Source organism: Streptomyces sp. NPDC003393, from assembly GCF_053589015.1.
Genome location: NZ_JBSFRB010000009.1, coordinates 55,903 through 111,169, shown reverse-complemented (window position 1 = coordinate 111,169; position 55,267 = coordinate 55,903). Strand labels below are relative to the sequence as shown.

The window sequence follows — 55,267 nt, the reverse complement described above, 5'->3', positions numbered from 1 at the left end:
CCCGCGTACCTCGCTTTGCAGGCGAGTCCCTGGGCCACTCGGGCACACGGCCGTGTCGGGGAACCGCCGGGCGGTCCGTTCCGGACTCGGTGCGTCGACCGTAGGGCGTGGGGGAGAGGCGGCTCAAGGAAACGGCGGGTGCCGCAACACGACTGCCATAGGCCGTTCACAAAGCACGTTGCGAAGCAAGGGGGGACGAGTGGAGGTCGTACGACCAAGGTCCCGGGCCGGGAGCGACTCCCGACAGGGGCAAGAAGCGGCTGCGGACCTTACCCTGACGACCATGACCGCCCTGGAACCACGCGACACCGGCGTCGCGGACACCCCCGACCACCCCGGCAGATCCCGTCCGCAGGAGGTGCCGGCGCCCGCTCCCGTGGCGGCCGATGAGGCCACCGACACCGTGCTCGGCCGTGCCTACCGCTCGCTCAGCGTCGGGATCGTCTCCGTCGTGCTGCTGATCGCCTTCGAGGCGACCGCCGTGGGCACGGCGATGCCGGTCGCGGCCCGGGAGCTGCACGGGCTGCCGCTGTACGCGTTCGCGTTCTCGGGGTTCTTCACGACGAGTCTGTTCGGGATGGTGCTCGCCGGGCAGTGGTCGGACCGGCGCGGCCCGCTGGGGGCGCTGACCGCCGGGATCGGCGCGTTCGCGGCGGGGCTGCTGCTGGCCGGGACGGCCGCGACGATGTGGGTGTTCATCGCCGGACGTGCCGTGCAGGGATTCGGCGGCGGGCTGGTGATCGTCGCCCTGTACGTCGTCGTGGGCCGGGCCTACCCGGAGCGGCTGCGTCCGGCGATCATGGCGGCGTTCGCGGCGGCCTGGGTGGTCCCGTCGATCGTCGGCCCGCTCGCCTCGGGCGCGGTGACCGAGCACCTGGGCTGGCGCTGGGTGTTCATCGGCATCCCGGTGCTCGTGGTGTTCCCGCTGGCGATGGCGCTGCCGCAGATACGGCGGCGGGCGTCGGGCCCGGTGGAGGAGGGCACGGACGAGGAGCCCGGGCAGTCCTTCGACCTGCGGCGCACCCGGCTCGCCCTCGGTATCTCCTTCGGGGCCGGGCTGCTCCAGTACGCGGCGCAGGACCTGCGGTGGACATCGCTGATACCGGGAGCGGCGGGGGCCGCGCTGCTGCTGCCGGCCGTGCGCGGGCTGCTGCCCCGCGGCACCTGCCGGGCGGCGCGCGGGCTGCCGTCCGTGGTGCTGCTGCGCGGGGTCGCGGCGGGCTCCTTCATCGCCGCCGAGTCCTTCGTCCCGCTGATGCTCGTCACCCAGCGCGGGCTCTCCCCGACGCTGGCCGGCTTCTCGCTGGCGGCGGGCGGCGGGACCTGGGCGCTCGGCTCCTGGGTGCAGTCGCGGCCCCGCGTGGCACCGTACCGGGAGCGGCTGATGACCTTCGGGATGGTGCTGGTGGCGGCCGCCATCGCCACCGCGCCCAGCGTGCTGATCCACACCGTGCCGGTCTGGACGGTCGCCGTCGCCTGGGGGTTCGGCTGCTTCGGCATGGGCCTGGTCATCTCCTCCACCAGCGTGCTGCTGCTGCGGCTGTCCGCCCCGGAGGAGGCCGGTACCAACTCCGCGGCTCTGCAGATATCCGACGCCCTGTCCAACGTCCTGCTGCTCGCGGTGGGGGGTGCCGCGTTCGCCGCGCTGGGCGGCGGCACGGTGGCCCACACGACCGCGACGGCAACCGGCTCCGCCGCCCATCCGGCCGCCTTCGCGGCGGTGTTCCTGCCGATGGCGGGGGTGGCGTTGGTAGGGGTTTGGGTGGCTACGCGGGTGCGGGTTCACTCCTGAGTGGTACCACTCTGACCCCATGGGGTGGTACTGTTCTGGTATGGCTATGAACCTGCGTCTCCGCGACGACCAGACGGAAGCACTCAAGCTGCGCGCCGAGGAGGAGGGTGTCAGCATGCACGCCATAGTGCTGAGGGCCGTGGACGACTACCTGGCCAGGACGGCACACGAGGCCCTGGTTCGGAAGGCCGCCAAGGAGCAGACCGCCAAGTGGGCCGAACTGCTGGAGCGGCTCAAGTGACGCATATCTATCTCTCGGCCGAGGACGTCCTGGCCATTGCCGCGCACGCGGTGGATGACCAGGACGTCGTCGTACGTGACGCCGGCCTCCTGGAATCGGCCGTCCACCGCCCCTCCGCCTCGATGTCCGGGCAGGAGGCGTACACCGATCTGTTCGACAAGGCGGCAGCGCTCCTGCAGTCGCTGGCCATCAACCACCCGTTGGTCGACGGGAACAAACGCACCGCCTGGACATCCTGTGTCGTCTTCCTGGCCCTGAACAACGTGCAGTTGCGCCCAGACATCGACGCGGCCGAGCGCCTGGTCATCGCCGTGGCCACGGGCGCCCTGGAGGAGGTCAAGTTGATCGGCGAGGTGCTGAGGGAGCTCGCGGAGCCCGGCGTGTGACGTGAATCCCATCCCCGAGTGACGTCGTGCCGTCGGCGCGTTGGCACCGCCGGGCCGCCGGTAGGGTGGCCCGGTTGTCATCCGTAGCCGAGCCCCCAGCACAACGAACCGGAGACCGTGACTACCGCCCGCCCGTCGCCCGCCACCACCCTCAACGGAGGGCCCTCCGGGCCCACGCCTATGTCTGCCAGCTCGTCGCACTCGCATCACCTCTCGCCCGCCTTCCCCGGACGCGCCCCCTGGGGCACCGCCGGCAAGCTGCGTGCCTGGCAGCAGGGGGCGATGGAGAAGTACATCCAGGAGCAGCCGCGCGACTTCCTCGCGGTCGCCACCCCGGGCGCGGGCAAGACGACCTTCGCGCTGACGCTCGCGTCCTGGCTGCTGCACCACCACGTCGTGCAGCAGGTGACCGTGGTCGCGCCCACCGAGCACCTCAAGAAGCAGTGGGCCGAGGCTGCGGCGCGGATAGGTATCAAGCTGGATCCCGAGTACAGCGCGGGCCCGCTCGGCAAGGAGTACCACGGGGTCGCCGTGACGTACGCGGGCGTCGGCGTGCGCCCCATGCTGCACCGCAACCGCGTCGAGCAGCGCAAGACCCTCGTCATCCTCGACGAGATCCACCACGCCGGTGACTCCAAGTCCTGGGGCGAGGCCTGCCTGGAGGCGTTCGAGCCGGCGACCCGTCGCCTCGCCCTCACCGGCACCCCGTTCCGCTCGGACACCAACCCCATCCCGTTCGTGACGTACGAGGAGGGCCAGGACGGCATCCGGCGCTCGGCCGCCGACTACACCTACGGCTACGGCTCCGCGCTCTCCGACGGCGTCGTGCGGCCCGTCATCTTCCTCTCCTACAGCGGCAACATGCGCTGGCGCACCAAGGCCGGCGACGAGATCGAGGCCAGGCTCGGCGAGCCGATGACCAAGGACGCGGTCAGCCAGGCCTGGCGCACCGCGCTCGACCCGCGCGGCGAGTGGATGCCGGCCGTGCTGCGCGCCGCCGACCAGCGGCTGACCGAGGTCCGCAAGGCCGTCCCGGACGCCGGCGCCCTCGTCATCGCCTCCGACCAGGACTCCGCGCGCGCCTACGCCAAGCTGATCCGCGAGATCACGGGCAGCGGCGCGACGGTCGTCCTGTCCGACGACGCCGGCGCGTCGAAGAGGATCGACGAGTTCAGCGACGGCGACGACCGCTGGATGGTCGCGGTCCGCATGGTGTCCGAGGGCGTCGACGTGCCCCGCCTCGCGGTCGGCGTCTACGCCACCACGATCTCCACCCCGCTGTTCTTCGCCCAGGCCGTCGGTCGTTTCGTACGGTCCCGGCGGCGCGGCGAGACCGCCTCGGTCTTCCTGCCGACCATCCCCGACCTGCTCACCTTCGCCAACGAGATGGAGGTCGAGCGGGACCACGCCCTGGACAAACCGAAGAAGGAGGGCGAGGAGGACCCGTACGCCGAGTCCGAGAAGGAGATGGAGGAGGCGAACCGGGAGCAGGACGAGGACACCGGCGAGCAGGACATGCTGCCCTTCGAGGCACTGGAGTCCGACGCCGTCTTCGACCGGGTCCTCTACGACGGCGCCGAGTTCGGCATGCAGGCCCACCCGGGCAGCGAGGAGGAGCAGGACTACCTCGGCATCCCCGGCCTGCTGGAGCCCGAGCAGGTGCAGTTGCTGCTGCAGAAGCGGCAGGCCCGCCAGATCGCGCACAGCCGCAGAAAGCCGGACAGCGAGGCCGACCTGCTCGAACTGCCCGCCGACCGGCGCCCGGTGGTGACCCACAAGGAGCTGATGGAGCTGCGCCGGGAGCTCAACAACCTGGTCGGCGCCTACGTCCACCAGAGCGGCAAACCACACGGCGTCATCCACACCGAGCTGCGCCGGGTGTGCGGCGGCCCGCCGAGCGCCGAGGCGACGGCGGGACAGCTGCGCCAGCGCATCGCCAAGGTGCGGGAGTGGGCCACGCGCATGCGCTGAGGTCCCGCCGCGGCCCCGGAGCGCGCGCGTATCCGGACGAATGCAGGCAGGCCGGATCTGCTCTTGCCCGGATTCTGGACGGAGGCTTCCGCTCAGCGAACCGGCTTCGCTAATGTCCCGCTACGCACACGCCCCGTGGCAGCGCCGCCGCGGAGCGCAGCCGTGAAGCGACTACGTCCGGGACGGCCCGGACCGCCGGCCGATCGGCGGCCTCTGTTGCGCGTCACTGACGGGACTCGGTGACGTACCCGCCGCGATGAGCGCCGCCGACCTCACCACTTAAGGAGTGGGCGTCGTGACCGCGGAGACCTCTCAGACGCTCGACCGGGGACTGAAGGTCCTCAAGCTGCTGGCCGACACGGACCACGGGCTGACCGTCACCGAGCTGTCCCACAAGCTGGGGGTGAACCGCACGGTCGTCTACCGGCTCCTCGCCACCCTGGAACAGCACACGCTCGTCCGCCGTGACCTGGGCGGCCGGGCCAGGGTCGGGCTCGGGGTGCTGCGCCTGGGCCGCCAGGTGCACCCGCTGGTGCGGGAGGCGGCGCTGCCGGCGCTGCGGGCACTCGCCGAGGACATAGGGGCGACGGCGCATCTGACGCTGGTGGACGGGTCGGAGGCACTGGCGGTCGCCGTCGTCGAGCCCTCGTGGACGGACTACCACGTGGCCTACCGGGCCGGGTTCCGTCACTCCCTGGACCGGGGCGCCGCGGGCAAGGCGATACTCGAGGCCCGCCGCCAGCCGACGACCGACCCCGGCTACACCCTCACCCACGGCGAACTGGAGGCGGGCGCCTGCGGCGCGGCGGCCCCCCTGCTCGGCGTGACCGGCCTCGAGGGCAGCGTCGGCGTCGTCATGCTGGCCGAGTCCGTACCGGAGCGGGTGGGTCCGAGGGTGGTGGACGCGGCCCGCGAGGTCGCGGAGGCGTTGCGCTGAGGCCGCGGAGGTCGCGGGGCGTCGGGGGTTGAGGTCGCGGGGCGTTGAGGTGTCGGAGGCCGCGAGATGCCGCGTTGAGGCCGTCGGAGGCCGCGGGGGCGTTGCGCTGAGGCCGTCGCAGGCCGCCGGGGGATTGCGCCGAGTCACGGAAGCCGGGGCCGCGGGCGGCCGCCGGCCGACCGGACGTGGTCGTCGCGTTAGATTGATCCCGTGCTCTCTCGCCTCTCGCGCCCCAAGGCCCTCGCCGTCTGCGCGCTGCCCGTCGTGGCCCTGATCGCCACGGCGGTGGCGGCGCCGCTGCCGTTCTCGGTGGCGCAGCCCGGGTCGACGGCCAATGTGCTCGGCACGTTCAAGGGCAGCCAGGTGATCACGATCTCGGGTACACCGGTGCGGAACACGAGCGGGCAGCTGCGGATGACGACCATCGAGGCGACCGGCCCGGACACCCGCGTCACGCTGGGCGACGTGATCGACGGCTGGTTCGACACCAGCCGGGCGGTCATGCCGCGCGACGCGGTCTACCCGAGCGGCGACACCGTCCAGCAGATCGAGCGGCACAACGCCGAACAGATGAAGCAGTCGCAGGACGCGGCGACCCAGGCCGCCCTGAAGTACCTGGGCCTCAGCGGCGACAAGAACATCAAGGTCTCGCTGAAGCTGGCCGACGTCGGCGGCCCGAGCGCGGGCCTGCTGTTCTCGCTCGGCATCATCGACAAGATCCACGGCGACGGCACCGGCGGCGACCTCTCGGGCGGCCGTACGATCGCCGGCACGGGCACGATCACACCGGACGGCACCGTGGGCCCGGTCGGCGGCGTGTCCCTCAAGACGCAGGCCGCGCACCGGGACGGCGCCACGGTCTTCCTGGTCCCGAAGGCCGAGTGCACCGACGCCCGCGCGGAGTTGCCGAAGGGCCTGCGCCTGGTCCCGGTGACCACCCTCAAGGGCGCGGTCGGCGCCCTGACCGCCCTGCGGACGGGCAAGGGCTCCGTCCCCAGCTGCTAGAAGGCACGGGCTGCTAGAAGGCCGAGTGCCAGAAGGCACGAGCAACCAGAAGACGCGAGCGGCCAGAAGACGCGAGCGGCTAAAGACACAGCGGCCAGAAGCCACGAGCCGCCGGAAGGCACCCTGGAAACCCCTACCCGTTCCTCTCCCGGTCCTCCGCCGCCTGCTCCACCAGCGGGATGATCCGCAGGGGCACCGGGTTCTCCATCACGATCGCCGTGGCGGCGCGGACGATGCCCTCGATGGCGACCACGCGGTCGATCACGCGCTGCAGATCCGCGTTGGAGCGGGCCACCAGCCGGCACAGCATGTCGCCGGTGCCGGTGGTGGTGTGCAGCTCCAGGACCTCGGGCACCGTCGCCAGATGGGCCCGTACGTCCGCTCCCTGCCCCTGGCGGATCTGCAACGTGGCGAACGCCGTGACCGGATAGCCGAGGGCCGCCGGATCCACCTCGGGGCCGAAGCCGCGTATGACGCCGTTGGACTGGAGGCGGTCCAGACGGGCCTGCACCGTCCCCCGGGCGACCCCCAGGCGCCGGGACATCTCCAGGACGCCGATACGCGGCTCGCGCGCCAGCAGCGCGATGATGCGGCCGTCCAGACGATCGATCGCCACAGCCCCGCCTCCAAGGTCGCCATCACGGTGGTCATCCTGTACAGAAAGCCCGCTGACTCCGGTCGTTCACTGAACACAGTGCCCAGTGAATACGCGAACTATTGCGCACCTTGCGAGACCGGGTGACGCTTCCGCTATGACGCAGACCACACAGCACACTCCCGACGCGACCGCGCGGCAGGCCGACCCCTTCCCGGTCAAGGGAATGGACGCGGTCGTCTTCGCCGTGGGCAACGCCAAGCAGGCGGCGCACTACTACTCCACCGCCTTCGGCATGCGGCTGGTCGCCTACTCCGGACCGGAGAACGGCAGCCGCGAGACCGCTGCCTACGTCCTGGAGAGCGGCTCCGCCCGCTTCGTGTTCACCTCGGTGATCAAGCCCGTCACCGACTGGGGCCGCTTCCTCGCCCGGCACGTGGCCGAGCACGGCGACGGCGTCATCGACCTCGCCATCGAGGTCCCGGACGCGCGCGCCGCCTACGAGTACGCGATCGAGCACGGCGCCCGCTCCGTCGCCGAGCCCTACGAGATGAAGGACGAGCACGGCACCGTCGTCCTCGCCGCGATCGCCACCTACGGCGAGACCCGCCACACCCTCGTCGAGCGGTCCGGCTACGACGGCCCCTACCTCCCCGGTTACGCGGCCGCGAAGCCCATCGTCGAGCCGCCCGCCCGGGGGCACCTCCCGGCCGAAGGCCGGGGGAGGACCTTCCAGGCCATCGACCACTGCGTCGGCAACGTCGAACTCGGCCGGATGAACGAGTGGGTCGAGTTCTACAACAAGGTCATGGGCTTCACGAACATGAAGGAGTTCGTGGGCGACGACATCGCGACCGAGTACAGCGCGCTGATGTCGAAGGTGGTCGCGGACGGCACCCTCAAGGTCAAGTTCCCGATCAACGAGCCCGCCGTCGCCAAGAAGAAGTCCCAGATCGACGAGTACCTGGAGTTCTACGGCGGCGCCGGCGTCCAGCACATCGCGCTGAACACCAACGACATCGTGCAGACGGTACGGACGATGCGCGCGGCCGGTGTCGAGTTCCTCGACACCCCCGACTCCTACTACGACACCCTCGGCGAGTGGGTCGGCGACACCCGTGTGCCCATCGACACCCTGCGCGAGCTGAAGATCCTCGCCGACCGCGACGAGGACGGCTACCTGCTCCAGATCTTCACCAAGCCGGTCCAGGACCGCCCGACCGTGTTCTTCGAACTCATCGAGCGGCACGGCTCGATGGGCTTCGGCAAGGGCAACTTCAAGGCCCTGTTCGAGGCGATCGAGCGCGAGCAGGAGCGGCGCGGCAACCTCTGACGCCCCCGGCGCCCCGCCCCGCGCGAGCCCGCCGCCCGGCGCGCCCGCGCGGGTGCTCGCCAGGGCCGCCCGCGCGGGACGGCAAGCGCTCCCATGGGGTTCACACCGCCGCCCACGAGTGCAACGCTGTGATCATGAGCCGTATACAAGCCGCACCCGACGAGGTCCAGGGCAATCTCACCGACCGGCTCCTTTCGGGCCTGCCGGCCGAGGCGGTCCTCACGGACGCCGACATCACCGCCTCCTACGCCAACGACATGGCCAGCTTCTGCCCGTCGGGCGTCCCGGCGGTCGTCGTCCTGCCACGCACGGTGGAGCAGGTCCAGCACGTCATGCGGATCGCCACCGAACTGCGCGTCCCGGTCGTTCCGCAGGGCGCCCGCTCCGGCCTGTCCGGCGCGGCCAACGCCTCCGACGGCTGCATCATCGTGTCCCTGACCAAGATGGACCGCATTCTGGAGATCGACCCGGTCAACCGCATCGCGGTCGTCGAGCCGGGCGTCGTCAACGCCGCGCTCTCCCGCGCGGTGAACGAGCACGGCCTGTACTACCCGCCGGACCCCTCCAGCTGGGAGATGTGCACCATCGGCGGCAACATCGGCACCGGTTCCGGCGGCCTGTGCTGCGTGAAGTACGGCGTCACCGCCGAGTACGTGCTCGGCCTGGACGTGGTGCTGGCCGACGGCCGCCTGATGTCCACCGGCCGCCGTACCGCCAAGGGTGTCGCCGGATACGACCTCACCCGGCTCTTCGTCGGCTCCGAGGGCTCGCTCGGCATCGTCGTACGGGCCGTGCTGGCGCTCAAGCCGCAGCCGCCGCAGCAGCTGGTGCTCGCCGCCGAGTTCTCCTCCGCGGCCGCGGCCTGCGACGCGGTCTGCCGGATCATGGCGGGAGGCCATGTGCCGTCGCTGCTGGAGCTCATGGACCGTACGACGGTGAAGGCCGTCAACGACTTCGCGCACATGGGCCTGCCGGAGACCACCGAGGCACTGCTGCTCGCCGCCTTCGACACGCCCGACCCGGCCGCCGACCTCGCCGCCGTCGGCGCGCTGTGCGAGGCGGCCGGCGCCACCCAGGTCGTCCCGGCCGAGGACGCCGCCGAGTCCGAGATGTTGCTCCAGGCCCGGCGGCTGTCCCTGACCGCGCTGGAGGCGGTCAAGGGGACCACGATGATCGACGACGTGTGCGTGCCGCGCTCCCGGCTCGGCGAGCTGCTGGACGGGATCGAGCGGATCGCGGAGAAGTACCAGCTCACCATCGGGGTCTGCGCACACGCCGGTGACGGCAATACCCATCCGACCGTCTGCTTCGACGCACAGGACCCCGACGAGTCGCGACGCGCCCGGGAGTCCTTCGACGAGATCATGGCCCTCGGCCTCGGGCTCGGCGGCACGATCACCGGCGAGCACGGAGTGGGCGTACTGAAGAAGGAGTGGCTGGCGCGCGAGCTCGGCCCGGTGGGCGTCGAGCTGCAGCGGGGCATCAAGCAGGTCTTCGACCCGTTGGGCATCCTCAACCCCGGCAAGCTGTTCTGACCCGCGATCACCGTGCGGCCCCAGCCCAGGTGCCGCCGCGCCCGTCGTGATCGTCGCGCCGCCCGGACCTCGGCGCTCACCAGGAGAGCAGCTCGGCCAGACCGTCGTCCAGGCCGAGCCGCTCTCCCTCGCTGCCCGGCGGCACCACGCGCAGCGTGCGCTCCAGCCACGCCGAGACCGGGGCGGCCGGCGCCTTCAGCAGGGCCTCGCCGTCGGGTGAACCGAGCGCCGGCAGGACCACGGCGCGGCCGTCCGTGCTCGACGGCCACACCCGTACGTCACCGTGCCCGCACGGGGGGAACACCCCCTCCATGAGCAGCTCGCGGGCGAACGTCCGGTGCACGGGGTGCGCGGAGTCGACATGGAAGTCGAGGTGCACGGCGTACGGGTCGTCGGTGCGGTATCCGAGCCGGGCCGGAACGGGGATCCCCCGCTCGGGCGACAGCACCAGCGTCAGCTCCAGCTCGCGTTCCACCACGGTGCGCGTCACCCTCCGTCGGTCCTCTCCACTCGTCACGGGTGCGGACGCGGACCCGGGGCGGACCCGCACCAGGGGAGAGGCGGACGGAGGCCGGGCATTAAGCGGATCGGCCGAACTTTTTTCCGTTCCGTGCCCCGGGCCTGTGAAGTACCTGCACGAGGTTGCCCGGAAAGGAGTGGGTCCGGCGGGACTGGCGGTGGCGGGTGCGCCGGTCTGATAGATGTGGAGCCCCCCGATACCACCCCCGAGCAGATACGGGACGACGGACATGAGCGCCCCAACCCCGGCACCAGGTGACGACAGGCCCCGCGAGGGGTACTACCCGGACCCGTCCATCCCCGGGTACGTCCGGTACTGGAACGGCGCCGCCTGGGTACCGGGCACCAGCCGTCCGGCACCGGCCGACGGCGAGCCGCTCAGCCCGCCGCCCGGAGTCGGCGCCGCGCCCGCACCGGCGGGCGCCGCCGCCACCCCGGCGGTCGAGGAGACGGGCCCGCACTTCTTCGACGAGGACCCCGCGGACGAGGCGGGCCCGGCGGCGGCGCGCGGTGTCCGTGCCGAGCCGGCCCCGGCGTGGGGCGCCGACCGCGGGCAGCAGTCCGGCTTCGGCGGTGACCAGGACCGCCGTGTCTCGTGGGGCACCCCGGCGCCGGCCGACCCTCGCGTGGCCCACACGCCCGAGCCGTCCGCCCGGCCCTCGGCCGAGCCGGTGGCGGAGGCAGGACAGGGCCAGGGACACGGGCCGGGACAGGGCCCGGCCGAGGCGGGCGACACGTTCGCGTTCCGCCGTCCGACGGCGGCGGACGGCGCGGCCGGGACGCCGGGCAGCGCGCCCGGGTCCGGCGTCCCGGCCCCGGGCGGCCCGCCGGCCGACGAGGGCACCATGATGTTCCGCCAGGTGCGCCCCGGGCGGCCGGCCGACCCGACGGGAGGCCCGGGACCGGCGCCGGTACCCGTCCAGGGTTCGCCCGGCGCGTCGGACGGCCCCGGCTTCGCCGCCGGCAAGGCGGCGGCCGCGCGCGCGTCAGCCGCGCAGGGACAGGCGCAAGGGCAAGCACAGGGACAGGCGCAGGGTCAGGGCCCCGCTCGAGGCCCGGCGGGCCCGGCGGCCCCGGCTCAGGGCGTGCGAGGCGGTCCGGAGGGCACCTCGCACGGCCGCTCGCAGAGCCAGGCGGCCGCCGGGGCTCAGGCGGCCGGAGCCGCCCCGGCGCACGCCCCCGCCCCCGCGCTGCCCCAGCAGGGCAGCGCACCCCAGCCCGTTCCCGACGCCCCCGCCGGACCCCTCGCCACACCACTGACCAGCGGCCCCGGTGGCGGGCAGCCCTCCTGGCCGCAGCAGGTGCACCAGCTCGCGGGGGCAGGTGCGGGCACGGGCGAGGGGCAGCCCGTCGCGCCGTGGAAGCCGCCGGTCGAGGACCCCTTCCAGGCGGCCGCGCGCCGGCAGGCCGAGGCCCGGCCCGCCGGCCTCGGCAAGCGGCTGGCGGCACGTCTGGTCGACACGGTCGTCCTGGCGGGCGTCACCGCGGGCGCCGCCGTACCGCTGGGCACCAGGGCGGCCGACCACATCGACGCGAAGATCGACGCGGCCAGACTCTCCGGCCACACGGTCACCGTCTGGCTGCTGGACGGGACGACGGCGACGTACCTGGGCATCGTCCTGGCCGTCCTGCTGCTCTTCGGAGTCGTCTACGAGGTGCTGCCCACCGCCAGGTGGGGCCGCACCGTGGGCAAGAAGCTGTGCGGTCTCCAGGTGCGGGACATCGAGGCGCACGAGCCTCCGTCCTTCGCCCGGGCTCTCGTCCGCTGGCTCGTCTACAGCGTGCCCGGGCTGCTCGTCGTCGGGGTCGTGGGGGTGCTGTGGTGCCTGTTCGACCGGCCCTGGCACCAGTGCTGGCACGACAAGGCGGCGCACACCTTCGTGGCGGGGTGACCGGGACGGCGTAGGGCCGCGGCCGTCCCCCGTACGGCCGCTCGCCGGATGCGACCCGCTCGGGTTCGAGATCGACTCGGCGCATGAGCACCGAACCGCCCCCCGGCTCCGAACCGCCCCCGGGCTCCGGATCCCCGCCCCCACCGCCGGACGGCCCGCCCCCGCCGTCCGGCGGCGGGGGACCGCACGGCGACGACCCGTACGGCGGCGGCACGGGTGGTTCCCCGTACGGCGGAGGCGGCGAACCCCACGGCGGAGGCGGCGGTTCCCCGTACGGCGGTGGCGGTCCCTACGGAGGTGGGCCCTACGGCGGTGGCGACGGCCCTTACGGAGGCGGACCGTACCCCCAGGACCCGCTCGCCGGGATGCCCCCGCTCGCGGACAGCGGCAGGCGCACCCTCGCTCGGATCATCGACCTGATCCTGGTGGGTGTCGTCGTGTGGCTGATCACCTTGGCGCTCCGCGTCAACGAGTACACGATGAACGCCGACCAGGTGGAAGTCGGCCGCTCCATCTGGCAGTCGGTGGTCGGTGTGGTGCTCTACACGGGCTACGACACCTTCATGACCGCCCGACGGGGGCAGACCCTGGGGAAGATGTGGCTGGGCATGCGGGTGGCGAACCTGGCCGACGGCTCCACACCGTCCGTCGCCACCGCGTTGGCGCGCGCGGCGGTGCTGTGGATTCCGTTCTGGTTCTGCTGCGCCTGCTTCTGGCTGGCGATCTGCGGCGGTTGGAGCTTCTTCGACCGGCCCTACAAGCAGGGACTGCACGACAAGGCGGCCAAGACGGTGGTGGTCAGCACGAACCGCTGAACGCGCCGGGGCGCCGAGAGCGTTGAACGCGCCTGGCGCGCGCCCGGCCCGACGCGGCGTCAGGAACCCCCGCTGGACCCGCCCTGGCCCGTCTCCGCGCCCGCGGAGACGGGCTCTCGCCATTCCCGGGCGGGCGCCCGGACGTGTGCGACGGCCCGGGCGTCCCGGGCGTCCGGACCGGTGGCCGCAGCGGCTGCGGTGGCCGTGGCAGCCGCGGCGGGCGCGGCGTGCGCCTTCGGCAGCGGTACGGTCATGGCGACCAGGATCCCCAGCGCGAGTGCCGCGAGGGCGACGACCGCGATGCCCAGGCCCGAACTCGTCTGTGACAGCAGCAGCATGGCGAGCGTCGAGAGGATCACGGTGCAGGAACCGTAGGCGAGCTGTGCGGCAGTCGGACGAGGCATGGCAATCGTGTCCTCGGAAGATTGTGGGGCGAGACGGGGTGACGGCCTGGCTTTCCGCCAACTTCCGGGCGTTCCGCCGATCGACTCTAGTCCCCTGCATGCCCGAGGGGAACGGCCGGTAAGCGTGACCTAACCCACGGTGCCGATGCACAGGGGGCGCACGGAGTCACGCCGCCCGCCCGACGCCCGGCTCCGCGCGCCCACCCATTTCGGGCGCAGCGGGCCGGCCGGCCCCGCCGTCCGTAAACCGAACCTCCACTCCGCATAGTGCACTTGAACTGTCCAAGTCAAGGTCTGTCTTTTCTCTTAAACCTCTAGTCAAATGTCGTCACTTGACTACACGCGTTGATCGCGCGCGGACCTTCGTCGTGGCCTGATAGCGCCCCTCCGCGCGCCGAAACGTGTCAGGGGAGGACATCAAGTGACAAGTAGACCCTGGACGTTCAGAACGGCCGCGATCGGCGTCGCACTCGCGGCGGCCACCGCCACGTTCTCGACGTTCGCCGTCGCGGAGGCCGCCACCACGGGCCACGCCTCCGCCTCAGTGGACCGGCACGACCCGCTGTCGGGTCAGAAGAAGCACGACTTCGACGGTCCGCTGAGCAAGACCCAGGAAGCTCAGCGCCAGGAAGCGCTCAACCAGGTCATATCCGGCAAGGCCACGGTCAAGAACCGCGGTGGTTCGAAGGTCGTCCAGCTCAAGGGCAAGAAGGGCGACAGCAAGTACGTCGAACTCGGCCGTGAGAAGACCGACAAGATCTTCACGATCCTGGTCGAGTTCGGTGACCAGGTCGACAGCCGCTACGGCGGCACGCCCGGCCCGCAGCACAACCAGATAGCCGCGCCCGACCGTACGAAGGACAACAGTACGGACTGGCAGGCGGACTACAACCAGCAGCACTACCAGGACCTGTACTTCGGTACCGGCAAGGACACCGAGTCGCTGAAGAAGTACTACGAGAAGCAGTCCTCGGGCCGCTACTCGGTCGACGGCGAGGTGACCGACTGGGTCAAGGTCCCCTACAACGAGGCCCGTTACGGCTCCAACGAGGCCGGGGACGCCGCCGCCTGGTACGCGGTCCGGGACGGCGTCAACGCCTGGGTCGCCCAGCGTGAGGCCGCCGGTGACACCGCGGCCGAGATCCGCGCCGAGCTCGCCCAGTTCGACCAGTGGGACCGCTACGACCACGACGGCGACGGCAACTTCAACGAGCCCGACGGCTACATCGACCACTTCCAGATCGTGCACGCCGGCGAGGACGAGTCCGCGGGCGGCGGCGCCCAGGGCACGGACGCCATCTGGGCCCACCGCTGGTACGCCTTCGGCACCGACGCCGGCGCGACCGGCCCGGACGGCAACAAGCTCGGCGGCACCCAGGTCGGTGACACCGGCATCTGGGTCGGCGACTACACCATCCAGCCGGAGAACGGCGGACTCGGCGTCTTCGCCCACGAGTACGGTCACGACCTCGGTCTGCCGGACGAGTACGACACCAACGGCGGCGAGAACTCCACCGGGTTCTGGACGCTGATGTCGTCCGGTTCCTGGCTGGGCACGGGCAAGGAGGCCATCGGCAACCTGCCCGGCGACATGAACGCCTGGGACAAGCTCCAGCTGGGCTGGCTCAACTACGACACGGCCAAGGCCGGCGTGAACTCCTGGCACAAGCTGGGCCTGGCCGAGTACAACACCAAGCACAAGCAGGCGCTGGTCGTCTCGCTGCCCGACAAGGCCGTCACGACCGAGGTGGTCACCCCGGCCCAGGGCACGAGCCAGTGGTGGAGCGGCAGCGGCAACGACCTGAAGAACACGCTGACCCGCTCGGTCGACCTGACCGGCACGTCCTCGGCCACGCTGTCCCTGGACGGCTGGTACGACATCGAGGACGAGTACGACTACCTCTACGCCGAGGTGTCGACCGACGGCGGCGCCAACTGGACCGCCCTGGACGGCACGGTGAACGGCCAGCCGATCCCGCGTGACGCCAGTGACAAGCCGGGGCTGACCGGTTCGATCGACGCGTACGCGAAGCTGTCGTACCCGCTGGACGCCTACGCGGGCCAGAAGTTCGACCTGCGCTTCCGCTACCAGACCGACGGCGGCGTGGCGCTCAAGGGCTTCGCGGCCGACGAGATCACGGTGACCGCGGACGGTTCGACGGTCTTCTCGGACGACGCGGAGAGCGCCGACCCGGCCTGGACGGCGGCCGGCTTCTCCCGCATCGGCGCGTCCTTCACCAAGGACTACAAGCAGTACTACGTCGCCGAGAACCGGCAGTACGTGTCGTACGACAAGACCCTCAAGGTCGGCCCGTACAACTTCGGCTTCTCGACGACCCGTCCGGACTGGGTGGAGCACCTCCCGTACCAGAACGGCCTGCTGATCTGGAAGTGGGACACCTCGCAGGCGGACAACAACACCGCCGACCACCCCGGCACCGGTCTGATCCTTCCGATCGACTCGCACCCGACGCCGCTGAAGTGGACCGACGGCACGCTGCTGCGCAACCGGTTCCAGGCCTACGACTCGCCGTTCACCCTGGAGCGCACCGACGCCATCACGCTGCACAAGGCGGACGTGCCGGTGCGGATCAAGTCGCAGAAGGGGGTGTCGGTCTTCAACGACCACACCAACACCTACTACGACGCGTCGAACCCGACGGGCGGTGTCAAGATCACTGACACCAACACCAAGATCAAGATCGAAAAGGTGGCCAAGGACGGCTCCACGATCGAGCTCGAGGTCGGGCCCGCCGTGAAGTAGTCAGCAAACACGCAGGTCACACATGTATCGGCGGTAACCCCCTGGCGGGTTGCCGCCGATCGTGTTTAGGTGCCTGCTGTGGCTCTCTTATTGACACCGACCGGAACGGGGATGTGACCGCATGGCCGCAGGAGGCTTCAGCAAGCTGCCGAACGGCATGGTGGTGGTGGCGCTGAACCTGCCGTCCGCCGCGCCCGACGGTGGCGGCGGCGTTCGTGTGCTCGTCCACGCCCGCAACCGTGCCCGCGCCCTGACCCGGCTGCGCAACCTGGGCCTGCGCGCGGTCTACCTGCGGGGCAACGCCGCCCCGCCCACCCCGGACGAGATCACCGCGGTGCTGCACCACCCCGACGGCCTGATATGGCGCACAGCCCCGGACAACGCGCTCGGCGTTCCCGTCGGCCCACCGGAGCTGTGGCACCCGATCAGGAGCCTCCTGCGCCGGCACACACCCGCGAGGGTGTCGTAGGCCGTCCCCCGCCGCGCACGGCCGGGCTGGCCCTACGCCACCACCGGCTTGCCCGACAGCTCCACGCCCGCGCGGCGCAGCTCCTCCAGGGCCCGTTCGGTGGTGCCCGCCGCCACCCCGGCGGTGAGGTCCAGCAGCACCTGGGTGCGGAAGCCCTCTTTCACGGCGTCCAGGGCGGTGGCGCGCACACAGTGGTCCGTGGCGATCCCGACCACGTCGACCTCGGTGATCTCCCTGGCCCTCAGCCAGTCGGCCAGCGGGACGCCGTTCTCGTCGACGCCCTCGAAACCGCTGTAGGCGGCGGCGTACGCACCCTTCTCGAAGACGGCGTCGATCGCACCGGAGGCGACGGCGGGCGCGAAGTTCGGATGGAAGCCCACGCCCTCCGTGCCCGCCACGCAGTGCGCGGGCCAGGAGTGGACGTAGTCGGGGTCGTCGGCGAAGTGCCCGCCGGGTGCGATGTGGTGGTCGCGGGTGGCGACCACGTGCCGGTACCCGGCGGGCGCCTGGCCGATCAGCTCGGTGATCGCGGCGGCGACGTCCGCCCCACCGGCGACCGCGAGGCTGCCCCCCTCGCAGAAGTCGTTCTGCACATCGACGACGATCAAGGCGCGGCGCATGGTGGGTGTCCTTCGGTCCGGGATCAGTGGGCAAAACCAGCTCTCGGGGGTGCTGCGGCGGGTACCCGCCGCACGGGGTGTCTCGCCCTGAGGGCCGTCCCGCCGCGGATTGCGGGACAGCCCTTAGTTACCCGAGGGCTCGTGCACGTACTCCGTCGGAAGGACGGGTTCCCCGCGGGAGAGCTGGGTCGCGGACAGCGGGAGCCCGGCGCGGACGGCGGCGTGCCGGTCGCGTACGGCGTCCAGCGGCTCGCGGCCGACGACCTCGCCGGCCTTGACCAGCTGCACCAGCAGCTGCCGGCCGGCCAGCTCGTCGGGCACCGGGCCGGTGCCGACCACCTCGGTCTCCGGGACGCCGTAGGCGTCCAGCCGGCGCGCCGCCCACTTGCGGCCGCCGATGGAGGTCTTGCCGCCGCTGGACTTCTTCGCCACCGGCGTCAGCGGAGCGCCCGGATCGGTGGACTCGGCGCGGGCGACCAGCTTGTAGACCATCGAGCAGGTCGGGTGGCCGGAGCCGGTGACCAGCTGGGTGCCGACGCCGTAGGCGTCCACGGGCGCCGCCGCGAGCGAGGCGATGGCGTACTCGTCGAGGTCCGAGGTCACGATGATCTTCGTGTCGCGGGCGCCCAGCTCGTCCAGCTGCTGCCGTACCCGGTGCGCGACCAGCAGCAGGTCGCCGGAGTCGATGCGCACCGCGCCCAGCTCGGGGCCGGTGATCTCCACGGCCGTCCGCACGGCCTCGGCGACGTCGTAGGTGTCCACCAGCAGCGTGGTGCCCCGGCCCAGCGAGTCGACCTGGGCGCGGAAGGCGTCCCGCTCGGAGTCGTGCAGCAGGGTGAAGGCGTGGGCGGCGGTGCCGACGGTGGGGATGCCGTAGCGGAAGCCGGCGGCCAGGTCGGAGGTGGAGGAGAAGCCGCCGACGTAGGCGGCGCGGGAGGCGGCGACCGCGGCCAGTTCGTGGGTGCGGCGGGCGCCCATCTCGATCAGCGGCCGGTCACCGGCGGCCGAGGACATCCGGGAGGCGGCGGCCGCGATCGCCGAGTCGTGGTTGAGGATGGACAGGATCACGGTCTCCAGCAGCACGCACTCGGCGAAGGAGCCCTCGACCCGCATGATCGGCGAGCCCGGGAAGTAGACCTCGCCCTCGGGGTAGCCCCAGACGTCGCCACTGAACCGATAGCCGGCCAGCCACTCGAGGGTGGCCTCGTCCACCACCCCGCGCTCGCGCAGGAAGCCGATGACGTCCGCGTCGAAGCGGAAGTTCTCCACCGCGTCCAGGACGCGTCCGGTCCCGGCCACGACGCCGTACCGGCGCCCTTCGGGCAGCCGCCTGGTGAAGACCTCGAAGACGCTGCGCCGTCCGGCCGTCCCGGCTTGCAGAGCCGCCTGCAGCATCGTCAGCTCGTAGTGGTCGGTGAAGAGCGCCGTCGAGGGAACGCCCACCCGTCGCCCGCCACCGCCCTCCCGCGGAGGCGTTTCGCGCCCTTCTTCCGGCAGCCTGAGGTCCGCTGCGTCCAACACGCCTCTCCTAGCCATGAATCTGCGGTCCCCCGAGTGACTGCCGGGGGGCCGGGGGCTGTCCCCCGGCGTTCGCGGTACGACCAAGGATGGTACTCCCATTTCGTCAGTCTGACGATTTAAGATTTCCGGGCCGTCACCACCCGGCCGCCGCCCTGCCTGTTTGTGTTCCCACCCCCCTGTGGTGGCAGCATGGGCCATGTGACGGCAGCCGCACCCATCGAGATCGAGAAGACCGAGTCGGCGGAAGAGGTCTCCGCCGTACCCGAACCGGACGTCCCCTGGCTGACGATCGTCCACAACGATCCCGTCAATCTCATGAGCTATGTGACGTATGTCTTCCAGACGTACTTCGGCTACTCCAAGGACAAGGCCACCAAGCTCATGCTCGACGTCCACCACAAGGGCCGGGCGGTCGTCTCCAGCGGCAGCCGTGAGGAGATGGAACGGGACGTCCAGGCCATGCACGGCTACGGCCTGTGGGCCACGCTCCAGCAGGACCGCAAGTAGCCGCGCGGCAGCCATCCAGCAGCGGCGGGCCGCAGGACAGCCCGCACCGGACCGACCGGAAGCAGCGAACCCCTTCCATGCCAGGACACTTCGAACCGCTCCCCGGCGGCGGCGCGGCCGTCGCCCTCGACGAGGTGGAGATCTCCATCATCCGGTCGCTGGCCGTGCAGCTCCTGGAGCTGATCGGCCCCGGCCCCGCCGAGGACGCCCCCGCCGACCCGCTCGCCGAACTCTTCGCCGAGGGCCCGAGCGAACCGCCCACCGACCCGGTCCTCCGGCGGCTGTTCCCGGACGCCTACTGCGACCCGGAGGAGGAGCCGTCCGGCCCGCAGGAGGCGGCCGAGCAGCGCGCCCACTCGGCGGAGTTCCGCCGCTACACCGAGAACGACCTGCGCGCCGGCAAGCGCGAGAACGCGCTCGCGGTGGTCCACTCGCTCAACGGGCTGTCCCCGGAGGGCGAGGGCGGGGCCGTGCTGGAGCTGTCGCCGCAGGAGTCCCAGCGCTGGCTGGGCGCCCTGAACGACCTGCGCCTGGCCATCGGCGCCCGGCTGGAGATCACCGACGAGGACGACGCCGGCGATCTCTACACCCTTCCCGACGAGGACCCGCGCAAGCCGATGGTGATGGCGTACCTGTGGCTCGGCGGGCTCCAGGAGACCCTCCTGTCCACGCTGCTGCCCTGACATCGGCGCCTTCATGCCCCGGCTTCTTCACAAGCCGGGACCCCTGGTCTCTCCTCGCGAGCCCCGACGCCTCCGTCCCCCGTGGCTCGCGCTTCCGTTCCCGGTCCGTGAGGCCTCGGTCCGCTGCGGCTGCCCCGAACGGTGAGGTCTCGGTCCGCTGCGGCTGCCCCGAACGGTGAGGTCTCGGTCCGTTCGGGCTCGCGTGCGCCCGCGAGATCCGGCGCCGCGGTCCGTCGCGCCCCGCGTCTTCACCAGAAAACCCCGGCACTCCTGATGACCGGTCATTGATCGTCCTTGTTTGTGCGCATTCCGTGTTCGCTCAGAGGACGCTCAAATCCGGATAACGATCCCGTCACCCCGGCGGCCGACTGTGAGGCCGTATGGCCCACTTTGTACGGTTCGTCACGTGTTGTGTACGTCACATCACCCTGTGAAACGGCGCCGCGGGCGTGGTACATCTTCACGACCGCCCGGCCGACGCCACCCCTGTCCGGCCGGGTGCGCCACCGAGCCGACCAACCGTCGGCCAGGCACCACTCCATTTCAATCCGGGGGGATCGAGATCCGATCCGCGGCCGACCGACGGCGCGGGTCGGCATGGAGAAAGGCGCACAACACATGACCTCTGCGAAGGTCACCGAAGCCCCTGAAGAGGGTTACGAACGAGGGCTCGGCAGCCGTCAGGTCCAGATGATCGCGATCGGCGGCGCCATCGGCGTCGGCCTCTTCCTGGGTGCCGGCGCGAACATCGCCAAGGCCGGACCCAGCCTCATCGTCATGTACGCCCTGGCGGGCGTCATCATCTTCTTCATCATGAGGGCACTCGGCGAGCTGCTCCTGTACCGCCCGGTCTCGGGTTCCTTCGCGGAGTACTCCCGTGAGTTCCTCGGCCCGTTCTTCGGCTACTTCACCGGCTGGACCTACTGGCTGATGTGGGTGGTGACCGGCATGGCCGAGCTGACGGCCGCCGCGATCTACGTGCACTACTGGTTCCCGTCCATCCCGCAGTGGGTGACGGCACTGGTCTTCCTGGTGGTCCTGTTCGTGGCCAACCTGATCTCGGTGAAGTTGTTCGGCGAGATCGAGTTCTGGTTCTCGATGGTCAAGGTCACGGCGCTCATCGGCATGATCGTGATCGGTCTGGGCGTACTGACCTTCGGCTTCAGCCAGGCCGGCGACACCGCCTCGGTCTCCAACCTCTGGCAGTTCGACGGCTTCTTCCCCAAGGGCATCGGCTCCTCCCTGATGACCCTCCAGGGCGTGATGTTCGCGTACCTCGCCGTCGAGCTGGTCGGCGTCACGGCCGGTGAGTCCGAGGACCCGGAGAAGACCCTCCCCAAGGCGATCAACACGCTGCCCTGGCGCATCGCCCTGTTCTACGTCGGCGCCCTGACCGTGATCCTGTGCGTGGTGAAGTGGACCCAGTTCGCCGCGGGCGTCAGCCCCTTCGTGGAGGCCTTCGCGGTCATCGGCATCCCGGCCGGTGCGGGCATCGTCAACTTCGTCGTGCTGACCGCGGCGCTGTCCTCCTGCAACTCCGGCATGTACTCCACGGGCCGCATGCTGCGCACCCTCGCCGACAACGGTGAGGCTCCCCAGCGGTTCAGCCGCCTGTCCGCCTCCAAGACCCCGGCCCTCGGCATCACCGTCTCGGTCGCCTTCATGGCCATCGGCGTGGTGCTCAACTACGTGGTCCCGGAGAAGGCCTTCGGCTACGTCACCTCGGTCGCCACCGCGGCGGGTATTTGGACCTGGCTGATGATCCTGGTCAGCCATGTGCTGTATCGTCGCGCGGTGAACGCGGGGCGGCTGCCCGCCTCCTCCTTCCCGGCGCCCGGTGGTTCGGTGTGTTCCTACATCGCCATCGTGTTCCTGCTCTTCGTCACCTGCCTGATCGCGTACGACTCCGACTCCCGGGTGTGCCTGTACGTGATGGCGGTGTGGGCCGCCGCCCTGGCCGTCGGCTGGGCGGTGCTCAAGTCCCGCAACCCGCAGGTCACCGAGCGCCGCGAGCCGGAGCTGGAGCGGGTCGGCTGACCCGGCGGCCGCAGGGATCGGACCACTCCGGCGGGAGGCGGGCCGACCCGGCACTCCGCTGAGGACCCGGACGTCCAGCGGGAGCGGATACTCGTGGAACCCGCTCCCGCTGCCGCTCAGGACGTCCGCCATGTGGGCCGTTCCGTACCACTCCCCGGTACGGAACGGCCCACTGTCTATCCTGTGCCCCATGCTGACCATCACCCAGTCGCTCTACGACCGGATCGTCGCCCACGCCCGCGAGGACCACCCCGACGAGGCGTGCGGCGTGGTCGCCGGCCCCGCGGGCTCCGGACGTCCCGAGCGCTTCATCCCCATGCTGAACGCGGCCCGCTCGCCCACCTTCTACGAGTTCGACTCGCAGGACCTGCTCAAGCTCTACCGCGAGATGGACGACCGCGACGAGGAGCCGGTGGTCGTCTACCACTCCCACACCGCGACCGAGGCCTACCCCTCCCGCACCGACATCTCCTACGCCAACGAGCCGGGCGCCCACTACGTCCTGGTGTCCACGGCCGACACCGACGGGGCCGGCGAGTTCCAGTTCCGCTCGTTCCGGATCGTGGCGGGCGAGGTCACGGAGGAGGAGGTCAAGGTGGTCGAGGCCTACTGATTCCGCATCGCGGATGGAACAGGTCCGGAATGCGAGATCACACTCCGGGGTCCGGACCGGGAATCGATACGATGACAGCATGGTTCTGAACGACGTGAGCGATGAGACGCCGGGCATGCTGCTCGTGGCGCGGCTGCACGTCGACCTGTGCAGGCTGGACAGCGCCATCTGTTGACGTTCTCCTGCCGCCGTCCGGCCGTGAGCCGCGGCCCTTCCCCGTGCCGACGCCTGGGACAACCCATCGCGCGCCGCACCCTTTCGACGACACCTTCCTGACAGGAGCCCGCAACCATGGCCATCGAGGTCCGCATCCCGACCATCCTCCGCACCTACACCGACGGGCAGAAGGCGGTGGAGGGGAACGGGGAGACCCTCGCCGAGCTCTTCGCCGACCTCGAGGCCCGGCACCCGGGGATCCAGGCCCGCATCGTCGACGGTGACCAGCTGCGCCGCTTCGTCAACGTGTACCTCAATGACGAGGACGTCCGCTTCCTGGACGGCATCACGACCAAGCTCGCCGACGGCGACAACGTGACGATCCTGCCGGCCGTCGCGGGAGGTTCTGCCGCGGCGAAGCCGCGTCCGGCCGGGGTGGCGGCCGGGCGACGGGTGGGAACGGCCTGATCGGCGATGCGCTACGACTCCCCGCTGGCCGCGGTCGGCAACACCCCCCTGGTGCGCCTTCCGCGGCTCTCGCCGTCCGCCGACGTCCGGATCTGGGCGAAGCTGGAGGACCGCAACCCGACCGGCTCCGTCAAGGACCGCCCCGCCCTGCACATGATCGAGCAGGCGGAGAAGGACGGCCGGCTCACCCCGGGCTGCACGATCCTCGAGCCCACCTCCGGCAACACCGGCATCTCGCTCGCCATGGCGGCCAAGCTCAAGGGCTACCGCATGGTGTGCGTGATGCCGGAGAACACCTCGCAGGAGCGCCGGGACCTGCTCGGCATGTGGGGCGCGCAGATCATCTCCTCGCCGGCCGCGGGCGGCTCCAACACCGCCGTGCGCGTGGCCAAGGAGCTGGCCGCCGAGCACCCGGACTGGGTGATGCTCTACCAGTACGGCAACCCGGACAACGCCGGCGCCCACTACGCCACCACCGGCCCCGAGATCCTCGCCGACCTGCCCTCGATCACGCACTTCGTGGCGGGCCTGGGCACCACCGGCACCCTGATGGGCGTCGGCCGCTATCTGCGCGAGCACAAGACGGACGTACAGATCGTCGCCGCCGAACCGCGCTACGACGACCTGGTGTACGGCCTGCGCAACCTCGACGAGGGCTTCGTCCCCGAGCTCTACGACGCCTCCGTCCTCACCGCCCGCTTCTCGGTCGGCTCCGCCGACGCGGTCACCCGCACCCGTGAGCTCCTCCAGCAGGAGGGCATCTTCGCGGGCGTGTCCACCGGCGCCGCCCTGCACGCGGCCATCGGCGTCGGCCGGAAGGCCGTCAAGGCGGGGGAGAGCGCCGACATCGTGTTCGTGGTCGCCGACGGCGGCTGGAAGTACCTCTCCACCGGCGTCTACACGGCCGCCACCACGGAAGAGGCCATCGAGACGCTCCAGGGCCAGCTCTGGGCGTAGGGCCTCCGTGACGTAAGGCCGGGGTCCCGCACGGGTACGCGCGGGACCCTCTTTCATGCGGGGGCTAAGCGCGTCCTATGGAGACGCAAAGAATCCGCTCCGGTACTGCCGGGTAGTCCGCGCCGGGTACTACGTTCCTCCCGCGCCCTGTCATGTCACGCTCACCCAGCGCCATGACAGGCGTGTGAATGTCATGCTCATGACTGCGCGGTCTCGCCGCCGCTACGCGCGTCACGGGCTGCCAATCCAGTGCGAATCCCCACGTCAACCGGAGGCAGTACCCCATGCGTGAGTCACGCCCGAGCCGGCGGAGACGGAGCCTGAGAAGACTCCTCGCCGTCGCCTTCCCCGCCCTCGCCCTCACCGTCGCCGGGCTCGTCGCCGCCCCTACGGCCGGCGCGCAGCCCGCCACCGCGGCCGAGCCGCACCTGACCAAGGCGGCGCAGAACGCCAAGGCCCTGACCGCCCCCGAGCGCCAGACCTTCCACGCCACCGGCAAGGCCGGCCAGAAGGTCCCCACCGAGCACCTGTGCGCCACCGCCGAGCCGGGCCACGCCTCCTGCTTCGCCCAGCGCCGCACCGACATCAAGCAGCGCCTCGCCGCGGCCCTCGCGGCCGCCACGCCCTCCGGCCTCTCCCCGGCCAACCTGCACAGCGCCTACAACCTGCCCACCACGGGCGGCTCCGGCATGACGGTCGCGGTCGTCGACGCCTACAACAACCCCAACGCCGAGTCGGACCTGGCCACCTACCGCTCGACCTACGGCCTGTCGCCGTGCACCAAGGCCAACGGCTGTTTCAGGCAGGTCAGCCAGACCGGCTCGACCACCTCGCTGCCGCAGAACGACAGAGGCTGGGCCGGCGAGGAGGCGCTCGACATCGACATGGTCAGCGCCGTCTGCCCCAACTGCGACATCATCCTCGTGGAGGCCGACTCGGCCACCGACACCGACCTGGGGATCGCCGAGAACGAGGCCGTCGCCCTCGGCGCCAAGTTCGTCTCCAACAGCTGGGGCGGCGACGAGGCGTCCAACCAGACCACCGAGGACGCCCAGTACTTCAAGCACCCGGGCGTCGCCATCACCGTCTCCGCCGGTGACTCCGGCTACGGCGCCGAGTACCCGGCGACCTCCCAGTACGTGACCGCCGTCGGCGGCACCGCGCTGACCACCGCCTCCAACTCCCGCGGCTGGAGCGAGACCGTCTGGCGCACCAACTCCACCGAGGGCACCGGCTCCGGCTGCTCCGCCTACGACCCCAAGCCCAGCTGGCAGACCGACACCGGCTGCTCCCGGCGCATGGAGGCCGACGTCTCCGCGGTCGCCGACCCCGCCACCGGCGTCGCCGTCTACGACACCTACGGCGGCTCCGGCTGGGCGGTCTACGGCGGCACCAGCGCCTCCGCCCCGATCGTCGCCGGCGTGTACGCCCTCGCGGGCACCCCGGGCAGCGGCGACTACCCGGCGAAGTACCCGTACCTCCACACCGGCAACCTGTACGACGTCACCAGCGGAAGCAACGGCTCCTGCTCCACCTCGTACTTCTGCACCGCCCGCACCGGCTACGACGGCCCGACCGGCTGGGGCACCCCCAACGGCACCGCCGCCTTCACCTCCGGCACCACCGGCGGCAACACGGTGACCGTCACCAACCCCGGCAGCCAGTCCACCGCCACCGGAAGCTCCGTCAGCCTCCAGATACACGCCACCGACAGCGCCGGCGCCGCCCTCACCTACAGCGCCACCGGCCTGCCCGGCGGACTGTCCGTCAACAGCTCCACCGGCCTGATCTCCGGCACCGCGTCCACCGCGGGCACCTACCAGGTCACCGTCACCGCCAGGGACGCCACCGGCGCCTCCGGCTCGGCTTCCTTCACCTGGACCGTCGGCTCCTCCGGCGGCACCTGCACCGCGGCGCAGCTGCTCGGCAACCCTGGCTTCGAGTCCGGCACCACCGCCTGGACCGCCACCAGCGGCGTCATCACCAGCGACAGCGGTGAGCCCGCCCACAGCGGCTCCTACAAGGCCTGGTTCGACGGCTACGGGACCACCCACACCGACACCCTGTCCCAGTCGGTGACCATCCCCGCCGGCTGCAAGGCCACCCTCACCTTCTACCTGCACATCGACACCTCGGAGAGCGGCAGCACCGCCTACGACAAGTTCACGGTGACGGCCGGCTCCAAGACCCTGGCGACGTACTCCAACGCCGACGCCGCCTCGGGCTACGCGCAGAAGTCCTTCGACCTGTCCTCGCTGGCCGGCTCCACGGTCACGCTGAAGTTCAGCGGCACCGAGGACTACTCCCTGTGGACCAGCTTCGTCGTCGACGACACGGCGATCACGATCAGCTGATCCGCGCTTCGCACAGGGGCCCCGGCCGGGCGAGCACCACACCGGCCGGGGCTCCGGCGTGCCGGTGACCGGAAGGAGCCCCGGCGTGCGCGGGCGAGCGGATCCTGATGTGCTGGAAAGACGTCACATCGGCATCAGGGCACTGGGCACCCGTGACCGGGACAGCAGAAAGGCGGCCGCCCCATGCGCCGTACGACGTCCACGACGCTCCACCCCACCAACGTCGCCGCTGCCGTCGCCGCGGTGGCGGCAGCGGCCCTGCTCGCCGCCGGCTGCGGAGCGCAGCACGACGGCGAGGGCGGCGGTGCGGGTTCCGCGGGCGGCGGCCCGGCGTCCCCGTCGGCCACCCCGTCCGCCCCCGGCTCCGAGGCCCCCTCCGGCTGCACCGACCAGGCCCGGCTCGGCGCCGCCGACTCCGGCCGCACCGTCTGCCTCACCGTCGGCGGATCGGTGCGCCTGACGCTGGACGGCAGCAAGGACCGCCCCTGGACCCCGGTCAAGGCCACCGGCACCGCTCTGACAGGAGCCGACCCGGGCATCGTGATCCTGCCGGGGGACGCGCTCGCCGCCTACACCGCGGCCACGCCCGGCACGGCGCGGCTGACCTCGTCCCGCCCGCTGTGCGCGACCGGCCCCCACAAGATCTCCTGCAAGGGCATCCAGGAGTGGACGGTCACCGTGAGGGTGACACGGCCATGACCTCAGCCGGCCAGGTACCGCACCTGGTCCCAGAGCACCGGGTCCACGACTCCCACCCGGCGCCGGAAGTCCCACACGGGCACCTCACGCACCTCGTCGGTCTCCAGGAAACTCGTCCGCCCCTGCGCGTCGCCCACCGAGCCCGGTGGCAGGGGAATCACCCCGGCCCGCTCGTCGTGGTACCGGCTGGTGATCTTGGCGACCCGGGCGCGCTTGCCGTGCACGGACAGCACCAGACACGGTCGGTCCCCGGCCCCGGAGCCCTCCTCGTGGGGCACGTTCGCCCACCAGATCTCCGCCGGCTGCGGCCGGGCGGCACCACCCCGCCCCAGCGCGCGCCCCGGCGGACGCGACCTGCGTCGGGCGGGCCTGCGCCCTCGCCCCCACCCGTCCACGAGCGTGGCGACGAGCGCGAGCAGCACCACTGCCGCGAGCGCCAGCCACCACGACGTGTCCATAAGGATGACGGTACCGGCGCGAGACCTCCAGCGCGCGCCCTCTTTCACACCTCTTGTGACCCACGTCCAGCCGAACCGGTGACACCGCAGGTGAGTTCGCCCACAACCGCCCTTGCCGTAGGAGCTACCGGCCGTTTCGCGCCTTACGCTCGACGGACCGCACGACCCTCGTCACCTTCTGTATCTTTCCCGCCAGCGGAGGTTTCTTCTCCATGAAGCTCACCGTCGTCGGCTGCTCGGGGTCGTTCCCGTCCGCGGAATCGGCCTGTTCGAGCTACCTCGTAGAGGCCGACGGCTTCCGGCTGCTCCTCGACCTGGGCAACGGCGCCCTCGGCGATCTGCAGCGCTACAGCGGTCTCTACGACCTCGACGCGATCTTCCTGAGCCATCTGCACGCCGACCACTGCATCGACATGTGCGCCTACTTCGTCGCGCGCTACTACCGGCACGACGGCGGGCCCTGCGACCCGCTGCCGGTCTACGGCCCCGAAGGCACCGAGCACCGGCTGACCACCGCCTACGGCGACACCCCCACCGCCTCGTCCATGAGCGAGGTCTTCGACTTCCACACGGTCAAGCCGGGCACCTTCGACATCGGCCCCTTCACCGCGCACACCGAACTGGTGGCCCACCCGGTGGAGGCGTACGCCATCCGGCTCGAGCACGGCGGCCGCGCCCTGACCTACTCGGGCGACAGCGGCGTCAGCGAGGCTTTGGTGGAACTCGCCCGGGACACCGACCTGTTCCTGTGCGAGGCGGCCTTCACGGACGGCAAGGAATCGATCCCCGACCTCCACCTCAACGGCCGCGAGGCGGGCGAGATCGCCGCCCGCGCCCGGTCCCGCCGCCTCGTCCTCACCCACATCCCCCCGTGGACCGACCCCCAGATCAACCTCGCCGACGCCCGCGCGGTCTACGCCGGTCCGGTGGAACTGGCGGTGCCGGGAGCGGTGTACGAGATCTGACGCCGCGACGACACGAGAAGACCCCCGAGCAGCGCGCTCGGGGGTCTTCTCACATCCGGGGCGGACTCACGCCTTGGTGAGGTCCTCGACCTCCTCCTCGGGCTCGCGGCCCGGGGTGGGGAGGTTGAACTTGACGATGGCGAAGCGGAAGACCACGTAGTAGATCACCGCGAAGACCAGGCCGAGCGGGATGATCACCCAGGGCTTCGTCGCCAGGTTCCAGTTCAGGGCGTAGTCGATGAAGCCCGCGGAGAAGGTGAAGCCCGCATGCACGCCGAGCGCCCAGGTGATGGCCATGGACGCCGCCGTCAGCACCGCGTGGATCGCGTACAGCACCGGGGCGATGAACATGAACGAGAACTCGATCGGCTCGGTGACACCGGTCACGAACGAGGTCAGCGCGACCGACACCATCATGCCCAGCACGGCCTTGCGGCGCTCCGGACGGGCCGAGTGCGCGATGGCCAGGGCGGCGGCCGGCAGGCCGAACATCATGATCGGGAAGAAGCCCGACATGAACTGGCCGGCATGCGGGTCACCGGCGAAGAAGCGGTTCAGGTCGCCGTGGACGACCTGACCGGCGGAGTTGGTGAAGTCGCCGATCTGGAACCACGAGACGGTGTTGACGAACTGGTGCATGCCGACCGGGATCAGCGCACGGTTGACCAGACCGAACAGGCCCGCGCCCACGGCGCCCAGACCGGTGATCCACTTGCCGAGATCGGCGATGACGTCACCGATGGGCTGCCAGCCCACCACGACCAGGACACCCAGCGCGGTGCCGACGAAGGCCATGATGATCGGGACCAGACGGCGGCCGTTGAAGAAGCCCAGCCAGTCGACGAGCTTGGTGCGGTGGAAACGCTGCCAGATCACGGCCGACAGCAGACCGAGGATGATGCCGCCCAGCACGCCCGGGTTCTGGTACGACGCCGTGGTGATCTCGGAGCCGTGCTTCCACACGCCGCCGAGACCGGTCGAGACGAACTCGGCGCCCTTCGGCACGCCGTCCTCGATCGGGAACTGGTGGATCACCGTGTAGTAGGTGAGGAACCCGACGACGGCGGCGAGCGCGGTGGAGCCGTCGGCCTTCTTGGCGAAGCCGATGGCCACGCCGATGCAGAACAGCAGCGGCAGACCGAGCGAGGCATCCAGCAGCGCGCCACCCGCACCCGCGAACACCTTGGCAACCTTGTCCCAGCCAAGTCCGTCGGCGCCGAACACATCCGGCTGTCCCAGGCGGAGCAGGATGCCCGCCGCCGGCAGCACGGCGATCGGAAGCTGAAGGCTTCGGCCCACTTTCTGCAGGCCCTGGAACAGGCCTGAACCCCGCTTCTTCGCGGGAGCCGCCGACGATGTCGCGGTGGCGGTGCTCATTCGTCCTCCATCGGGTGGTGGTCTACACCACTCAGTGGTGTAGACCTGTTGTAGCACGATGAAGGTGAGGTAAGGAACCCGCGAACTTGCGACCGTTCCGCTACGGGCCGTAGGGGCCCCGATTGGGTCGATGAACAGGGCCATCAGGCCCTCGTGGTGTCCTCCACTTCCTCCTCCGGCTCACGCCCCGGAGTCCGCAGGTCGAACCTCGTGATCGCGAAACGGAAGACCGCGTAGTACACCGCCGCGAAGCACAACCCGATCGGCACGATCGCCCACGGCCGGGTCGCGAGGTTCCAGTTGATCACGTAGTCGATCAGGCCCGCCGAGAAGCTGAACCCGTCGTGCACCCCCAGCGCCCACGTCACCGCCATCGACACACCCGTCAGCACCGCGTGCACCGCGTACAGCAGCGGAGCGATGAACATGAACGAGTACTCGATCGGCTCGGTGATCCCCGTGACGAACGAGGTCAGCGCCACCGACAGCATCAGCCCGCCGACCTCCTTGCGCCGGCCCGGCCGTGCGGTGTGCGTGATCGCCAGCGCCGCCGCGGGCAGCGCGAACATCATGATCGGGAAGAAGCCCGAGGTGAACTGGCCCGCGTCCGGATCCCCCGCCAGGAACATGTTGATGTCACCGTGCACCACCGTCCCGTCGGGCTTGGTGTAGCTGCCGAACTGGAACCACAGCGGCACGTTCAGGAACTGGTGCAGACCGATGACCAGCAGCGCCCGGTTCGCCAGGCCGAAGATCCCGGCACCCCAGGCCCCCGCGTCGTGCAGCCAGTCGCTGAAGCTCTCCAGACCGTCACCGATCGGCGGCCACACCCACAGGCACAGGGCGGCGAAGAGGATCGCCACGAACGCCATGATGATCGGCACCAGCCGGCGGCCGTTGAAGAAGCCCAGCCAGTCCACCAGCCGGGTCCGGTGGAAACGCTGCCAGAAGAAAGCGGACAGCAGCCCCATCACGATCCCGCCGAAGACCCCCGGATTCTGGTACGTGAACGCCGTCACCGTCCCGCTCGCCGCCTGGCAGCCGGTCGCCACCACCTTCGCGCCCGCGGGACAGGTGACCGGGAACTGGTGCAGGACGTTGTAGTAGACGAGGAAGCCCGCCACCGCCGCCAGCGCGGTCGAGCCGTCCGCCTTCCGCGCCATGCCGATCGCCACACCGACGCAGAACAGCATCGGCAGCCCCAACTGGCCGTCCAGCAGCGCGCCACCCGCTCCCGCCATCACCTTGGAGACATCGGTCCAGCCCAGCCCGTCCGCGCCGAACACATCCGGCTGCCCCAGCCGGTTCAGGATGCCCGCGGCCGGCAGCACCGCGATCGGCAGCTGAAGACTGCGGCCCATCTTCTGCAGACCCTGGAACAAGATGTTCCAGCGCTCACGCACCGGAGAGACCCCGGCGTCGGCGCTGTCCGCACTCATGGGCGTACTCCCCGGTCCGCTCCTGGACACGGCGCCCGCCCGCTCCCGGGCACGGCACCGTGTCCGACCCGCGTTTGGCCACCGCGCCAACGGTGGTGTAGACCAGTTGACGGACGGTTCCGCTGTCGTGAACGCCATCCTTGGGCACCCACGGCACGACCGCTCGCGAAGATGGGCCAACTGTGGGTTACTGCCACAAAGCGGTTTCGGAATCAGGGAGAAGGAACATGGCCAGCAAGGCTGAGAAGATCGTTGCCGGGCTCGGCGGCATCGACAACATCGAGGAGGTCGAGGGCTGCATCACCCGCCTTCGCACCGAGGTCAACGACGCCTCGCTGGTCGACGAGGCCGCGCTCAAGGCGGCAGGCGCCCACGGCGTCGTCAAGATGGGCAACGCCATCCAGGTCGTCATCGGCACCGACGCCGACCCCATCGCCGCGGAGATCGAAGACATGATGTGACCCCTCAGCGGTCCGCACGGACCGCGGGTCCACCTGGAAGGGGCTCTTCCCGATGTGGGAGGAGCCCCTTCCGCGCGGGGGACTAGGCTCGGCGCATGTCACGAATCGACGGCCGCAACCCCGAACAACTCCGCCCGGTCACCATCGAACGCGGCTGGAGCAAGCACGCCGAAGGCTCCGTCCTCGTCTCCTTCGGCGACACCAGGGTCCTGTGCACCGCCTCCTTCACCGAAGGCGTCCCGCGCTGGCGCAAGGGCAGCGGCGAGGGCTGGGTCACCGCCGAATACGCCATGCTGCCCCGCGCCACCAACACCCGCGGCGACCGCGAGTCCGTCAAGGGCAGGATCGGCGGCCGCACCCACGAGATCAGCCGCCTCATCGGCCGGTCCCTGCGCGCCGTCGTCGACTACAAGGCACTCGGCGAGAACACCGTCGTCCTGGACTGCGACGTCCTCCAGGCCGACGGAGGCACCCGCACCGCGGCCATCACCGGCGCCTACGTCGCCCTCGCCGACGCCGTCGCCTGGGCCCAGGGCAAGAAGCTGATCAAGCCCGGCCGCCAGCCGCTCACCGGCACCGTCAGCGCGGTCTCGGTCGGCATCGTCGGCGGCGTCCCCCTCCTGGACCTCCGCTACGAGGAGGACGTGCGCGCCGACACCGACATGAACGTCATCTGCACCGGCGACGGCCGCTTCGTCGAGGTCCAGGGCACCGCCGAGGCCGCACCCTTCGCCCGCGAGGAGCTCAACGCCCTGCTCGACCTCGCCGTGGCCGGCTGCACGGACCTCGCCGCGATCCAGCGCACCGCCCTCGAAAGCGCACGCGAGAAGTAGAAGACCGAGAACAGAAGCGACAAGAAGAGTAAAGGGAGCCTCAAGGCAGGCGACCGTCGAGGGCAACCCAGGCCACCCGGCCCGCGTCCCTACCGGTACGGGCGCACGGCACCACCGCCGTACGCCCGACCACCACAGGGGAGGGAACCGAACCATGGCCGCGAGCCGCCGCCGACGACGCCCGGTCCGCACCACCGCCATCGCCGCCACCACGGCCGCCGTGGCCCTCGCCGTCACCGCGCTCACCGGATGCGAGGCGGTCGACAAGGCCCTGGACTGCCTCCGGACCGCCGACTCCATCGCCGACAGCGTCACCGACCTCCAGCAAGCGGTCCAGAACGCGTCGAACGACCCCACGCAGACCGACGAAGCCCTCGCCGCCATCGAGAAGGACCTGAAGAAGATCGGCGACAAGACGGACGACGCGGACGTCAACCAGGCCGTCGACGACCTCGGCGAAGCCGTGGACAACGTCCGCACCGCCGTCCGGAACGGCGACAGGACCCCGGACGTCACCCCGGTCACCGACGCAGCCGGCGAACTGACCAAGGTCTGCACACCCTGACCGTCCCCCGATACTGGTGAGCATGACCCGCTTGATCCTCGCCACCCGCAACGCCGGAAAGATCACCGAACTCAGGGCGATCCTCGCCGACGCAGGGCTCCCCCACGAACTCGTCGGCACCGACGCCTACCCGGAGATCCCCGACGTCAAGGAAACAGGCGTCACCTTCGCCGAGAACGCCCTTCTCAAGGCACACGCCCTGGCCCAGGCGACCGGCCTCCCGGCGGTCGCCGACGACTCCGGCCTCTGTGTGGACGTCCTCGGCGGCGCACCCGGCATCTTCTCCGCCCGCTGGTCCGGCCGCCACGGCGACGACCGGGCCAACCTCGACCTGCTCCTCGCCCAGCTCTCCGACATCGCGGAGGAACACCGAGGCGCGCACTTCGCCTGCGCGGCGGCCCTGGCCCTGCCGGACGGCAGGGAGAAGGTGGTGGAAGGCCGACTGCGAGGCACCCTGCGCCACGCCCCCACCGGCACGAACGGCTTCGGCTACGACCCGATCCTCCAGCCGGACGGAGAGTCGAGGACGTGCGCGGAGTTGACCCCCGACGAGAAGAACGCGATCAGCCACCGTGGCAAGGCGTTCCGGGCACTGGTGCCGGTGGTACGGGAGCTGTTGGGCTGAGCTGACCAATGCGCCCCGCACCTTCAGTTCGAAGGTGTGGGGCGAGGTGCGGCCGGAGGGACTCGAACCCTCAAGGGATCTCTCCCACAACATCCTAAGTGTTGCGCGTAAGCCAATTCCGCCACGGCCGCTCAAAATGGTCGTCCTGCTCGACCGGCAGCGTTCAGTGTACGGGCCCAGGGCTCGTTACGCTGCGAGAGGTCGTCTTCCCTTCTGGCGACACCACGTCTCCGTCAACGAGTGGCAGTTGGGGCACAGGTACCGCAGATTCTCTCGACGGTTGTCGCGCCAGTCACCGTTGACGTGGTCGATCTGCAACGTGATCGGCTGCCCGTACTTGCGCCACGGACTGCGTTTGACGAAGTGACTCGTGTCGATCCCATGAGCGGCAACTTTCTCCTGAAGCACCCGCCGTTGGCCTCCGCTACCCGGAAGTCCCAGCTGCCGGAGCAGGTCCGCCCAGTTGCGAGCCTCGGCGACGGCCCGTGCCAGCCGTTCCCTGCTGTACCTGCCCTCTGCCTGCTCCAGTCGTTCGTTGACGTACGCACGGCCTCCCATGGCGCCCCTCCGTGTTCCGTTCTCCGCCGCGTGTTCGTGGCCCGTACGGAGTGACGAACCGGTTATCGGACAGTCACGCACGGAAAGCGGAGCGGCCCGTACCGGTTGCTCGGCACGGGCCGCTCGGGCGGCGGGAGGAACCGCTGCTCAGATGCCCAGATCCTTGATGATCTTGGCTACATGGCCCGTCGCCCGGACGTTGTACAGGGCTCGTTCGACCTTGCCGTCCTCGTCCACGACGATCGTGGAGCGGATGACGCCCATGTACGTCTTGCCGTAGTTCTTCTTCTCGCCGTAGGCGCCGTAGGCCTCGGTGACCTGCTTGTCGGGGTCGGCGAGGAGGGTGACCTTCAGAGACTCCTTCTCGCGGAACTTCGCCAGCTTCTCCGGCTTGTCGGGGGAGATGCCGATGACGTCGTAGCCGGCGCCGGCCAGGAGGTCCAGGTTGTCGGTGAAGTCGCAGGCCTGCTTGGTGCAGCCGGGGGTGAGGGCGGCCGGGTAGAAGTAGACGATGACCTTGCGGCCCTTGTGGTCGGCCAGCGACACCTCGTTGCCGTCGGCGTCGGGAAGGGTGAAGGCGGGGGCCACGTCCCCGGGCCGGAGTCGCTCGGTCATCGAAGCTCGTCTCCTCGTGCGTGCCAATACCGTGTCGGTCCGAGCGTAACCGGGGGTGCCGACAGCGCCGTTCCGGCCGAAGCTGACAGACTGTACTGAACAGGCATCAGTGGACTGCGGAGGCGGTACGGTGGCGGACACGGCGGACACCAGGACCCCGGCTGAGATCGAGGCGGACATCAGGCGCCGTCGCGAGGTGCTGGCCGAGACGCTCGACGAGATCGGCGTGCGGGTGCACCCGAAGACCATCGTCGCGGACGCCACGGCCAAGGTGACCTCCCAGGTCGACCACACCCTGGGCCGGGCCTATGTGCAGGTCAACCGGGTCGTCAGCGATGTGCGCGCCCAGTTCCTCGACGGGGACGGCGCGCCTCGCCTGGAGCGGATCGTGCCGGTCGCGCTGGTCGCCGTGGGAGTCGTCGGGCTGCTCGCCCTGGGCGCGCGCAGGCGCCGGGGCTGACCCAGCGGCGGACGGACATGCTGAAGGCAGGTAGGTTCGAGGCGTGAGCGCCAACAGAAACGAGCACAGCACCCATCACGACAAGCTGCCCATCCGGATGCTGCACGACCGGGTGCTGGTCCGGCAGGAGACGGGCGAGGGCGAGCGTCGTTCGGGCGGCGGCATCCTGATTCCCGCCACGGCGGCGGTGGGGCGCCGGCTGGCCTGGGCGGAGGTCGTCGCGGTGGGACAGAACGTGCGGACCGTGGAGCCGGGCGACCGGGTCCTGTTCGACCCGGAGGACCGGGCCGAGGTGGAGGTGCGCGGCACCGCGTACGTGCTGATGCGCGAGCGCGATCTGCACGCCGTGGCCGCGGACCGGTTCGAGGGGTCGGAGGACTCCACCGGTCTGTATCTGTGAAGTGACCAGGCCCGTCCGCATCCGTGAGTGACCGGGCCCGAGGGGCCGGTGACCGTGGTCGCCGGCCCCTTTGTCGTGCTGCTCGGCCGTTTTGTTCGGCTTGCTAGTCTCGGAGAAGCCCGACGAGACGCGCCGTACCGGGATGCAGGCAAAGACGACGCACCCCCGTTCGTCAGTGAATCGTCTCGGAGGTGCCCGTCGTGGCCTGGGTTCTGCTCGTCGTCGCCGGTCTGCTGGAGGTCGGCTGGTCGATCGGGATGAAGTACAGCGAGGGCTTCACCCGGCCCGTCCCCAGCGTGCTGACCGGGGCGGGGATCGTCGCGAGCATGCTGCTGCTGTCCTACGCCTCCCGCTCCCTGCCCATCGGCACCGCCTACGGCGTGTGGGTGGGCATCGGGGCGGCCGGGGCGGCGGTGCTCGGCATGGCGGTGCTGGGGGAGCCGGCGACCGCCGCCCGGATCTTCTTCGTGTGTCTGCTGCTGGTGGCCGTGGTGGGGCTGAAGGTCACCTCCGGGCACTAGGACGTGTGGTGACAGTCCCGCCTGCCCCGCCCTCCGGGCGGACGACGGGACTGTCACCACAAGCCCTCTAGTGGGCCGGCATCAGGGGGTTCTGGCCTCCCCAGGTGCCCGCGTCGGTGCCGGTGGTCGTCCCGCCGTCGCCGGTGGCGCCGCCGCTCGGACTGTTGCCGCCGGTGGTGCCGCCGCCTGTGGTGGGGGTGGATCCGCCGGTGCCGCCGGTGGTCGGGGTGCTGCCTCCCGCGCCTGTGGTGGTGCCCGTGTCGGTGCCTCCGGTGGTCGTGGTGCCCGCGGTGGTGTCGCCGCCGGTGGTGTCGCCGGGGGTACCGGTGGTGTCGCCCGTGGTGCCGCCGGTCTGGCCCTGCGTCCAGCCCTGGTCCTGGTCCTGGCCCTGGGTGTCCTGGTCGCCGGTGTCCGGGCCGGTGGTGCCGCCGTTGTCCTGGTCGCCGGTGCCGGGCGTCTGCGCCGTGTCGCTGGACGGCGGCGGCTGGGTCCGGTCGGCGCCGGGCTGCACCCGGAGGTCGAAGTCGGACGCCAGGGTGTTCTTCAGGGCGTCGCCCATGAACTGGGCCCAGATGCTGCCGGGCGGGCCGCTACCGTTGATCCGGGCCAGTCCCAGGGCGCCGTAGAGCGGCTTGTGGGCGGCGGTGACCGGGTCCTGGCCCATGACGGAGACCACGGTGGCCAGGTCGGGGGTGTAGCCGGCGAACCAGGCGGCCTGGTCGTTCTCGGCGGTGCCGGTCTTCGCGGCGGCCGGGCGGCCGATCGCCAGCGCGGGAGAGCCGGTGCCGTTCTGGACGACGGACTGAAGGACCGCGGTGGTGGTGTCGGCGGCCTCGCGGCTGACGGCCTGCGTGGCGCTCCGCTCGGGCAGTTCCACGACGTCGGCGCCGTCCTTGGTGATCTTCTTGATGATCGTGTACGTGCCGTGCTTGCCGTGGTTGGCGAGGGTCGCGTAGGCCTCGGCCATGTCGAGGACGCTGGCCCGGGCCACGCCGAGCGCGATGGACGGGCTGCCGATCAGCTCCGGGGTGTCGGAGGGCACGCCGAGGGCGATGGCGGTGTCCTTCACCTTGTCGGCGCCCACGTCGACGGCCATCTGCGCGTACACCGCGTTGACGGACTTGTCGGTGGCCTCGCGGACGGTGATGTTGCCGTAGGAGCGCTGGTCCTCGTTCTCGGGGGCGTAGTAGCCGCCGTTCCAGCCCTGCACGGGCCGCTTGTTGGTGCCGTCGTAGATCGTGTTGGGGGTGATGGGGCGGCCGTCCGCGGTGTCGGAGTGGTTCTGGACGGCGGCGGTGAGGACGAACGGCTTGAAGGTGGAGCCGACCTGGAAGTCCCTGCGGGTGGCGTTGTTGGTGAACTGCTTGACGTAGTCGATGCCGCCGTACAGCGCCACGACCTCGCCGGTCTTGGGGTCGACGGCGGCGCCGCCCGCGCGGACGTACTTGTCGACGGGGTTGTTCTTCTTGTCCAGCTTGCTCATCACCTGGTCGTCGACGGCCTTGACGAAGGCGTTCTGCTTGCTCCTCTGAATCGTGGTGGTGATGCGGTAGCCGCCCGCGGCCAGTTCGTCCTCGCTGAGGATGTGGTTCTTGGCGAGGTAGTCCTTCACGGCGCGGACGAGGTAGCCGCGCTGCCCGGCCATGTTGGTGGGGACGGTGGCCTCCTTCGGCATGGGGAACTTCAGGCCGGCCCGCTCCGAGGCGCTGAGCCAGTTCTCCTTGACCATGCCGTCCAGGACGTAGTTCCAGCGGGCGACGGCGGCGGCCTTGTTCTCGGGGTGCGCGGTGACGTCGTACTCGCTGGGCGCGTTGACGAGCGCGGCGAGGTAGGCGGCGCGGGCCGGGTCGAGGTCCTTGGCCTTGACGCCGTAGTAGGCCTGGGCGGCGGCCTGGATGCCGTAGGCGTTGCGGCCGAAGTAGCTGGTGTTGAGGTAGCCCTCGAGGATCTTGTCCTTGGACTCGTTGCGGTCCAGCTTGATCGCGATGAAGAACTCCTTCACCTTGCGGGTGACGGTCTGTTCCTGCCCCAGGTAGTAGTTCTTCACGTACTGCTGGGTGATCGTGGAGCCGGACTGCTTGCCCTTGCCGGTGGCGGTGTTCCAGCCGGCGCGGATCATCGCCTTGGGGTCGACGGCGGACTCGGTGTAGAAGTCGCGGTCCTCGGCGGCCAGTACGGCGTGCTGGGCGTCCTTGGAGACCTGGGCGAGGGTGACGTTCTCCCGGTTGATGTCGCCGTCGCGGGCGATCTCGGTGCCGTCCGCGTAGAGGTAGACGTTGGCCTGCTTCATGGCCAGGGCGTTGGCGGGCGGGATCTTGACCAGGGAGTACCCGAGGATGAACGCGCCGATCACCAGCAGCAGGACGGTGAGGAACCCGCCGAGAAGCATCCGCCAGGTCGGCACCAGCCGCCGCCATCCGGTCCGCTTGTTCCGCTTGTTCCGCTTCGACTGCTCGGGCCGCTGGGGCGGCTGGGGCCGCTCGTTCCCACCGCCGTCGGCGGGGAGCTGTGCCGCCGGCCCGTCCGTACCGGGGGTGGCCGGGCGGCCCGCCGGTGGGCCGCCCGCGGGGCTGCCCACCGGGCCGGCCTGGCCGGCGGCCCCCGTGCGGGCGGTCGCGCCGGGACCGCCCGCAGCGCCGGCACCTGCGGCCCATGAGGGCCTGAGGACGGTGGTGTCCTCCGTTCCGGAGGCGGGGGCGGGGTCGTGGCGGTTGCCGGTGCCGTGGTTCGTGGCGGCACCGGGACCGGTGGCGGCCCATGAGGGCCTGAGGACGGCGGTGTCCTCGGCTGGGCCCGTGGGCTTCCCGCGGTCGCCCGTGCCGCGGTGGTCCTCGTCGCGGTCGCCCGTGTCGCGGTCCGCGGGGTCGCCGGGGCGCCCGCCCGTCGTGGGTGCCCCGGCCGGCCGCGCGTCGGCGGCCGTGGCGCGGTCGGTCGCGGGGGTGTTGCCGTCACCCCGCCCGGCGGCCCCGGTGTCGCCTCCCTCGGCGGAACGCGCGCGCTCGTCCACGGCGGCGCCCCGGCTGCCGTCGCCATCCGCCGCCGAGGCGCCCGTGCTCTCGGCGGTGGAGCTGTCCGCGTCTCCCGCCGGGCTCCCGGCCGCCCTCTCGAATCGGTCGCCGCGGGCGCCACCCGGCCGCTCACCCGCGCCGGCCTCCGCGCGGCTCCGGCCCGCGGACTCGTCGCGGTCCTGTCCGGCGGTCCGGGCGGAGTCCTGCGCCGTCGATCCGGCGCCGCGCCGCCCGGCGGCTCCCGCGCCGTCCCGGGCCGCGGAACCCCCGGCATCCTCCCCGGCAGTCCCCTCGGCACCCTCTCCGGCGCCTCCGGCAGGGTGCCGCCCCGTGGAGCCCTCGGGCTCCCGGTCGGCGGTCCCGGCGGTGCCCTCGCCCGCGGTCGCGGGCCGGGGTCCGGGTGCGGGCTCCGGCGGCCGGGGTGGGCCGGGCCGGTCCGCGGTCGCCTCCGGTTCGGCGGACCGCGGCTGCGGCTGGGCCTCCGCCTGTGGCTGCTCGGCCTGCGGCTGCGGCTCGTCGCTCATCTCGTGCACGGACTCCTGTTTCGCGTCGTACGTCGCCGTACGCCCTCATGCGCCTTGTGCGCCCCCAGATGAAGACTCTCGTACCAAGCGTTCCGTTCCCGGTCTCGGGCAATTGTCCGAGGCGGAAAACGCGTGGCACGTCGCCTCGCGTGCGCACTAGGCTCCTGCGCTTCGGTGTCGGCGGACCTTGGAGGGCGTGACGTGGGCGCTGGACGGTTGTACGCGGCCGTCGCGGCGGGGGGATTCAGACGGTACGCGACGTATCGGGCGGCCACGGCGGCCGGGGTGTTCACGAACACGGTTTTCGGGCTGATTCTGGTGTACACGTACCTTGCGCTGTGGGATGTCCGCCCGCACCTGGGCGGGTACGACCGAGCGCAGGCCGTGACGTACGTGTGGCTGGGACAGGCCTTTCTGTCCACGCTCGCGATCGGCGGCGGCGGCGTCGAGGACGAACTGATGGAACGCATCCGTACGGGTGACATCGCCGTCGATCTGTACCGGCCCGCCGACCTCCAGCTGTGGTGGCTGGCGGCCGACCTGGGCCGCGCGACGTTCCAGCTGGTGGGGCGCGGGATCGTGCCCTTCGTGTTCGGGGCGCTGTTCTTCCCGGTGGCGCTGCCCACCGATCCGCTGACCTGGGCGGCGTTCCTGGGTGCCGTGCTGCCGGCGATGCTGGTGAGCTTCGGGATCAGGTTCCTGGTCGCGCTGAGCGCGTTCTGGCTGATGGACGGGACCGGCGTGGTGCAGATGGCGTGGCTGGCCGGGTACTTCTGCTCGGGGATGCTGCTGCCGCTGAACGTCTTCCCGGGTGCGCTCGGCGAGGTGGTCCGGGCGCTGCCGTGGTCCTCGCTGCTGCAGGCCCCGGCCGACGTGCTGCTGGGGCACGCCGACCCGCTGAGCACGTACGCGTTCCAAGGAGCGTGGGCGGTGGCGCTGCTGGCGGCCGGGCGGCTGCTGCAGTCGGCGGCGACCCGGCGGGTGGTGGTCCAAGGTGGCTGAGATCACAGGAGTGGGACCCCAGGGGCGCCCCGCGGACGAGGAGACCGAGGCCGCACCGGCACCCGCACTTTCACCCGGACCCGTGTCCCGCAGCCGCCTGGCTGACGGTCTGCGGGCCTACCGCCTGATCGCCGGGATGTGGCTGCGCTCCACGATGGCCTACCGGGCCTCCTTCGTCATGACCACGCTCGGGAACTTCGCGGCGACCGCGCTGGACTTCGTGGCGATCCTGCTGATGTTCTCCCGCGTGGACGCCCTCGGCGGCTACACGCTGCCGGAGATCGCCTTCCTCTACGGGCTGACCAGCATCTCCTTCGGGCTGGCCGACCTCGCGATCGGCTCGATGGACCGGCTGGGCCGGCGGGTGCGCGACGGCACGCTGGACACGCTGCTGGTGCGCCCGGCCCCGGTGCTCGCGCAGGTCGCCGCGGACCGGTTCGCGCTGCGGCGCCTGGGCCGTGTCACGCAGGGCGCCCTCGTGCTGGCCTACGGCCTCGGCTCGCTGGACGTGCACTGGACGGCCCCGAAGGTGCTGCTGATGCCGCTGATGATGCTGGGTGGTGCGGGGATCTTCGGCGCGGTGTTCGTCGCCGGGGCGGCCTTCCAGTTCGTGGCACAGGACGCCTCCGAGGTGCAGAACGCCTTCACCTACGGCGGCACCACGCTGCTCCAGTATCCGCCGACGGTGTTCGCGCGGGAGCTGGTGCGCGGGGTGACGTTCGTGCTGCCGCTGGCGTTCGTCAACTGGCTGCCCGCGAGCTACGTGCTCGGGCGGCCGTATCCGCTGGCGCTGCCGTGGTGGACGGCGTTCGCCTCGCCGCTGGTGGCGGCCGGCTGCTGTGCGCTGGCGGGGCTCGCCTGGCGCGTGGGGCTGCGCTCGTACCGGAGCACGGGAAGCTGAAGGGACGTGGAGCCCATGGAACGGGACGGATGGAGCGGCGGGCCGGACGGGGCGTTCATCGAACTCGACCGCGTCGAGAAGGTCTTCGACGTGCGCAAGAAGACCGGTTTCCTCAAGCGTGAGCGGCGGCGGGTGCGCGCGGTCGACGGGATCTCCTTCTCCGTGGCACGCGGCGAGATGGTCGGCTACATCGGACCGAACGGCGCCGGCAAGTCGACGACGATCAAGATGCTCACGGGCATTCTCACCCCCAGCGGCGGCCGGCTGCGCGTCGCCGGCATCGACCCCTCCCGTGAGCGGACCCGGCTCGCGCAGCGCATCGGGGTGGTGTTCGGGCAGCGCACGACGCTGTGGTGGGACCTGCCGCTGATCGACTCCTACCGGCTGATGCACCGCATGTACCGCATCCCCGACGCCCGTTACCGCGAGAACCTCGACCGCTGTGTCGAACTCCTCGAACTGGCCGGCCTGCTGGACGTCCCCGTGCGCCAGCTCTCCCTCGGCCAGCGCATGCGCGGGGACATCGCGGCGGCCCTGCTGCACGACCCGGACGTCCTCTACCTGGACGAGCCGACCATCGGACTGGACGTCATCAGCAGGGCCAAAGTGCGCGGGTTCCTGCGCGACCTGAACGCCGAGCACGGGACGACGGTGCTGCTGACCACGCACGACCTCCAGGACATCGAGCAGTTGTGCTCGCGGGTGATGGTCATCGACCACGGCCGCCTGATGTACGACGGGCCCCTCGCCGGACTGCACGAGGCGGGCGAGAGCGAACGCACGCTCGTGGTCGACCTGGAGCGGGAACTGCCGCCGATCGAGGTGCCGGGCACGCGGGTGGTGCGCGTCGAGGGGCCCCGGCAGTGGCTGGCCTTCCCGGCCGCCGAGTCGGCGGCGCCGCTGGTGGCGCGGATCGCGGACCGGTACCCGCTGGTGGACCTGTCGGTGCGGGAGCCGGACATCGAGGCGGTGATCGCCAAGATGTACGCTGGTTCGCCGGCCGGTGCGGAGCGTGCGGTGTCGTAGCCTGGCGCGCGGGGAACTCGTAGGCTGCTCCCCATGACCGACGATGCCCCGGAGCTGCGCGCCTCCGACGCCGATCGTGAACGAGTCGCCGAGGTCCTGCGGGACGCCCTCGCCGAAGGACGCCTGGACATGGCGGAGTTCGAGGAGCGCCTGGAGGGGGCCTACAAGGCGCGCACCTACGGGGAACTGGCCCCGCTCACCCGTGACCTGCCCGCCGCGCAGGCCGCCGCCCCTGCGGTGTCCCTGCACAAGGCGCCTGCGGAGAACGGGAGTTGGGCGGGCCGCGTGGTCGGCGGTGAGGGCTCCTCGTCGTGGGCCGTCGCCGTCATGTCCGGGTTCCAGCGCAAGGGTGCCTGGACCGTGCCCAAGCGGTTCAACTGCTTCGCGTTCTGGGGCGGGGGCGAGATCGACCTGCGCGAGGCCAACTTCGCCGACCGCGACGTCGAGATCAACTGTGTGGCGATCATGGGCGGGATGCAGATCATCGTGCCGCCCGGCGTCGAGGTGATCGTGCGCGGCATCGGCATCATGGGCGGCTTCGACCACCGTGAGGAGGGCGTACCGGGGGAGCCGGGCGCCCCGCGCGTGATCGTGACGGGCTTCGCCTTCTGGGGCGGCGTGGGCGTGGAGCGCAAGCTCACCCGGACGGAACGGCTGCGCCTGAAGGAAGAGCGCCGCCAGGAGAGACTGGACCGCCGGGCCGAGCGCCGCGAACTCCAGGCGGCCCGCCGCGAGGAGCGCTGGGAGCAGCGCGACCGCCGCCGTCACCACGGCCACCACTGACGCCCCGGCGTCCCGCACCCGCGTCGCCGCCGTCGCCGTCCGGTACTCCCGTGGGCGTCACCGGCGTCACCGCCGTCCCGAATCCCGTCCCGCTCCCCGTCCGCGCCGTCGCCGTCCCGGACCCCGTCCGCGTCGTCCGGCGGCTCAGACCCCGGTCCGTACCGCCGCGCGCAGGTCCTCGAGGTCGAACACCGCGCCCATCCTGCGATACCCCTGGTCGCTGGGGTGCAGATGGTCCCCGGAGTCGTACACCGCGCGCAGCCGGTGCGGGTCGGAGGGGTCCCGCAGCGCCCGGTCGAAGTCGACGACGGCGTCGTACACCCCGCCGGCCCGGACGGCGTCGTTGACCTGCTGCCGCACCGCCTCCCGGGCCGCCGTCCACTCGGGGCGGCCCCCGACGGGCGTCAGGGTCGCGCCGACGACCTTGAGCCCGTGCGCGTGGGCCTGCCGCACCAGGGCCCGCAGCCCGGCGACGATCTTCGCCGGGGCCGGCGGCTGCCGGTCGCGCAGGATGTCGTTGATGCCGAGGTCGACCACGACGACGCGGGCGTTCGTGCGCTCCAGCACGTCCCGGGAGAAGCGGCGCGGCCCGCTGGGGTTGTCCGCCGGCCGACCGGGCCCGTCGGCGAGTATCCGATTGCCGCTGATGCCCTCGTTGACGACGCTGTAGCGGGGCACGTCCCGGCCCGCGGCGACGGCGGCGCGCAGCCGCTCCGCCAGGACGTCGGTCCAGCGGTGGTTGGCGTCGGCGGTCGAGGTGATGCCGTCGGTGATCGAGTCGCCGAGGACGACGACGGTCCCGTCCGCCCGGTCGCCGAGCAGGTCCAGTGCGGTCAGGTAGCGCCAGTACGGCGTCCGCTCGGTGTACGGCGTGCCGGTGGTGTCCTCGGTGTGGTCGCCCTGGGCGAGGTAGGAGGTCTGGCGGGCGCGCGGATGGTAGGTGACCGGGCCGGAGGGGGTGGGGGAGTAGGTGGTGACCAGGACGTCCGCGTCCTGCGGCACGGCGATGCGGACGGCGTCGCTGACCACCTGCCCGCCCGGCGGGACGACGACGCTCGGCGCGCCGGAGAAGGTGAGCCGTCGCATCGTGCCCGGGGCGGCGGCCGCGGTGCCGGTGCGGGTGCGGGTGCCTCGGGCGGCGACGGCGATCGAGGCGTGGGTGATGCTCAGCGGCGACTGGCCGTAGAGATTGGACAGGGTTATTCGGGCACTCGTACCCCCGACGCTCGTGTGCACCACGTTGCGCACCGAACGGTTCACCATGCCGGCGGGCTCCGTGCCGGGTTCGGCGGCGGCAGGGGCGGCGGCCCAAGCTCCCACCCACACGGCGGTGGAGGCGGGTGCGGCGGAGTCGTGCGGGCCGTGCCGGGGGGCGAGGTGGTCCTCGGACGTGCCGTCGTCGGAGGCGAGCACGCCGTACAGAGCGGCGGAAGCGGCCACGATCAGCGCGACGATCGCGGCGAGCAGGCCGTAGCCGTGAGGCCTGGTCATATGGGTGATGCTCTCCTCCGGCGGGCGGGAGCCCGGCGCTCCGCTCCTCATCCGACAGACGCCGGGAACTTCTGTCGCGTTCCGGGAGTCGGTCAGGCAGGGACAATTGTGTACGGGGCCCGCGGGCGATCATCGAACGGGTGGACCCGCAGGCTCCGGAGTACCCCGGTTGCGGCCGGGACCCTACGGACCGGGATGGAGCGGATCGAAGCGGATCGGAGCGAGCCGGACGACTGACCGGAGCGAGCCGGACGACTGACCGGAGCGAGCCGGACGACTGACCGGAGCGAGTCGGAGGACCGGCCGGAGCGAACCGGAGGACTGGCGTACCGGCGGACCGCATCGGACCGATCGACCGGAGCGGACCGATCGACCGGAGTGGTCCGATCGATCGGATCGGACCGGCCGACCGGACGGGTGGACCGACTCGGAACCGACCGGATCGGAGCCGACCGGATCGGAGCCGAACGGATCGGAGCCGAACGGGTCGAGTGGATGGAACGGTGGATGGAACCAACGACACAGGCCGGCCCGGAAGCGGCGCAGGCGCAGGCGGAGGCCGAGGCCGCCGTCCCGCGTCGCGCGATGACCGTGTTCAGCCCCGCCGACGAGGAGCGCCGGCGCGGTGTGCGCCGGATGAAGCTGACCGCGACCGGACTACTGCTGTTCGTGGCCGTGGTCTACGTCCTGGCCAAGTGGTCCGAGCACCAGGGCGCGGGCGCCTGGGCGGGCTACGTCGCCGCGGCGACCGAGGCGGGCATGGTGGGCGCGCTCGCCGACTGGTTCGCCGTCACCGCCCTGTTCCGCCACCCCCTGGGCCTGCCCATCCCGCACACCGCGATCATCCCCACCAAGAAGGACCAGCTCGGCGTCTCACTGGGTGAGTTCGTCGGCGAGAACTTCCTCTCCGAGGACGTCGTACGGCTGCGGCTGCGCGCCGTGGGGATCGGCAGCCGCCTGGGCGCCTGGCTCGCCCGCCCGGAGCACGCGGACCGGGTGACGGCCGAGCTGGCCACCGCGCTGCGCGGCGCCCTGACGGTGCTGCGCGACTCGGATGTGCAGGCGGTGGTCGGCGAGGCGATCACCCGCCGGGCGGGCGCGCAGGAGATAGCGCCCGGCCTCGGCAAGATGCTGGAGAAGATCGTCGCCGACGGCGGCCACAGACGCGCCGTGGACCTGGTCGTCACACGTGCGCACGACTGGCTGGTGCTGCACGGCGACTCCGTGATGGACGCGGTGCAGGGCGGTGCGCCCGGCTGGACCCCGAAGTTCGTCGACCGCAAGGTCGGGGAGCGCGTCTACAAGGAACTGCTGCGCTTCGTCACCGAGATGCGGGACATGCCCGGCCACCCCGCGCGCGGTGCGCTGGACCGCTTCCTCACCGACTTCGCCTCCGACCTCCAGTCCGACAGCGACACGCGCGCGCGGGTGGAGCGGCTCAAGGGCGACGTGCTGGGCCGGGGCGAGGTCCAGGACCTGATCGCGTCCGCCTGGACGGCCGTACGATCCATGATCGTCGCGGCGGCGGAGGACGAGCGGAGCGAGCTGCGCCTGCGCGTGCGGGCCTCGCTGCTCTCCCTGGGCTCCCGGATGGCCGTGGACCCCAAGGCGCAGGGAAAGGTGGACCGCTGGGTGGAGGGCGCGGCGGTCTACGTGGTGACGACGTACCGCAAGGAGATCACCTCCCTGATCACCGACACGGTGGCGAGCTGGGACGCCGAGCACACCACCCGCAAGATCGAGGCCCACATCGGCCGCGACCTCCAGTTCATCCGCATCAACGGCACGGTGGTGGGCTCGCTGGCGGGGCTGCTGATCTACACGGTGACGCGGGTGCTGGGGGCGTAGGGCGAACGAGCGTGGAGACAGGGTGGGCCGGGGGCCGTGGCCGGTTTGCGACGGCCGGATAGGCCGGTCGGCGGTGCCCCTGGCGTGATCCGTTCACTCGGGGGGAACCCGCATGGCGTTCCGCTCGACGAGGAGGGAGCCCATGGCCACCGCCGAAGCCGCCACCGGCCGTACCGTGACCACCAGCATTCCCGCCCGGCTCGACCGCCTCCCCTGGTCGCGCTGGCACTGGACGATCGTCGTCGGTCTCGGCACCGTGTGGATCCTCGACGGCCTGGAAGTCACCGTCGTGGGCAACATCGCCGGCCGGCTGTCGGAGCCCGGCAGCGGGCTGTCGATCACCTCGGGTCAGGTCACGGGTGTGGCGGCGGCCCTCTATGTGGCGGGCGCCTGCATCGGCGCCCTCTTCTGGGGCCGGCTGACCGACCGCTGGGGCCGCAAGAAGCTCTTCATGATCACCCTGGCGGTGTATCTCGCGGCGACGGCGCTGACCGCGATCTCCTTCCAGGCCTGGTGGTTCTTCCTCTTCCGCTTCTTGACGGGCTTCGGGATCGGCGGTGAGTACGCGGCGATCAACTCCGCGATCGACGAGCTGATCCCCGCGAACTACCGGGGACGCGTCGACCTGATCATCAACGGCAGCTTCTGGGTCGGCGCCGTGGCGGGTTCCCTGCTGTCGATCCTCGCGCTGAACACCGGCATCCTGGCCGCCGACGTCGGCTGGCGGATGACGTTCGCCCTGGGCGCCGTCCTCGCCCTGGTGATCCTCCTGGTCCGCCGCCATGTCCCCGAGAGCCCGCGCTGGCTGCTGATCCACGGCCGGGACCGCGAGGCCGAGGAGGTGGTGGCCGACATCGAGAGCCGCGTCGAGGCGGAGAGGGGTGAGTCGCTGCCCGAGCCGCACGGCGAGATCACCATCCACCAGCGCAAGAGCATCAGCTTCGTCGAGATCGCCCGCACCGTCTTCGCCGACTACCGCAGGCGGGCCGTCCTCGGCTTCTCGCTCTTCATCGGCCAGGCCTTCCTCTACAACGCGATCACCTTCGGCTTCGGCGCCATCCTGACCAAGTTCTTCGACGTCCCCGCCGACCACACCGGCTACTACTTCGCCGTCATCGCGGTCGGCAACTTCATGGGCCCGCTGCTGCTGGGCAAGCTCTTCGACGCGGTCGGCCGCCGGGTGATGATCTCCTCCACCTATCTGCTGTCCGGCGTGTTCCTCTTCGGCACGGCCTGGCTGTTCCACAGCGGCGTGCTGAGCGCCGTCACGCTGACGGTCTGCTGGTGCGTGGTGCTGTTCTTCGCCTCGGCCGGCGCCTCCAGCGCCTATCTGACCGTCTCCGAGATCTTCCCGATGGAGACCAGGGCGATGTCCATCGCTTTCTTCTACTCCATCGGCACCGCGGCCGGCGGCATCAGCGGACCGCTGCTCTTCGCCGACCTCACCGGCACCGGCAGGGTCGGCGACACGGTCCTCGCCTTCTCCATCGGCGCCGCGCTGATGTGCGCGGCCGGCCTGGTGGCCGCCTTCCTCGCGGTCGCCGCCGAACGCCGCTCCCTGGAGGACATCGCCAAGCCGCTGACGGCGGTGGCGCAGAAGGCGAAGGCGGCCACCAAGGGCGGGGGCCAACCGGGCAGCACGCCCCCGGACGTCACACCCCCGTCGTCGAGACCGGCCTGACCCGACGGCGGGCCTGGCCGGGCGGCGCACCTGACCTGTGACGGCGGCGGGCCTGATCGACGGCGGGCCACCTGACGCCGGGCCGGAACCGGAACCCGCGCCTACGGCTGGCGCCGGTCGGCGACGGCCCAGGAGGCGAGTGCGACCGCACCCGCGACGGTGAACACGGACGGCCAGGCGCCCATCTTCTTGGCCAGCGGGTGCGACCCGGCGAACGCGGCGACGTAGGCGGCGGTGAGCGCCCCGGCCGCCTTCCCGCCCGCCCGCTGCCGCCACTGCTGTGCGGCGGCCGCCCCGGCGACGGCCAGTACGGCCCCGCCCAGCTGCCGCTTCTTGGTCCACCGGGCCACGCCGTACCCGCCGACGAGCCCACCGGCGGCGACCACCGCCGGGGGTACCTTCGCCGCGACCTTCGCCATCACTGCCTCCCGAAAACATCGAACAGAAGTCGAGCAAACCGAGGCTAACCCGTACAACCGTGCGCCGATCGGCCGCCCCTCCGGACCGCGAGCCGCCCGCCCGCCGGATGAGACGCAGGTCACATCGATTGTCCGGGCGGAGCTGTCACACACCGGGACCGGCCTCCGTCGTACCTGTGCAACGCCGGAACGGCGACCAGTGAACGAACAACGAGCGACGAAGCACGAGCGACGAAGCAACGAACCGAACGCCGAGCAAGGAGCCCACGATGGAAGCCCGTATCAACCTCTTCGGAAACGACGTCGCGAACAAGTTCCTCCGCTACATCAACTCCGCGGGCAAGGTCCTGTCGGACTCGACGCTGCCGCACGCGACACAGGAGTTGGTGAAGATCCGCGCCAGCCAGATCAACGGCTGCGGCTTCTGCACCGACATGCACACCAAGGACGCCCTGCACGCCGGGGAGGACGCGCAGCGCCTTCTCCTGGTCGCGGCCTGGCGCGAGGCGACGGTCTTCACCGACGCCGAGCGCGCCGCCCTGGAACTGGTCGAGCAGGGCACCCGGATCGCGGACGCGGCCGGCGGCGTGAGCGACGAGGTCTGGGAGAACGCCGCCAAGCACTACGACGAGGACCAACTGGCCGCCTTGGTCTCCCTGATCGCCCTCATCAACGCCTACAACCGCGTGAACGTCATCGTCCAGCAGCCGGCGGGCGACTACCAGCCGGGCATGTTCGGCTGACACCAGGCCTGGACGCGACCGGGCCGTGGGCCGGCCGCGGCCGAACCTGGGCCTCGGTGCAGCCGGGCCCGGGCTCGGCCGCGGCCGGGTCCGGGTCTGAGGCCGGCCCCAGCGCGGGCCCCGGCGCCCGACCCCGCCTGATCCGCACCTCCGCGTGCGGCCACCGCGCGAACCTGAGTCCGGGCTTGTCAAGTTTTCGTCCTGCGAGCTATATAAGGGGACGTAGGGCATCGCACAACAGTGCCGCACGAGGGGAGTGACCCGTGATGCTCATGCGTTCCGACCCGTTCCGCGAGTTCGACCACCTCGCGCAGCAGGTCTTCGGCCCGGACCGTCCCGGCGGGATGGCCATGGAGGCCTACCGCTCCGCAGACGACTTCCTGGTCCATGTCGACCTCCCAGGAGTCGACCCGGAGACCATCGACATCGACGTCGAACGCAGCGTGCTCACCGTCCGCGCCGAGCGCAGGTCCCCCGCCCCGGAGGACGCCGAACTGATCGTCGCCGAACGTCCGACGGGCACGTTCACCCGCCGGCTGTTCCTGGCCGAGACCCTCGACACCGAACGCATCGACGCGTCGTACGAGGCAGGCGTCCTCACACTGCGCATCCCGGTGGCCGAAGAGGCCAAGCCGCGCAAGATCCAGATCACCGGAGGCGGCGGACGCAAGCAGCTGACCGGCTGAGCACCCGAGCCGGCGGCCGCGGCGAAAGCGGCTCGCAAGAGGCGTCCCGCGGACCTGGTGCCGCTGTGGCACCCCCGCGGGCGCCGCCGTGACGTGTCCCTGCCCGGACGGACCCATGCGGAGGAGACGACAGAATGATCGCGACGACGGCACCGGTCGAGACGGCGAGGCGCGGGGCGAACGCCGCGCGCGGTGACGAACCGGTGGAACAGCGCCGGTGGCGGGAGCTGACCGAGAAGGTGAGGGACGCCGGCCAGTACGCGACGAGAGCGGAGGCCGAACGGATCACCCGCATCGTCCTCTCGGCCCTGGGTGGCCATGTGACCGGCGAGGAGCGAGTGGACCTGGCCCAGACCCTCCCCCGGGAAGCGGCGCGGCTGATCGCCTCCCAGATCCCGGTCACCCGTCCCCTCACCGCACCGGAGTTCGTCGAGACGGCGGCGGCCCGCATCGAGGGCTCCACCCCGGCCACGGCCCGCTGGGACGTCAGCTCGGTCCTGAGCGTCCTGGCCGACATGCTGGACCCGAACCTGCTGAACCGCATCCTGGCCCAACTCCCGCCGGGCTACGCGCTGCTGTTCGGCAGGGCGGAACTGCCCGCGGTCCGGTAACACCCACGGGCACCCCCACGGACCTACGGTCACGCCCACGGAGCCTCCGGCCACCGCCAGAAGGCGCTGAACCACTGGCGGTGGCCACCGTGTTCGACCAGGTGAGGCAGGCGGCGGCGGTCAACTCCGGGAGTGTGGCGGTGTTGTGGAGGTGTACGAGGGAGGTGTGTCGCACGCCGGCACCGTGCAGCCAAGGCAGACGGCCGGCCGGTACGTTGCGCCCGTGTCACGAAAGAGATCGGATCTGGGCCCGCCGCACCGGACAGGCCAGGATCAAGGAGCGCCGAACGCCCTGGGGAGAGCATTGATGAACCGCACCGTCCTGACCGTCATAGCGGTGGGCTCCCTCGTCGCCGTCACCGGCTGCCGGTCCGGGTCCAGGGCCGCACACCCCCGAGCGCTCCCGGTAACGGCGGCCCCCTGTGCCTCCCACAGCGCGACTTCCCGCACGGCCGGCTCGTCCGCCACCCCCCGGCCCCTTCAGACGAAGATTGCGTGGCGGGCCGAGGAACTGGCCGACGGTTCCCTGCGCATGACCATCGGCGATGTCGGCGCCGCGCCGAAAGACCCCAAGGCGGTACGGACCACCGACTACCGTGCGCCTGGCAGCCAGTTCGAATGCGACAACGTCCGGATCATCAAGGTGCACGGCTGGTGGTGCACCACCAGCGTCTCGCGGATCGGCCAGGACGGTGAGATCGTCCTGGGCGGAGCCGAGCCGCGCGCCCGGATCCACTCCGCCGGCTTCCGCACCCGCTGCTCCGAACGTCCGGCACGCATGCGACAGCGCTACGAGATCCAGCGGGACAGCTGGTCAGGCTGGCGCGGCTACAGCAAGCCCGGCCACACCGCCTGGACGCGTCAGCAGCATCAGGACCACGGGCTGGTCTCGGTGCCCTGCCCGGACGGACGGGTCGGCACGTACAACTACCGACTCGCGGTGACGGTCGAGGTCGCGGGCATCGAGGCGGACGACTCCACGGCAGCCAGCGCCGTCATCCGCACCGACTGCGGCACAGGCGTCAGCTGAGTTCGAACGCGCGCGCACCCCGGAATTCCGGAACGATCACTCTCCGAGACTCGCGATCACACGCTGCCGAACGGGACGGGCGTGGCCTGGTGGTAGTACATCCGCCAGGTCGCGTCTGCACCCTGCTTGCGCCAGAGCGAACTGCGCCGTACCCGGTTTCCGTCCAGTACGGTCTCGTAGGTCACGTGCACCAGCCCGGGAGCCAGCAGGACACCGGTGAATCCTGAAGGCTCGTACCGTGGACCGCTTTCCACCGCACCGTCCATCTCGGGCATCGCGGCGAGCATCTCGTCATACGTCCACCGCCGTCCCGAAGCGCCGACCTCCACGAACTCAGGGTCCAGGAGTCGCCGGGCAAGCGAGCGCGACGCGCGCACCTCGGGGTCCATGAGGCGCAGTTCGCCCGCGATCGCTGCCCGTACCGCATCCGTCTCATCACTCATGCGGGCATCTTCACTCAGGTGGCCAAGTCGGTCGCAACCGGGTTACCGGGCGGTGCATGGCTCGGCTTCGGTCCGAGCCTTGGCGGCGTAGGGCTCCTGCAAGGCTTGGGGTCCGTCGATGGGCGAGCGGGCACCATCGGTGGACCCGCTCGGATCGCCCTGGCTAACTCGCCGTGATGGCCGAGTACGTCCACACGTCTGCCGGGAGTGCGTGTTTCAGGCGCCACTTGATGGCCATGGGCTTGCTGCCGGTGTGGTCCTCATAGGTTGCAGGGCCCAGGAGCATCCAAGGCTGGGACTTGCCTATGTCGGAGTTCTTGTAGCGGCGCAGGAACAGCAGTACATGGCTGCCGCGCTGCTTGTGATGCCGATAGCGCAGCCCGGTGGGTGAGTCGGCGGCCGTCGCGTTCTGGGATTCCCAGTGGAAGAGGGTCGGGCTGAGTGCGTAATCCTTGTAGCGGACCGTGGGGGAGAAGTCCTTCTCGTTCTTCTCCGAGGTGATGAACAGGGCATCCGTCTGGAACTCCTCGGTCCACTGGACACCTTGCGACCAGGACCGAGGCATCTGGCCGCCGAAGCGGGCCACACCGAGGGCCGCAAGGATTTCGGAGCGGTTGTAGGAGCTGTGTACCTTCAGCGGTGCCTGGCTGAGGCGTCCGGTCAGCGGGATGGGGAAGTGGTCCGCCTGATCGATGACGTACGACAGAACCTGCCTGAGTTCGTCGCGGAACGTCTGCTGGCGGCGCAGCGACTCGAGGCCTTCCTGAAAGCCCTTGAAGCCACCCGCGTTGTCCCAGAGGTTGAAGAACAGCATGCGGGCGTACGACTGGTGTGTGGCGTCGAGGTCCTCGTATCTCGGAGCGTCGTCCTCGAGGAGGTGCAGGTAGGCCTGAGCGCGTTCCGGATCGTCCACGTGGAGGAACGCGTGGACGCGCTTGAGCAGGGAGTCCTCACCCTGGGGTGCGGTTTCATCGAGCATGCCGGCGCGCCGCAGGACCGTCGTCCATGAGTTGCCGTTCTTGTACAGCTCCTTGATCTCCCGGCGGCTTTCCCGGAGGTAGTCGGCTAGACGCGGAGTGCTGAAGGCCCTGGCCTCCTTCGCCAGTGTCTTCACGGTGGCGCCCAGTTGGGTTCGGATGTTGTCGAGGACCAGTTCCTTCGACTTGCCTTCCAGGATGATCTGGCAGCCGGACGGCAACTGCGGGAAGTCGTGCTCGATGTGGTCGACGAGGCGGTTGCGGGACAGGTTCGTCAGTGCGCGGAACTGCTCCTCGAAGCGGAACTCCGCCCGGTGCTGGCCGATGAAGTCGAGCACGGTGAGGACCGGTTTGGTCGCGGTTCGGCGCAGACCGCGTCCCAGTTGCTGGAGGAAGATCGTGGCGCTGTTGGTGGGGCGGAGAAGGAGCAGTGTGTCGACGTCGGGGATGTCGAGGCCCTCGTTGAACAGGTCGACGGAGAAGATCACCTGAAGCTGGCCGTCGCGGAGGTCGCGTAGTGCCTGGGCGCGCACGTCATCGGGTGAGTCGCTGTCGAGCGCCATCGCCTTGAAGTTGGCCTGGCGAAAGAAGTCCGCCATGAAGCGGGCGTGTGCCTTGCTCACGCAGAAACCGAGTGCCCGCATGGCGCCAGGGTTGGACACCTTGTCCCGGATCTGCTTCAGCACGATCCGGCCACGAGCCGTGTTGCCCGTGTACAGGTTGTCGAGGCCCTGATCAGCGTATGTGCCCCGCTGCCAGCCCAGGTTTCTCAGGTCCGTGCCGTCCGGGATGCCGAAGTAGTGGAAGGGGCAGAGCAGGTCGTTCTCCAGGGCTTCCCACAGCCGCATCTCGGCGGCGATGCGCCCCTCGAAGAACTCGTCCTGGACGTTGAGCCCGTCCATTCGCTCCGGAGTCGCGGTCAGGCCCAGCAGCTCCTTGGGTTCGAAGTGGTCGATCACCCGGCGATACGTCGCTGCCGTGGCGTGGTGGAACTCGTCGATGACGATGATGTCGAAGTGATCGGGAGCCAACTGCTCAAGGCGCCGGAGGTTGAGCGACTGGACGCTGGCGAAGACGTGACTCCACTCGCGGGGATCCTCGCCCTCGTGCAGCAGCTCACCGAAGGAAGCGTCGACCAGCACTTCCTGGTATGTGCGCAGCGACTGGTTGAGGATCTCCTTGCGATGGGCCACGAACAGCAGACGCGGGCGCCCGTTCGCCGACCGCTCGCACTGGTTGCGATAGTCGAGGGCGGCCATGACCGTCTTGCCTGTACCGGTGGCCGCGACCAGTAGGTTGCGGTGGCGTCCGCGGATCTCCCGTTCGACCCTGAGCCGCTCCAGCATGTCCTGCTGGTGGGGGAACGGCCGCACTGCGAGACCTGAGAGGTTGATTCTCAGATCGGTGCCCTGTGTGCGGCCGCCGGCCTGGGCCAGGGCTTCGTCGAGACGCTCGCTGTGCAGGTCGGGGTCGTATGTCTCGAAGGCGGTGTCGTTCCAGTACGCGTCGAACGTCGCCTCGAACTTGTCCAGTACCGCGGGCGT

General features: G+C 70.9%; 54 protein-coding genes, 2 tRNA genes and 1 riboswitch (2 of these 57 running past the window's edge). Of the genes, 39 read left to right on the top strand and 17 right to left on the bottom strand.

Going from position 1 to position 55,267, the window contains the following annotated elements:
- Positions 1-52 (bottom strand) — tRNA-Cys (locus ACWDUZ_RS12425); it reaches 20 nt to the left of the window's first position.
- Between the two features lie 231 nt (positions 53-283).
- Between ACWDUZ_RS12425 and ACWDUZ_RS12420 the strand changes: the two genes are divergently transcribed.
- The 6 genes from ACWDUZ_RS12420 to ACWDUZ_RS12395 all read left to right on the top strand — a co-directional run bounded on the left by ACWDUZ_RS12420 (position 284) and on the right by ACWDUZ_RS12395 (position 6,332).
- Positions 284-1,792 (top strand): MFS transporter, encoded by a 1,509-nt coding sequence (locus ACWDUZ_RS12420; RefSeq protein WP_451631767.1) that lies wholly within the window; start codon positions 284-286, stop codon positions 1,790-1,792.
- A gap of 40 nt (positions 1,793-1,832) precedes the next feature.
- A complete protein-coding gene (locus tag ACWDUZ_RS12415) occupies positions 1,833-2,033 on the top strand; it encodes a ribbon-helix-helix protein, CopG family (protein WP_159767990.1) in 201 nt (66 codons plus the stop codon).
- Complete coding sequence (locus tag ACWDUZ_RS12410; RefSeq protein WP_451631766.1) at positions 2,030-2,419, top strand: type II toxin-antitoxin system death-on-curing family toxin; 390 nt, start codon at positions 2,030-2,032, stop codon at positions 2,417-2,419. Before ACWDUZ_RS12415 ends, ACWDUZ_RS12410 begins: the two co-directional genes overlap by 4 nt.
- Positions 2,420-2,599: 180 nt before the next feature.
- Positions 2,600-4,390 (top strand): DEAD/DEAH box helicase, encoded by a 1,791-nt coding sequence (locus ACWDUZ_RS12405; RefSeq protein ID WP_451631765.1) that lies wholly within the window; start codon positions 2,600-2,602, stop codon positions 4,388-4,390.
- A 295-nt stretch (positions 4,391-4,685) separates the two neighbouring features.
- Entirely contained in the window at positions 4,686-5,327 is a 642-nt protein-coding gene (locus ACWDUZ_RS12400; RefSeq protein WP_451631764.1) for an IclR family transcriptional regulator, read from the top strand.
- 210 nt (positions 5,328-5,537) lie between these two features.
- The gene (locus tag ACWDUZ_RS12395; protein ID WP_451631763.1) at positions 5,538-6,332 is read left to right on the top strand and encodes a S16 family serine protease; all 795 of its coding nucleotides are present in this window, start codon (positions 5,538-5,540) and stop codon (positions 6,330-6,332) included.
- A 133-nt stretch (positions 6,333-6,465) separates the two neighbouring features.
- Here the strand turns inward: ACWDUZ_RS12395 and ACWDUZ_RS12390 are convergent, their stop codons facing one another.
- Complete coding sequence (locus ACWDUZ_RS12390) at positions 6,466-6,948, bottom strand: Lrp/AsnC family transcriptional regulator (protein WP_451631762.1); 483 nt, start codon at positions 6,946-6,948, stop codon at positions 6,466-6,468.
- A 136-nt stretch (positions 6,949-7,084) separates the two neighbouring features.
- On the opposite strand from ACWDUZ_RS12390, the gene hppD reads away from it, so the two are divergent.
- Together hppD and ACWDUZ_RS12380 are read left to right on the top strand one after the other, a co-directional pair.
- Positions 7,085-8,260 (top strand): 4-hydroxyphenylpyruvate dioxygenase, encoded by a 1,176-nt coding sequence (gene hppD / locus ACWDUZ_RS12385; protein ID WP_451631761.1) that lies wholly within the window; start codon positions 7,085-7,087, stop codon positions 8,258-8,260.
- A gap of 128 nt (positions 8,261-8,388) precedes the next feature.
- Positions 8,389-9,795: an FAD-binding oxidoreductase gene (locus tag ACWDUZ_RS12380; protein ID WP_451631760.1), complete on the top strand. Its 1,407-nt coding sequence runs from the start codon at positions 8,389-8,391 to the stop codon at positions 9,793-9,795.
- A gap of 76 nt (positions 9,796-9,871) precedes the next feature.
- Here the strand turns inward: ACWDUZ_RS12380 and ACWDUZ_RS12375 are convergent, their stop codons facing one another.
- On the bottom strand, positions 9,872-10,285 hold the full coding sequence (locus ACWDUZ_RS12375) for an SsgA family sporulation/cell division regulator (RefSeq protein WP_451631759.1): 414 nt from the start codon (positions 10,283-10,285) through the stop codon (positions 9,872-9,874).
- 259 nt (positions 10,286-10,544) lie between these two features.
- Between ACWDUZ_RS12375 and ACWDUZ_RS12370 the strand changes: the two genes are divergently transcribed.
- The gene (locus ACWDUZ_RS12370) at positions 10,545-12,206 is read left to right on the top strand and encodes an RDD family protein (RefSeq protein ID WP_451631758.1); all 1,662 of its coding nucleotides are present in this window, start codon (positions 10,545-10,547) and stop codon (positions 12,204-12,206) included.
- A gap of 83 nt (positions 12,207-12,289) precedes the next feature.
- Positions 12,290-13,021 (top strand): RDD family protein, encoded by a 732-nt coding sequence (locus tag ACWDUZ_RS12365; protein ID WP_451631757.1) that lies wholly within the window; start codon positions 12,290-12,292, stop codon positions 13,019-13,021.
- Positions 13,022-13,080: 59 nt separating this feature from the next.
- Here the strand turns inward: ACWDUZ_RS12365 and ACWDUZ_RS12360 are convergent, their stop codons facing one another.
- Complete coding sequence (locus tag ACWDUZ_RS12360; protein ID WP_451631756.1) at positions 13,081-13,425, bottom strand: hypothetical protein; 345 nt, start codon at positions 13,423-13,425, stop codon at positions 13,081-13,083.
- 421 nt (positions 13,426-13,846) lie between these two features.
- Between ACWDUZ_RS12360 and ACWDUZ_RS12355 the strand changes: the two genes are divergently transcribed.
- Together ACWDUZ_RS12355 and ACWDUZ_RS12350 are read left to right on the top strand one after the other, a co-directional pair.
- Positions 13,847-16,189, top strand: coding sequence for an immune inhibitor A domain-containing protein (locus ACWDUZ_RS12355; protein ID WP_451631755.1), 2,343 nt, complete (start codon positions 13,847-13,849; stop codon positions 16,187-16,189).
- Between the two features lie 121 nt (positions 16,190-16,310).
- Positions 16,311-16,658 (top strand): hypothetical protein, encoded by a 348-nt coding sequence (locus ACWDUZ_RS12350; protein WP_451631754.1) that lies wholly within the window; start codon positions 16,311-16,313, stop codon positions 16,656-16,658.
- 32 nt (positions 16,659-16,690) lie between these two features.
- Here ACWDUZ_RS12350 and ACWDUZ_RS12345 read toward each other — a convergent pair whose 3' ends face one another.
- Positions 16,691-17,278, bottom strand: a complete 588-nt coding sequence (locus tag ACWDUZ_RS12345) for an isochorismatase family protein (RefSeq protein WP_451631753.1) — start codon at positions 17,276-17,278, stop codon at positions 16,691-16,693.
- A gap of 123 nt (positions 17,279-17,401) precedes the next feature.
- Complete coding sequence (locus tag ACWDUZ_RS12340; protein WP_451631842.1) at positions 17,402-18,796, bottom strand: nicotinate phosphoribosyltransferase; 1,395 nt, start codon at positions 18,794-18,796, stop codon at positions 17,402-17,404.
- A 192-nt stretch (positions 18,797-18,988) separates the two neighbouring features.
- On the opposite strand from ACWDUZ_RS12340, the gene clpS reads away from it, so the two are divergent.
- The 9 genes from clpS (at position 18,989) to ACWDUZ_RS12295 (ending at position 27,273) form a co-directional block, all read left to right on the top strand.
- A complete protein-coding gene (gene clpS, locus ACWDUZ_RS12335; RefSeq protein WP_451631752.1) occupies positions 18,989-19,306 on the top strand; it encodes an ATP-dependent Clp protease adapter ClpS in 318 nt (105 codons plus the stop codon).
- Between the two features lie 77 nt (positions 19,307-19,383).
- Positions 19,384-19,989, top strand: a complete 606-nt coding sequence (locus ACWDUZ_RS12330; protein WP_451631751.1) for a DUF2017 domain-containing protein — start codon at positions 19,384-19,386, stop codon at positions 19,987-19,989.
- Positions 19,990-20,607: 618 nt separating this feature from the next.
- A complete protein-coding gene (locus ACWDUZ_RS12325) occupies positions 20,608-22,026 on the top strand; it encodes an amino acid permease (protein ID WP_451631750.1) in 1,419 nt (472 codons plus the stop codon).
- Between the two features lie 190 nt (positions 22,027-22,216).
- Positions 22,217-22,639 carry a Mov34/MPN/PAD-1 family protein gene (locus ACWDUZ_RS12320; protein WP_451631749.1) on the top strand — a complete coding sequence of 141 codons (423 nt, stop codon included), beginning with the start codon at positions 22,217-22,219 and terminating at the stop codon, positions 22,637-22,639.
- Positions 22,640-22,718: 79 nt separating this feature from the next.
- Positions 22,719-22,814: a putative leader peptide gene (locus ACWDUZ_RS12315; RefSeq protein WP_451631748.1), complete on the top strand. Its 96-nt coding sequence runs from the start codon at positions 22,719-22,721 to the stop codon at positions 22,812-22,814.
- 116 nt (positions 22,815-22,930) lie between these two features.
- A complete protein-coding gene (locus ACWDUZ_RS12310) occupies positions 22,931-23,263 on the top strand; it encodes a MoaD/ThiS family protein (protein WP_451631747.1) in 333 nt (110 codons plus the stop codon).
- A gap of 6 nt (positions 23,264-23,269) precedes the next feature.
- A complete protein-coding gene (locus ACWDUZ_RS12305) occupies positions 23,270-24,220 on the top strand; it encodes a PLP-dependent cysteine synthase family protein (protein WP_451631746.1) in 951 nt (316 codons plus the stop codon).
- Between the two features lie 284 nt (positions 24,221-24,504).
- A complete protein-coding gene (locus ACWDUZ_RS12300) occupies positions 24,505-26,574 on the top strand; it encodes a putative Ig domain-containing protein (protein ID WP_451631745.1) in 2,070 nt (689 codons plus the stop codon).
- 183 nt (positions 26,575-26,757) lie between these two features.
- Positions 26,758-27,273 (top strand): hypothetical protein, encoded by a 516-nt coding sequence (locus tag ACWDUZ_RS12295; protein ID WP_451631744.1) that lies wholly within the window; start codon positions 26,758-26,760, stop codon positions 27,271-27,273.
- 2 nt (positions 27,274-27,275) lie between these two features.
- Here ACWDUZ_RS12295 and ACWDUZ_RS12290 read toward each other — a convergent pair whose 3' ends face one another.
- A complete protein-coding gene (locus ACWDUZ_RS12290) occupies positions 27,276-27,731 on the bottom strand; it encodes a type II toxin-antitoxin system PemK/MazF family toxin (protein ID WP_451631743.1) in 456 nt (151 codons plus the stop codon).
- A gap of 212 nt (positions 27,732-27,943) precedes the next feature.
- Between ACWDUZ_RS12290 and ACWDUZ_RS12285 the strand changes: the two genes are divergently transcribed.
- Complete coding sequence (locus tag ACWDUZ_RS12285; RefSeq protein ID WP_451631742.1) at positions 27,944-28,696, top strand: MBL fold metallo-hydrolase; 753 nt, start codon at positions 27,944-27,946, stop codon at positions 28,694-28,696.
- A gap of 66 nt (positions 28,697-28,762) precedes the next feature.
- On the opposite strand, the gene ACWDUZ_RS12280 is transcribed toward ACWDUZ_RS12285, so the two are convergent.
- Positions 28,763-30,073, bottom strand: a complete 1,311-nt coding sequence (locus tag ACWDUZ_RS12280) for a PTS transporter subunit EIIC (RefSeq protein WP_451631841.1) — start codon at positions 30,071-30,073, stop codon at positions 28,763-28,765.
- A gap of 143 nt (positions 30,074-30,216) precedes the next feature.
- Positions 30,217-31,512 (bottom strand): PTS transporter subunit EIIC, encoded by a 1,296-nt coding sequence (locus ACWDUZ_RS12275; RefSeq protein ID WP_451631741.1) that lies wholly within the window; start codon positions 31,510-31,512, stop codon positions 30,217-30,219.
- Between the two features lie 182 nt (positions 31,513-31,694).
- On the opposite strand from ACWDUZ_RS12275, the gene ACWDUZ_RS12270 reads away from it, so the two are divergent.
- The 4 genes from ACWDUZ_RS12270 (at position 31,695) to rdgB (ending at position 33,996) form a co-directional block, all read left to right on the top strand.
- On the top strand, positions 31,695-31,973 hold the full coding sequence (locus ACWDUZ_RS12270; protein WP_451631840.1) for a glucose PTS transporter subunit EIIB: 279 nt from the start codon (positions 31,695-31,697) through the stop codon (positions 31,971-31,973).
- 95 nt (positions 31,974-32,068) lie between these two features.
- Entirely contained in the window at positions 32,069-32,806 is a 738-nt protein-coding gene (gene rph, locus ACWDUZ_RS12265; protein ID WP_451631740.1) for a ribonuclease PH, read from the top strand.
- Between the two features lie 154 nt (positions 32,807-32,960).
- A complete protein-coding gene (locus ACWDUZ_RS12260) occupies positions 32,961-33,371 on the top strand; it encodes a hypothetical protein (RefSeq protein ID WP_451631739.1) in 411 nt (136 codons plus the stop codon).
- 22 nt (positions 33,372-33,393) lie between these two features.
- Entirely contained in the window at positions 33,394-33,996 is a 603-nt protein-coding gene (rdgB, locus tag ACWDUZ_RS12255; protein WP_451631738.1) for an RdgB/HAM1 family non-canonical purine NTP pyrophosphatase, read from the top strand.
- A gap of 47 nt (positions 33,997-34,043) precedes the next feature.
- On the opposite strand, the gene ACWDUZ_RS12250 is transcribed toward rdgB, so the two are convergent.
- The 3 genes from ACWDUZ_RS12250 to bcp all read right to left on the bottom strand — a co-directional run bounded on the left by ACWDUZ_RS12250 (position 34,044) and on the right by bcp (position 35,169).
- Positions 34,044-34,127 (bottom strand) — tRNA-Leu (locus ACWDUZ_RS12250).
- Between the two features lie 55 nt (positions 34,128-34,182).
- A complete protein-coding gene (locus ACWDUZ_RS12245; RefSeq protein WP_451631737.1) occupies positions 34,183-34,554 on the bottom strand; it encodes an HNH endonuclease in 372 nt (123 codons plus the stop codon).
- A gap of 147 nt (positions 34,555-34,701) precedes the next feature.
- Complete coding sequence (bcp, locus tag ACWDUZ_RS12240) at positions 34,702-35,169, bottom strand: thioredoxin-dependent thiol peroxidase (RefSeq protein ID WP_451631736.1); 468 nt, start codon at positions 35,167-35,169, stop codon at positions 34,702-34,704.
- A 130-nt stretch (positions 35,170-35,299) separates the two neighbouring features.
- Here bcp and ACWDUZ_RS12235 point away from each other — a divergent pair, with 130 nt between their 5' ends.
- The 3 genes from ACWDUZ_RS12235 (at position 35,300) to ACWDUZ_RS12225 (ending at position 36,550) form a co-directional block, all read left to right on the top strand.
- Positions 35,300-35,629, top strand: coding sequence for a DUF3618 domain-containing protein (locus tag ACWDUZ_RS12235; protein WP_451631735.1), 330 nt, complete (start codon positions 35,300-35,302; stop codon positions 35,627-35,629).
- 43 nt (positions 35,630-35,672) lie between these two features.
- Positions 35,673-36,029: a GroES family chaperonin gene (locus tag ACWDUZ_RS12230; protein WP_030167393.1), complete on the top strand. Its 357-nt coding sequence runs from the start codon at positions 35,673-35,675 to the stop codon at positions 36,027-36,029.
- A 102-nt stretch (positions 36,030-36,131) separates the two neighbouring features.
- A riboswitch (guanidine-III (ykkC-III) riboswitch) is annotated at positions 36,132-36,193 on the top strand.
- Between the two features lie 36 nt (positions 36,194-36,229).
- A complete protein-coding gene (locus ACWDUZ_RS12225; protein ID WP_451631734.1) occupies positions 36,230-36,550 on the top strand; it encodes a DMT family transporter in 321 nt (106 codons plus the stop codon).
- A 67-nt stretch (positions 36,551-36,617) separates the two neighbouring features.
- Here ACWDUZ_RS12225 and ACWDUZ_RS12220 read toward each other — a convergent pair whose 3' ends face one another.
- Positions 36,618-38,939 (bottom strand): transglycosylase domain-containing protein, encoded by a 2,322-nt coding sequence (locus tag ACWDUZ_RS12220; RefSeq protein ID WP_451631839.1) that lies wholly within the window; start codon positions 38,937-38,939, stop codon positions 36,618-36,620.
- Between the two features lie 1,344 nt (positions 38,940-40,283).
- On the opposite strand from ACWDUZ_RS12220, the gene ACWDUZ_RS12215 reads away from it, so the two are divergent.
- The 4 genes from ACWDUZ_RS12215 (at position 40,284) to ACWDUZ_RS12200 (ending at position 43,794) form a co-directional block, all read left to right on the top strand.
- Entirely contained in the window at positions 40,284-41,084 is an 801-nt protein-coding gene (locus ACWDUZ_RS12215; RefSeq protein WP_451631733.1) for an ABC transporter permease, read from the top strand.
- A gap of 82 nt (positions 41,085-41,166) precedes the next feature.
- A complete protein-coding gene (locus ACWDUZ_RS12210; protein ID WP_451631732.1) occupies positions 41,167-41,985 on the top strand; it encodes an ABC transporter permease in 819 nt (272 codons plus the stop codon).
- A gap of 15 nt (positions 41,986-42,000) precedes the next feature.
- Positions 42,001-43,011 (top strand): ABC transporter ATP-binding protein, encoded by a 1,011-nt coding sequence (locus tag ACWDUZ_RS12205; RefSeq protein WP_451631731.1) that lies wholly within the window; start codon positions 42,001-42,003, stop codon positions 43,009-43,011.
- 33 nt (positions 43,012-43,044) lie between these two features.
- The gene (locus tag ACWDUZ_RS12200) at positions 43,045-43,794 is read left to right on the top strand and encodes a DUF1707 SHOCT-like domain-containing protein (protein WP_451631730.1); all 750 of its coding nucleotides are present in this window, start codon (positions 43,045-43,047) and stop codon (positions 43,792-43,794) included.
- Between the two features lie 144 nt (positions 43,795-43,938).
- Here the strand turns inward: ACWDUZ_RS12200 and ACWDUZ_RS12195 are convergent, their stop codons facing one another.
- Positions 43,939-45,285, bottom strand: a complete 1,347-nt coding sequence (locus ACWDUZ_RS12195; protein WP_451631729.1) for an SGNH/GDSL hydrolase family protein — start codon at positions 45,283-45,285, stop codon at positions 43,939-43,941.
- A gap of 495 nt (positions 45,286-45,780) precedes the next feature.
- On the opposite strand from ACWDUZ_RS12195, the gene ACWDUZ_RS12190 reads away from it, so the two are divergent.
- Together ACWDUZ_RS12190 and ACWDUZ_RS12185 are read left to right on the top strand one after the other, a co-directional pair.
- Positions 45,781-47,133 carry a DUF445 domain-containing protein gene (locus ACWDUZ_RS12190; protein ID WP_451631838.1) on the top strand — a complete coding sequence of 451 codons (1,353 nt, stop codon included), beginning with the start codon at positions 45,781-45,783 and terminating at the stop codon, positions 47,131-47,133.
- Positions 47,134-47,275: 142 nt separating this feature from the next.
- Entirely contained in the window at positions 47,276-48,814 is a 1,539-nt protein-coding gene (locus ACWDUZ_RS12185) for an MFS transporter (RefSeq protein WP_451631728.1), read from the top strand.
- 101 nt (positions 48,815-48,915) lie between these two features.
- Here ACWDUZ_RS12185 and ACWDUZ_RS12180 read toward each other — a convergent pair whose 3' ends face one another.
- Positions 48,916-49,233: a hypothetical protein gene (locus ACWDUZ_RS12180; protein WP_451631727.1), complete on the bottom strand. Its 318-nt coding sequence runs from the start codon at positions 49,231-49,233 to the stop codon at positions 48,916-48,918.
- A 269-nt stretch (positions 49,234-49,502) separates the two neighbouring features.
- Here ACWDUZ_RS12180 and ACWDUZ_RS12175 point away from each other — a divergent pair, with 269 nt between their 5' ends.
- The 4 genes from ACWDUZ_RS12175 to ACWDUZ_RS12160 all read left to right on the top strand — a co-directional run bounded on the left by ACWDUZ_RS12175 (position 49,503) and on the right by ACWDUZ_RS12160 (position 52,303).
- The gene (locus ACWDUZ_RS12175; RefSeq protein WP_451631726.1) at positions 49,503-49,976 is read left to right on the top strand and encodes a carboxymuconolactone decarboxylase family protein; all 474 of its coding nucleotides are present in this window, start codon (positions 49,503-49,505) and stop codon (positions 49,974-49,976) included.
- Positions 49,977-50,242: 266 nt separating this feature from the next.
- Positions 50,243-50,662 carry an Hsp20/alpha crystallin family protein gene (locus tag ACWDUZ_RS12170; RefSeq protein ID WP_451631725.1) on the top strand — a complete coding sequence of 140 codons (420 nt, stop codon included), beginning with the start codon at positions 50,243-50,245 and terminating at the stop codon, positions 50,660-50,662.
- A gap of 134 nt (positions 50,663-50,796) precedes the next feature.
- The gene (locus ACWDUZ_RS12165; RefSeq protein WP_451631724.1) at positions 50,797-51,273 is read left to right on the top strand and encodes a DUF2267 domain-containing protein; all 477 of its coding nucleotides are present in this window, start codon (positions 50,797-50,799) and stop codon (positions 51,271-51,273) included.
- A gap of 307 nt (positions 51,274-51,580) precedes the next feature.
- Positions 51,581-52,303, top strand: a complete 723-nt coding sequence (locus tag ACWDUZ_RS12160) for a hypothetical protein (RefSeq protein WP_451631723.1) — start codon at positions 51,581-51,583, stop codon at positions 52,301-52,303.
- Positions 52,304-52,359: 56 nt separating this feature from the next.
- Here the strand turns inward: ACWDUZ_RS12160 and ACWDUZ_RS12155 are convergent, their stop codons facing one another.
- Positions 52,360-52,746, bottom strand: coding sequence for a nuclear transport factor 2 family protein (locus tag ACWDUZ_RS12155; RefSeq protein WP_451631722.1), 387 nt, complete (start codon positions 52,744-52,746; stop codon positions 52,360-52,362).
- A gap of 163 nt (positions 52,747-52,909) precedes the next feature.
- On the bottom strand, positions 52,910-55,267 hold the 3' portion of the coding sequence (locus tag ACWDUZ_RS12150) for a DUF3427 domain-containing protein (protein WP_451631837.1). 792 nt of this gene lie beyond the right edge of the window; 2,358 of the gene's 3,150 nt are visible here — the last part of the coding sequence; its start codon lies off the right edge, out of view — the gene reads right to left on this strand; the stop codon is at positions 52,910-52,912.

What these genes read in the sequence shown, in the direction of transcription:
- ACWDUZ_RS12420 (WP_451631767.1), top strand. Translation starts at nt 284, where the DNA reads ATGACCGCCCTGGAACCACGCGACACCGGCGTCGCGGACACCCCCGAC.
- ACWDUZ_RS12415 (WP_159767990.1), top strand. Translation starts at nt 1,833, where the DNA reads ATGGCTATGAACCTGCGTCTCCGCGACGACCAGACGGAAGCACTCAAG.
- ACWDUZ_RS12405 (WP_451631765.1), top strand. Translation starts at nt 2,600, where the DNA reads ATGTCTGCCAGCTCGTCGCACTCGCATCACCTCTCGCCCGCCTTCCCC.
- hppD (WP_451631761.1), top strand. Translation starts at nt 7,085, where the DNA reads ATGACGCAGACCACACAGCACACTCCCGACGCGACCGCGCGGCAGGCC.
- ACWDUZ_RS12370 (WP_451631758.1), top strand. Translation starts at nt 10,545, where the DNA reads ATGAGCGCCCCAACCCCGGCACCAGGTGACGACAGGCCCCGCGAGGGG.
- ACWDUZ_RS12365 (WP_451631757.1), top strand. Translation starts at nt 12,290, where the DNA reads ATGAGCACCGAACCGCCCCCCGGCTCCGAACCGCCCCCGGGCTCCGGA.
- ACWDUZ_RS12360 (WP_451631756.1), bottom strand. Translation starts at nt 13,425, where the DNA reads ATGCCTCGTCCGACTGCCGCACAGCTCGCCTACGGTTCCTGCACCGTG.
- ACWDUZ_RS12350 (WP_451631754.1), top strand. Translation starts at nt 16,311, where the DNA reads ATGGCCGCAGGAGGCTTCAGCAAGCTGCCGAACGGCATGGTGGTGGTG.
- ACWDUZ_RS12345 (WP_451631753.1), bottom strand. Translation starts at nt 17,278, where the DNA reads ATGCGCCGCGCCTTGATCGTCGTCGATGTGCAGAACGACTTCTGCGAG.
- clpS (WP_451631752.1), top strand. Translation starts at nt 18,989, where the DNA reads ATGGGCCATGTGACGGCAGCCGCACCCATCGAGATCGAGAAGACCGAG.
- ACWDUZ_RS12330 (WP_451631751.1), top strand. Translation starts at nt 19,384, where the DNA reads ATGCCAGGACACTTCGAACCGCTCCCCGGCGGCGGCGCGGCCGTCGCC.
- ACWDUZ_RS12325 (WP_451631750.1), top strand. Translation starts at nt 20,608, where the DNA reads ATGACCTCTGCGAAGGTCACCGAAGCCCCTGAAGAGGGTTACGAACGA.
- ACWDUZ_RS12320 (WP_451631749.1), top strand. Translation starts at nt 22,217, where the DNA reads ATGCTGACCATCACCCAGTCGCTCTACGACCGGATCGTCGCCCACGCC.
- ACWDUZ_RS12315 (WP_451631748.1), top strand. Translation starts at nt 22,719, where the DNA reads ATGGTTCTGAACGACGTGAGCGATGAGACGCCGGGCATGCTGCTCGTG.
- ACWDUZ_RS12310 (WP_451631747.1), top strand. Translation starts at nt 22,931, where the DNA reads ATGGCCATCGAGGTCCGCATCCCGACCATCCTCCGCACCTACACCGAC.
- ACWDUZ_RS12305 (WP_451631746.1), top strand. Translation starts at nt 23,270, where the DNA reads ATGCGCTACGACTCCCCGCTGGCCGCGGTCGGCAACACCCCCCTGGTG.
- ACWDUZ_RS12300 (WP_451631745.1), top strand. Translation starts at nt 24,505, where the DNA reads ATGCGTGAGTCACGCCCGAGCCGGCGGAGACGGAGCCTGAGAAGACTC.
- ACWDUZ_RS12295 (WP_451631744.1), top strand. Translation starts at nt 26,758, where the DNA reads ATGCGCCGTACGACGTCCACGACGCTCCACCCCACCAACGTCGCCGCT.
- ACWDUZ_RS12290 (WP_451631743.1), bottom strand. Translation starts at nt 27,731, where the DNA reads ATGGACACGTCGTGGTGGCTGGCGCTCGCGGCAGTGGTGCTGCTCGCG.
- ACWDUZ_RS12285 (WP_451631742.1), top strand. Translation starts at nt 27,944, where the DNA reads ATGAAGCTCACCGTCGTCGGCTGCTCGGGGTCGTTCCCGTCCGCGGAA.
- ACWDUZ_RS12280 (WP_451631841.1), bottom strand. Translation starts at nt 30,073, where the DNA reads ATGAGCACCGCCACCGCGACATCGTCGGCGGCTCCCGCGAAGAAGCGG.
- ACWDUZ_RS12275 (WP_451631741.1), bottom strand. Translation starts at nt 31,512, where the DNA reads ATGAGTGCGGACAGCGCCGACGCCGGGGTCTCTCCGGTGCGTGAGCGC.
- rph (WP_451631740.1), top strand. Translation starts at nt 32,069, where the DNA reads ATGTCACGAATCGACGGCCGCAACCCCGAACAACTCCGCCCGGTCACC.
- ACWDUZ_RS12260 (WP_451631739.1), top strand. Translation starts at nt 32,961, where the DNA reads ATGGCCGCGAGCCGCCGCCGACGACGCCCGGTCCGCACCACCGCCATC.
- rdgB (WP_451631738.1), top strand. Translation starts at nt 33,394, where the DNA reads ATGACCCGCTTGATCCTCGCCACCCGCAACGCCGGAAAGATCACCGAA.
- ACWDUZ_RS12245 (WP_451631737.1), bottom strand. Translation starts at nt 34,554, where the DNA reads ATGGGAGGCCGTGCGTACGTCAACGAACGACTGGAGCAGGCAGAGGGC.
- bcp (WP_451631736.1), bottom strand. Translation starts at nt 35,169, where the DNA reads ATGACCGAGCGACTCCGGCCCGGGGACGTGGCCCCCGCCTTCACCCTT.
- ACWDUZ_RS12220 (WP_451631839.1), bottom strand. Translation starts at nt 38,939, where the DNA reads ATGCTTCTCGGCGGGTTCCTCACCGTCCTGCTGCTGGTGATCGGCGCG.
- ACWDUZ_RS12205 (WP_451631731.1), top strand. Translation starts at nt 42,001, where the DNA reads ATGGAACGGGACGGATGGAGCGGCGGGCCGGACGGGGCGTTCATCGAA.
- ACWDUZ_RS12200 (WP_451631730.1), top strand. Translation starts at nt 43,045, where the DNA reads ATGACCGACGATGCCCCGGAGCTGCGCGCCTCCGACGCCGATCGTGAA.
- ACWDUZ_RS12195 (WP_451631729.1), bottom strand. Translation starts at nt 45,285, where the DNA reads ATGACCAGGCCTCACGGCTACGGCCTGCTCGCCGCGATCGTCGCGCTG.
- ACWDUZ_RS12190 (WP_451631838.1), top strand. Translation starts at nt 45,781, where the DNA reads ATGGAACGGTGGATGGAACCAACGACACAGGCCGGCCCGGAAGCGGCG.
- ACWDUZ_RS12185 (WP_451631728.1), top strand. Translation starts at nt 47,276, where the DNA reads ATGGCCACCGCCGAAGCCGCCACCGGCCGTACCGTGACCACCAGCATT.
- ACWDUZ_RS12180 (WP_451631727.1), bottom strand. Translation starts at nt 49,233, where the DNA reads ATGGCGAAGGTCGCGGCGAAGGTACCCCCGGCGGTGGTCGCCGCCGGT.
- ACWDUZ_RS12175 (WP_451631726.1), top strand. Translation starts at nt 49,503, where the DNA reads ATGGAAGCCCGTATCAACCTCTTCGGAAACGACGTCGCGAACAAGTTC.
- ACWDUZ_RS12170 (WP_451631725.1), top strand. Translation starts at nt 50,243, where the DNA reads ATGCTCATGCGTTCCGACCCGTTCCGCGAGTTCGACCACCTCGCGCAG.
- ACWDUZ_RS12165 (WP_451631724.1), top strand. Translation starts at nt 50,797, where the DNA reads ATGATCGCGACGACGGCACCGGTCGAGACGGCGAGGCGCGGGGCGAAC.
- ACWDUZ_RS12160 (WP_451631723.1), top strand. Translation starts at nt 51,581, where the DNA reads ATGAACCGCACCGTCCTGACCGTCATAGCGGTGGGCTCCCTCGTCGCC.
- ACWDUZ_RS12155 (WP_451631722.1), bottom strand. Translation starts at nt 52,746, where the DNA reads ATGAGTGATGAGACGGATGCGGTACGGGCAGCGATCGCGGGCGAACTG.